This window comes from Vibrio sp. B7, from assembly GCF_963888765.1.
Taxonomy (GTDB): domain Bacteria; phylum Pseudomonadota; class Gammaproteobacteria; order Enterobacterales; family Vibrionaceae; genus Vibrio; species Vibrio anguillarum.
On record NZ_CAWPKR010000013.1, the window covers coordinates 1 to 50,403 of the forward strand.

Sequence of the window (50,403 nt, forward strand, 5' to 3'; positions counted from 1 at the left end):
AATTGACTGTGCCAAAATCAAGTAAACTTGATTCTGATTGGTCACTCAGTTCATTGATAAATCTTTTTTGATTATCATCAACGAGTGCCCACACAGATTGATAGGTTTATATTGTTAAAGAGCGTTCCTGTCGAACAAGACCGTTAAGTCCGTGTCGCTAGGGGTGCGAATAATACGCTTTAGCTTTTAAGAGTCAAGAGTTATTTTTAACTATCTTTCTCTTTCAACTAGTAACTCGTTTGTGAGGCTTGCCTCACTCCGTGTCAGTGAGGCGGCATTATAGGGAGGTTTTACAATGTGACAAGTTCTTTTTTAAAATCACCTTTCATTCGCTTAAAAAGCCACCAATGTCGCGTTTTATTGAATAAAACTTCAACATTTGAAGGTTATCACAGCAATTGGTTGGAAAAACACCAAGCATAAACGTAAGATTGATGTGTCTATTTTGTTAATCCTAGACATCCTTCTTCTTTTACTTGATATGTAGTATTCCAATATGAACTCTAATAAATCGATTTTACTGGTTGCATCTCTTGCAATAATAGGCGCAATCCTTTTTTCTCTGGTCGCGCTTTCTCCCGCAATTACTTTTGTTCTTGGTGTTGTCTCTTCCGCTCTTGTTTTTAAATTTTTTGGCAGCAAAACGCTAACCGATGATGAGGAGTCAAAACTCTCAACGAAAACACTGTATGTCGGTAACTTGCCATACAAAGCTAATGAAGCTCATGTTCGTGAACTTTTTGCCAAATATGGAGAGGTCTTTGCCGTACGTTTGATGAAAGATAAGCGAACGGGCAAAAGGCGTGGATTTGGCTTTGTTGTGATGGCTTCTGCAAATGTAGATGGTGCTATTTCAGCTTTGAATGAGAAAGACTATATGCAGCGTACATTGAAGGTACGTGTGGCGAATGATCCTAAACATCCTGATGACGATATGTTTGAACAGGAGTAAAACCTAAGTGAGCTAATCGGCTATTGAGCGCGCTTTCTTCCCAAGGAGGTGCGCTTGATAATATCTTGTGTTGTTTGATTTTGCATTGTGGCTCGCTTTTCACACCCAATAGCTCTTGCACACGACGAGCAATAGCTTCTCCGGAATCAACTAGCACGACACTCTTCCCTAATACGGCTTGGATCTCTTCTTTTATTAATGGGAAGTGTGTACAGCCAAGGACCGCCACATCAATACGGTTCACCAAAGGGCTAAGAATCTCTTTTAATTCTGCAAGATCGACAGCTTTGCCCCTCAATTTTTCTTCTGCCATATCCACTAAGCGCGTTGACCCTAGCAATTCAACATTCTTGTCAGATGAGAAATCTCGAATCAAATCGTGAGTGTATTGACGAGTGATAGTCGCTGGGGTAGCAATGAGTCCCACGGCTTTATTTGCCAGTGACGAGGCCGGTTTAATCGCAGGGACAACCCCCACAACTGGTACAGCAAGACAAGAACGCAGCTTGGGTAAGACGATGGTGCTTGCGGTATTACAAGCAATAACGACCAAATCAATGCGCTCTTTCACAACGACATCGCTTACCAACCTAACCACACGCTTAATTAACACCTCTTGATTGAGCTCTCCATAAGGATAAGCTTCATTGTCAAACAGGTAGATGTAGTTTAATTGTGGTAGTTTGGCTTGGACCTCTTGATAAACCGATAACCCACCAACACCAGAGTCAAAGATAAGCACATTAAGCTGAGACGGTTGCGACACTCTGAGCACCTTATAATGAAAACGTTCCGATCATACTCGCTCTTTATCAATTGGCAATGCTCTTGCTCGGTATCTTTGGTGACAAAAACGTTCCCCCAGTTGGAGATGCGTCAACTCTAACTCCAGTGTTCCACCCAAAAAACAGAGCGCATCGGTGACCAGTGTATGAAACTCACCATTTTCGCCACACGGGTCAACCTTTGCTGGTAAAGAATCAATAAACGCTCGTCCATAAGGTTGTCCACAATAGTCTGGCGTGAGGCTGTGACCATCTGTCGTCATCACCATGGTTTGGATGCCGCGATTTATGATCTCTCGCGCAAGAGCGCTACTATCTTCGCCTAACAAGGGCAACACACACTCCCAGCCAACCGGTTCAATATAGCTTTTGCGATACTCCGCAATGCCGTTACAGAACATATCGCCAAAAGCAACGGCGTCTATCTCTAATCCACTTTGTTTTAATGCGCTGATGATGGTCGATTGATAAAGCTCGTTACTTGGAAATACGGCAGGCAGCTCTATTTTGACAACGGGTAATTTTAAAAGTCGTGCTTGTAGCTCAATTACATACAAAGGGGTGGCTTGAAAGGGCACTTCATCTTCGACATAAGTGGTAAAAATGCCCACCACACAATAACGGCTATCTTCCAATAATCGCTCTAAAGTGAGGGTTGAATCTTTTCCGCTAGACCAACTGACGATAACGTTCTTTTTCATCATCACACTCGCAAAGTAAAAACCGCCCACAGGCGGTTTCAAAAATCAGAATTGATAAGCAACGTTGAGGTAATAAGCTCGCTCTGGCGCTTTGTAACCAATCGCCGTTTCATACTGCTCGTTAAATACGTTATCGATTCGACTGCGAACAATCAGATCATCATTCATCCAGTAGCCAACCGACATATCCCATAAGTTGGTTGCGGAAATGTAGTCGTCACTCATGGGCGATGCTGTTGGAAGATCAAGCCGTTTGCCTGTGTAAGTATAGGTAGCGTTAAACTCAAACTTACCGAGATTCATTGAGCTGATCCATTTATAATTTTGCTTTGCACGACGTGCCAGTTGGACATCGTTATCATCTTTGTGATCTTTAAACTCAGCCACAACCGTATGGTTAACAGGCCCAGTATCAAAGTTCACATCAAACTCTAAGCCTTTAATCCGAGCATCAGTGTTGTCTGAATACCAGTCACCTGAAGAAGAGGCTGGTTTATACCAAATGATGAGGTTATCCACTTTGTTGTCATAAGCCGACAGATTCCATCTTGCAAACGAATAGACACCCGAGATACCGAGCTCTACATTTTTTGACTCTTCCGGTTGCAAGTCTGGAGTAGTGCTTAAATCTGAATACGTTGGTGCCTTAAAAGCAGTACCGTAAGTAGCGCGCACAAAATGAGCTTCGTTAAGTTGATACCCAGCCGCCACAGACCAAGTTGTATAATTGTCATACTGATCGTATTCGTCATAGCGAATATTGGATTCCAACACCCAGCGATTGACATATAACCGACCAGAAGCGAACGCACCTTTGGTATCTCGGCTTTCACCCGCTAATTTATGAGCACTGCCACGATTTTTCGCGTCATCGGCAAGGCGTTCACGGCGAGCATCAATACCTGCACCGATTTCCGATGTTGATGTCAGTTGGTAGAGATTGGCCCACTGCAGCTGCGTAAGACTGATATTGGCCTTAGTGCTGGCATTCGCCCGACCTTCCGCCAGTGAATAATCTAAGTTCTCAGTTTGCTGGTAGTTCAAACTGACCAAGCTTTTTAACTGTTCATTTTGATAATTAAGTTGGCCAGTAACGCTTTCATTTTGTGAGTAACCCTGTTTAACCGAACCATAAGAGTCATATTGAGCATCACTGTCAAACCAGCTTGCAGAAACATAGCCAAGCCAATGCTTACTTAATTGATGCTCATAACCAGCCATCAGGTTTTGGCTATCAAAACCATATTGGGTACCGTTTCCCGTCTTTTTAATATCATAGCCATCGGTTTGTTCAAAACCTGCCGCTACTTGGATATGTCCTTTTTCGTTCACATCCGCTTTAGCCACCATATCGGCTTTTTTAGACGCAAGGCTACCAATGCCCAGCGCTAGTTGTTTAGCATCATCGCCTCGGTGAGAGCGAGTGATAATATTGATCACACCGCCAATCGCATCAGAACCATAAACTGACGCACTCGGACCACGAATAACCTCTAGGCGTTCCACTAAACCAATCGGAAAACGGTTAATCGCCACACCACCTGCAGATGAGTTGATACGAATACCATCCACCAATACCAACACATGATCACTGTTCGTTCCGCGCATAAAAATAGACGCATTGTGTCCTCGCCCACCATTTTGGGCGATTTCCACGCCGGGGACTCGGCGTAATACTTCGGTTAATGAGTTGGCTTGATACTGTTCGATCTCTTCACGTGACACAACGGTTACTGAAGAAAGAACTGAGGATTCGATTTGCTCGAAACGGTTAGCCGTCACCACGAGCGACTCTTCAGTGTTTTGAGCATAAGAAGAAAATGAGGCATACGGAAGCAGCGATGCTACAGCCGCCGCTAAAAGGGATTTATTCATATTGTGATCCTAATTCGCGTAAGTCCTACCAAATCAACCAAACGGTGGTATAGATTTGGCTGCTGGCAGGTATTCGGACTTGAGAGCTCTTGACCTACTAACCCGACTTCCCACAGCATTTTCCTGCAGTGTCATATTGGGTGTTCGTTCTCTCTTACCGCTGCGCGTCAGTTCTGGATTCACACCAGATTCCCTTTTCGGCCATCTATACCGCTAGATAGCACCAGCTGAGGGCGATACTATGGCTCTATTGATAATTTGTCTAGTACTGATTGGTGTCAGCTATTTTTGTTAGCTCGCAATTAATGACTAATTCAGGACAAAACTGGACAAGCGCGAGGGATTGAATAAAATCTGCGCTCTTTATTATTTGAATGCACCATACCCAAGCAAAGGTAATACCATGGCGACTCTTGATGTAAACCCACAACACTACCAGCAACAGTTGGCGGAAAAGACCGAGCGTCTGACCCAAATGTTCGCACAATACAACATGCCTCAGTTGGAAGTGTTTGAATCACCAGAGCAGCATTACCGTATGCGTGCAGAATTTCGAGTTTGGCACGAAGGTGATGAGCTTTATTACATCATGTTCAACCAAGAAACGCGTGAAAAATACCGCGTTGACCAGTTTCCTGCAGCCAGTCGTTTAATTAATGATTTGATGCCACTTTTGGTCGATGCACTTAAAGGCAGCGACTCACTGCGCCGTAAACTTTTCCAAGTCGATTTTCTCTCCACTCTTAGTGGTGAAGTATTGGTTTCTCTGCTTTATCATCGCCAACTCGATGAAGAATGGATAACCCAAGCAAAAGCATTAAAACAGCGTCTCAATGATGAGGGATTCAACCTCAATTTGATTGGCCGTGCACGTAAAATGAAAGTCGTGCTCGATCGAGATTTTGTGATTGAGAAACTGAACGTACATGGTCAAAGTTACATTTATCAACAAGTGGAAAACAGCTTTACTCAACCAAATGGTACTGTCGCACAAAAAATGTTGGAATGGGCCGTTGACTGTACGCAAGAGAGCCACGGCGATTTATTAGAGCTCTACTGTGGGAATGGTAACTTTTCACTGGCATTGGCGAAAAACTTCGAGCGAGTGCTCGCAACCGAATTAGCCAAACCTTCTGTTGATTCCGCGCAATACAACATTGCGGCAAATAAAATAGACAATGTGCAAATCATCCGCATGTCTGCCGAAGAATTTACTCAAGCGATGGAAGGTCAACGTGAGTTTCGCCGTTTGCAACAGGCTGGAGTTGATCTCAAAAGCTATCGTTGCAACACCATTTTTGTTGACCCACCGCGCTCGGGGATGGATATCGATACCTGCAAAATGGTGCAAGGCTACGAGCGGATTGTGTATATCTCCTGCAACCCAGAAACCTTAAAAGAGAATTTAGACACTCTATGTGAAACACACAAAGTGACTCGTTTCGCTCTATTCGACCAATTCCCTTACACCCACCATATGGAAGCAGGCGTATTGCTGGAGAAGATTAAATAAGACTTTCAATCGATATTTAAATTTCGACTTAATCGGCTTTCACGCATTCGTACTGACAACATTACCTATTATGCTACTCGCTCTGACTAACGGTTTAATCAGGGCGGGCTATGGCACAGGGCGATGCAGAGCCCATACGATAACCGTTGAGATCACCGCTTACCTTCTGCCCAATGCAGAATCTCTGCATACTCACCCAATTCTACAATCAGTAGAGCCTGCCCACCGGTTAATTCAATCAATGGTTATCTGTCATTTTGTCTGACTTTGAAGCAGAAAATTACACCGCATCACAACGAATAGAACAAAATAATCGGTGAGCCAAACTAAATGCATGGGAACGTTTACAGATTGATTTTGATATAAACGTCAGACCCAAAGCCAATCTCATTAAGGAAAGTTCATCACTCGCCTTTAAAATTGCTTAAAAACACATTCCAGAGAGGATAATCACACGAAAGAAGAATAAATCCGTTATTACTATGAAAATGTAAACCCCATCATGGAAACGTTTCCATATCTTATTTACACTGAGTAGCAAGCTAGGACTCAAAAAATAAAACGATTAGCTACTCTATGTATGGCACTGTTTTTGGCCGCGTTAGCGTCGACTACCAGAGCAAAAAAGTCATCCATTACGGTATTCACTACCGTAGCGCAACACGGTTAGAAACAAAAAATCAAGTAGGAAAACCATGAAGGCATTTTCAGATATTCTCCAACGACGTGACTGGGAAACCCCACAATCAGTGAATATTCACTGCTTAAAAGCACACAGCCCACTTTCCAGTTACCGAGATATTGACCATGCCCGTGACGGCGTTTACGCCCAACGTCAATCGCTGAATGGCCAATGGAAATTCAAAGTGTTCGACTCGCCAGAACAAGTCGAAGGCGAGTTTATTCAAACCAAATTCAATGACACGAACTGGGATGAAATAACGGTTCCTTCCAACTGGCAGCTACAAGGCTACGACAAACCAATTTACACCAACGTAAAATACCCGTTTGAAGTAAACCCTCCATTCGTACCCGCCGAAAACCCGACAGGTTGTTACCGCACTACGATTTCCCGCTCAGAAGCCGATCTTACCAATACACAGCGCATCATCTTCGATGGTGTGAACTCAGCATTCCACCTATGGTGCAACGGCACTTGGGTGGGATACAGCCAAGATAGCCGCTTGCCTTCCGAATTCGACTTATCGCCCTACCTAGTGGCTGGCGAGAATACACTTGCCGTGATGGTGATGCGTTGGTGTGATGGCAGCTACCTAGAAGACCAAGACATGTGGTGGCTAAGTGGTATTTTCCGCGACGTAACTTTGCTTTCTAAACCGCAACACTGCATTGAAGATGTATTCGTCACGCCAGATTTGGATGCGTGTTATCGCGATGGTTCACTATCAATCGTGACGCACATTTCAGCGCCAGATTGTTACCAAGTGCAAGTGCAGCTCTTTGATGGTGAATGCGCAGTGACTGAGCCGCGAATTGATCGCCCGCACAACCGCCGTATTGACGAGCGAGGCACATACGATGACGTGGTATTTCAAACATTGCATGTGCGTGAGCCAAACAAATGGAGCGCAGAAACCCCCAATCTATACCGCCTAGTCGTTTCACTATTAGATGAAAACGGCATGCATCTAGAGAGTGAAGCCTATCATGTGGGCTTTCGCAAAGTGGAAATCACTGATGGTCAGTTGAAACTCAACGGCAGGCCTTTGCTGATCCGTGGCGTTAACCGTCATGAGCATCATCCAGAGCTTGGGCATGTGATGACAGAAGAAGACATGATCCGCGACATCTGTTTGATGAAGCAATACAATTTCAACGCGGTACGTACAGCGCACTACCCAAATCACCCTCGTTGGTACGAACTGTGTGACCAATACGGCTTGTACGTGTGCGATGAAGCGAACATCGAAACCCATGGCATGCAGCCGATGAATCGCCTTTCGAGCAATCCACAATGGGCACACGCATACATGAGCCGCTACACCCAAATGGTGATGCGCGATAAAAACCATCCTTCTATCATCATCTGGTCTTTGGGTAACGAGTCTGGCCACGGCAGCAACCACAATGCGATGTACGCCTGGTCGAAAAACTACGATTCGTCGCGCCCTGTTCAATATGAAGGTGGCGGTGCCAATACCGCTGCAACCGACATCATTGCGCCTATGTACGCCCGTGTGAATACAACGATTGCAGATGAAGCAGTACCAAAATGGCCAATCAAAAAATGGATTTCTCTACCCAACGAAACTCGCCCACTGATCTTATGTGAATACGCTCACGCAATGGGTAACAGTTTGGGGAGTTTTAATGAATATTGGGATGCATTCCGCGAGTTTCCTCGCCTTCAAGGCGGCTTTATCTGGGATTGGGTAGACCAAGGCTTGAGCCAATGGGACGAGAACGGCCAACACTTCTGGGCTTACGGTGGCGATTTTGGCGATAAAATCAATGACCGCCAGTTCTGCATCAACGGGTTGATCTTCCCAGATCGCACTGTGCATCCAACATTGGAAGAAGCCAAATACTGCCAGCGTATGATTCGCGTGTCGCTGCAAGAACAAGCGAAAGGATTCTGTCATCTATTAGTAACTAACGAAAACCTATTTCGTGCAACGGACAACGAGCAATTGAACTGGTCACTTTTGGAAGATGGCAAATTGATTCAATCTGGCTCTGTTGTGCTGAACATCAAAGCCGATAGCCAAGCAACCGTAGAGATTGCTTTTGAATTTACACCTAAAGCAGAAGCGCGATACCACTTGAATACTGACATCACCTTACTGGCTGAAACACTTTGGGCACCCGCGGGACATGTGAGCGCTTCTGAGCAATTTGCGCTACGCAATACCTCAGGTCTCGCCATGCCTAAATTGGAAACGCAACCAGCCCCAGCGATAAGCCAGCAAAAAGGCATGATCGTAGTCACCAGCCTAAATGAGAAGCATCAATGGTGCTGGGATAGTCAAACAGGCTTGATGATTGATTGGCAAGTCGATGGCAAAGCGCAAATGCTGGCGGCACCGCAAGATAACTTCTTCCGTGCGCCACTGGATAACGATATTGGTGTGAGTGAAGTGGATAACGTAGATCCAAACGCTTGGGTATGCCGTTGGGATATGGCTGGTATTGGCCAATGGAAACGCGAATGTGTCAGTTGCCATAGCGACATGTTGGCGCATGCCGTGCAAGTAACATCAACTTTCGCTTACCAATTCAACGGTGCCGTGCAAGCCATCACCACTTGGACGCATACGCTGAAAAACAGTGGCGAAATGCAGCTGACCGTTGATGTGACACTTGCCGATGATCTACCACCCATGCCACGTATCGGCTTGGAGTTGCAATTGCCATTGCATGAGCAGAGTACACCAATCACTTGGCAAGGTTTAGGTCCGTTTGAGAACTACCCAGACCGCCTATCTGCAGCACGTTTTGGCTTGCACACGCAAACGCTAGAAGAGATGCATACTCCGTACATTTTCCCAACCGACAGTGGCTTGCGTTGTGGAACTCAATGGCTGCAAGTGAACGAACTGGCGATATCTGGCGATTTCCAATTTAGTGTCAGTCAATATGCTCAACAGACGCTGGCAAAAGCAAAACACACCTGTGATTTAATGGCAGAAAAAACCATTTATGTGCGCCTAGACCATCAGCACATGGGCGTGGGTGGTGATGATTCTTGGAGCCCTAGTGTGCACAAAGAATTCCAGCTAACTGGCAATAATTACGTTTACCGAATATCGTTCAAAGCAATTTCGCATCGTATTTAAAAACGCACCGATAACGGCTATCGCCACTTACAACGATTACGTGACAGCGGGATGCATGACGCTACGACAAGAAAACGGCGTCCACATCCCTGTGATATGTCTTTGATAGGCTTGGATGACGGTCACATCGCACGCTATATCTACCTAGTCATTGATGACTTAGTCGGCGTGATGGCGACCAAGAAAACCCAATTTTCTTCCAACCCAGAGTAGCAACAACAGCAATACGAGAATGGCGAAAAAGTTAGAACCAGAATCTGGATATTGTGCTTTGATAAATGCCGAATGACCAAAAGCACCGACAAAGAAACAGGCAAGCGCTACCAATGGAAGATCTTCCGCCACCGGATGGCGCAAATATTCTTGATACAACGCCTGCACAGAAAGCACTAATGCAATCAGTGGGAAAATGGAGAACGGAACTTGGCTAATGGTTACCCAAGACAACAAGGCATCGCCGCACATACCTGCGATGAGCGCTAGCACAAGTGTTTTTCTTTCCGAACCACGATGGGTTGTGTTGTTTTCATTCGACATTACTCTATCCCCCCTTTGAGCCGATTACGTTCACGTTCTTTGCGATACCAAAATGCCCCTTTGGCTAGCATTCGCAACTGCATGATCAAACGTTCAGCAAGCTCATCTCGCTCACGTCGATCTAAATCTAAAGCTTCAGCGCCGGAGCTGAACACCAAAATAACGGAAGCTTCGGCCTGAGTTAATGCCTCGTCACGACCCATGCCTGTCGTCATCAAATACTCGGTGAGCTCTGCGGAAAAGTGCTGTATTTCTCGCACTACCGCGGCACGAAACTCGCAAGAAGTACCTGAGCGTTCTCGCAGTAATAAGCGAAACACATTGGGACTACTTTCAATAAATTCCATGAAGGTTTCAACCGACGTGCGAATCACACTGCCCTCTTTGACAATGCGCTGCCGTGCTTGGCGCATCAATTGACGCAGCAGTAAACCGCCTTCATCAACCATGGTTAAACCCAACTCATCCATATCTTTAAAATGTCGATAGAATGAGGTGGGCGCAATCCCCGCCTCGCGGGCCACTTCTCGTAAACTTAAGTTAGAAAAACTCCGATCGGCACTTAATTGGCTAAATGCTGCATCAATCAATGAACGACGTGTTTTTTCTTTTTGTAATGCGCGAATTCCCATCGATTTCATATTAAGTCGCTTCTCTTTTACTATCTGAGCCATACTATAACGTGATTGAGCACGTTGTCTAAGCCACAACATCGCCTCTTTGGACAAAGTAACCAATTAAACAGTCACCTAACCTAATTTCAATCACTCGCCACAGTAAGATGGGCAAAGCAATAGCATAAAGTGGCATTTTCACCTCTCGAGCGTGATCCTCTCCACTCTCTGATGGCAACATCGTTTACCGCACTGATGGATCAGTTAAAATCTCGCTACAGCAATGTTAAACAAATACAACAAGGAATAGAGTATGGCGAACCAAAACCACTTCGATGTCATCGTAATTGGTAGCGGCCCTGGCGGAGAAGGCGCCGCAATGGGTTTGACTAAAGCGGGGTTTAATGTCGCCATTATCGAAAAAGAGAGTAGTGTTGGCGGAGGTTGTACCCATTGGGGCACCATTCCCTCCAAGGCGTTACGCCATGCGGTCAGCCGCATCATCGAATTCAACAGTAACCCTCTATTTTGTAAAAACAACACCAGTATTCATCTCACTTTCTCTGATATTTTAGGCCATGCTAAATCTGTGATTGATAAACAGACGCGCTTGCGCCAAGGCTTTTACGATCGCAATCAGTGTACGCTGATTTTTGGTAACGCTAAGTTTACCCACAAAAACACCGTGGCGGTTACGCACGCTGACGGCAGCATCGAAAAATACAGCGCCGACAAATTTGTGATTGCGACTGGCTCACGCCCTTATCAACCTGATGATGTTGATTTTACTCATGAACGAGTTTATGACAGCGATTCGATTCTCTCGCTTAAACACGATCCTCGCCACATCATCATTTATGGCGCAGGCGTCATTGGTTGCGAATACGCTTCGATTTTCCGCGGCTTAGGCGTCAAAACCGACCTCATCAATACCCGTGACCGCTTGCTGTCGTTTCTGGATAACGAAACGTCTGATGCACTCTCGTACCATTTTTGGAACAGCGGCATTGTGATTCGTAATGATGAAACCCATGAAAAGATTGAAGGCACTGACGATGGTGTGATCGTTCACTTGCAATCGGGCAAAAAAATGAAAGCCGACTGTATCTTGTACGCCAATGGACGCACGGGCAACACTGACAAATTGAACCTCAAAGCGGTGGGCCTGAATGCCGACTCACGTGGCCAACTGGCCGTCAATCGTAACTATCAAACCTCGGTGGAGCACATCTACGCAGTCGGTGATGTAATTGGCTACCCAAGCCTTGCGAGCGCAGCCTATGATCAAGGTCGATTTGTCGCTCAAGCGATTGCTCATGGTCAAGCGCAAGGGCACTTAATTGATGACATTCCAACTGGGATTTACACCATTCCTGAAATCAGTTCAGTGGGCAAAACAGAGCAAGAACTCACCGCGGCCAAAATTCCGTATGAAGTTGGCCGCTCTTCGTTTAAACACCTCGCACGAGCACAAATTTCTGGCAAAGATATCGGCAGCTTGAAAATTTTGTTTCACCGAGAGACAAAAGAAATTTTAGGTATTCATGTGTTTGGAGAACGCGCGGCTGAAATCATCCATATCGGACAGGCAATTATGGAGCAAAAAGGCGAAGCCAATACCCTCGAATATTTCGTTAATACCACCTTCAATTATCCAACCATGGCCGAAGCCTACCGCGTGGCGGCGTTAAATGGCCTGAATCGATTGTTCTAATCATCGACCTAATTCTGCCTGCTAATGGAATGAAAGCCGCTAACGAGTGCGGCTTTCTTTTGGGTAACCTAGTGAGTGAAGTGCTTAGGGATAGGTTCGGTGATCAAGTGAGAAAAACACCGCGTCGCCATTGTGAGATAAATAGCACACCTAAACTGATGCCGCGCATTGCCATAAAGCTGAGCATCGCCATCCACAGGGCGTGATTACCCAAAGACTGAGCCAGATAGAAAACGCTGAAAAAACTGCACATCGCGACAAACATGCTGTTGCGCATCTCTTTACCTTTGGTCGCGCCGATAAAAATACCATCCAATAAAAAACACCACATCGCGGTTAACGGCATCGCCACCAGCCACGGTAGATAACGGTTAGCCGCTTGCTGAACTGCGTTAATGTCAGTGATCAGCGTGATCAACGCCGATCCCCACACCGCAAACATCACCGTTAACGCTAAACAGATTAGCGCACTCCAGAAAAAACTGCCGATCAGAGCACTTTTGAGCTGCGTCTCACTTTTTGCACCAATCGCTTTGCCAACCATGGCCTCCATCGCATAAGCGAAACCATCCATGCCATAGGAGATCATCATCAAAAAACTCATTAAGACAGCGTTAGCCGCCACGGTTTGATCACCAAAGGCCGCCCCTTGAAAGGTCATAAAGCTAAACGCCGCCTGCAAACAGAGTGAACGCAGGAAAATATCGCGATTCAATTTCACAAAGCGGCTAAGACCTTGTGTCACTAAAACACCTAGCTGCAGTGGCGAAGGGAGTTGATGCCGCAACCAATAGCGCCAAACACACAGTAAACCAAAGCTCATGCCCGCATAATCAGCGATAACCGACGCCAGCGCAGCACCTTCCACTTTCCAGCCGAAACCCAACACAAACAGAATGTCCAACGCGATGTTGGTTAAGTTAGTGATGATTACCATCCACATTGGCGCTTTGGCATTTTGCGTGGCTAACAGCCAGCCGAGCAGTACAAAGTTGGCCAATGCGGCGGGCGCACTCCACGCTCGAATCACAAAATACTGCAACCCATATTGCTTTACTTGCTCACTGGCACTGCTGGCTGAAAAAATCGCATCGCCAATCCATCGATGCAGAATCAAAAACAACAACGCAAATGCCAGTGCCATCAAGAGCCCTTGCAACAAGACTAACGCCAGTTTTTGTGACGATTGTTCACCGTATGCTTGCGCCGCAAGGCCTGTGGTCGACATTCTTAAAAAGCCGAGTAACCAGAAAGTGACACTGACTACCGTACCGCCAAGTGCCACACCACCTAAATACCAAGCGTGTTCCAGATGACCGATCACCGCCGCATCAACTAAACCTAACAGCGGTACGGTAATATTGGACAGCACCATAGGTATCGCCAGTAGCAACACTTGTCGATGTACGGAACGGTTCGATAACGTTTGTAAAATAGATTGCAACACGTTGGCCTCTCATGGGTGAGAGCAAAGTGTAGCGGAGTGATAGGAGGACGGCTAGCGGTTACTCACCAACGGACATAAACTAAAACGGGTGTTAAGCGCAGCTTGTAAACCATCACCTTACTTAACCAACGTTGCCATAATTTCCAGCGGCCACAATGTTGATCGAGCGGTGAAAACGTTTTTGCCGACGAAGCCCAAGGCAAGACATTGAGTACCGCTTCGGTTGGATTAGCAAAACCATGTCCGTAATGGCCTGAGCCCATTTTCTGACCTAAAGCGGAAGCAGTTTTGTCTCCAGCCAGCATTAAACAAGCCGCCGCATTAGAAAAATGCAAACCCAATGCGCGGATAAAATAGGTGAGTTGCTGCGCCGTACAATCTAATAACGCATGCTCACAAACGATTAAAACGGCTGAGGATTCCGCAATAGGCAATGCATCCAACCACTGAAGATCATCGACACTGCCACACACATGTTGATAACGCTCACTGCGATGAAACAATTTCTGCCGCCACAGCAGGTTTTCGGTGATATCGAGTTCTATCCAATGGCAACGCCCGTTGTCTACCCGATAAAAACGGGTATCTAACCCTGCACCGACATTAATGATCCATCCATCAGGGTTACGCTCAATAAACGCGCGCACTTGTTGATCGCACAATTGCGTTAAGGTGGCATGCAGTAATTGTTTTTGATCGATATCACCGCTTAAACATTCGGGGGCTAAGTGACAGCTCTGGCAGGCCTTTGCAGCGATCGGATCATACACTAACCCGTTATCAACCAAACTTTCGCGGCTACGAAACCACAACGGTTGAACTAAATTGGTTGGAATATGATGACGTGGGGTTAGTGAATGTTTATCGGTAGGCATTACCATCTTCCTTATGTCGCAACTCGATGTAACAACAAAGAAGATGATAATGAATATCAGTTAGAATAACAAGTTATTGAGAATGGATCTCAATAATAAATTACATCCAATCGGTATTGCGAATAATGCCGACGGCCACACCTTCAATGGTGAGCTGCTGAGATTTAAGATCCACTTCAATCGGTGAGAACGCTTCATTCTCTGCGTGCAATAACACGGTAGAGCCTTTGCGTTCTAGACGTTTTACCGTCACATCATCTTCAACACGCGCCACCACCACTTGCCCATTACGCACATCTTGTGTTTTATGCACTGCGAGTAAGTCACCGTCCATAATGCCAATATCTTTCATACTTTCGCCTTGCACACGCAGTAAGAAATCCGCTTGAGGGCGAAACATATTGGGATCCACTTGGTAATGCGCTTCGACATGCTCTTGCGCCAAAATAGGCTCTCCCGCCGCGACTCGACCAATTAAAGGCAGGCCAAGATCTTCTGGCTCATTGGCAGCTTCAAGTAAGATACGCAACCCACGAGAGGCACCCGGAATAATTTCAATCGCTTGTTTACGAGCCAGTGCTTTTAAATGCTCTTCTGCGGCATTAGCGGAACGAAAACCCAGCTCGCGTGCGATTTCAGCGCGAGTCGGTGGCATTCCGGTTTCGTCGATCTTACTGCGGATAAGATCAAATACTTGTTGCTGGCGGGGCGTTAACGGCTTCATATCTCACCTGTCTGTTTATACAGTTAACTGTGAGTATATCCAGTAATCGAATAAATGGAAGAGCGGACGCTTATTTTTTGGCTATTTACAAAAAATGCCGCAATCGACCGATAAATACCTCACCGATTCACTCACCGCGCTCGCAAGTGATGCTGTTTTACTAAACAATAATGATTAAAAGGTTTGACCAGTTTCTGGTATCCTTGCGGCTCAAAAATAGCTAGCCGCTTCGGCGCATATCGATTTCTCTGAGTATCAACTCACAGGGAAATGGACATGCGCTTAAGCATATTGAAATATTCTTGAGGCGACGACCTTTATGTCTTCTGGACACTCATTATCTCGTTCACTACTAAAATTACCTTTGTCTGCGTTGGTCAAAGGCACGGCGATCCCTTCTAATCCAATAGAAGACCACGGCATTGATATTCACAAGCCGATTGTTTACGCCTTACCTTTTCGCTCAAGTGTTGATTTGCTCACCTTGCAAACTCACGCCAAAGAACTGGGTTTACCTGATCCGCTGCAACCACTTGAGCTAAACGGCAAAAGTTTTGCCCGTTATGTTTTCATCTCGGCGCGCCCAACCTTGATGCGCAATGATCAGCACGTTCCTAGTGACTCTATCGCTCTTTTTTCTGAACTGCTTGAGCTACATAAGTTTGATACGGAATTGGACGTTCAAATGATCCCAGCGACGGTGCTTTGGGGACGTAAACCAGGTAAAGAGGGGCAAGAGAAACCCTATCTCCAAGCCTTAAATGGCCCACAAAAAGCACTCGCGGTAATTTTTGCTGGACGCGATTGCATGGTGCGCTTTAGCCCCGTCGTTTCACTGCGCTATATGGCTGATTCACACGGCACCGACGAATCTATCGCGCATAAATTGGCACGAGTGGCTCGTATTCATTTCTCTCGCCAAAAGCTGGCAGCTTCTGGGCCAAATTTGCCCAATCGCCAAGCGCTGTTTAACCGCCTAATTAAATCACAAGCGATTGAAAAAGCGATTGAAGATCAAGCGAAAGCCAACAATATCTCCCTCGAAAAAGCGCGCAAAGAAGCGCATGACATCATGGATGAGATTGCCGCTGATTTCTCTTACTCCTTAATCAAGAAAGGAGAGCGCATACTGGGCTGGTTATGGAACCGCATTTACCAAGGGCTTAATATAAATAATGCCGCCACCGTGCGTCGCCTTGCGCAAGATGGACACGAGATTGTCTATGTCCCTTGCCACCGCAGCCATATGGATTATCTCTTACTTTCTTATGTGCTGTATCGCGAAGGTATGGTGCCACCGCATATTGCTGCCGGAATCAACTTGAACTTTTTCCCAGCAGGTCCGATTTTCCGCCGTGGCGGCGCATTCTTCATTCGTCGCAGCTTTAAAGGTAATAAGCTCTATTCGACCATTTTCCGCGAATATCTAGCCGAGCTATTTGCCAAAGGCTATTCAGTTGAATATTTCAGCGAAGGTGGCCGCTCACGCACTGGCCGTTTACTGCCAGCGAAAACAGGCATGCTGGCGATGACCATCCAAGCCATGTTGCGCGGCCTTAACCGCCCGGTGACCCTCGTGCCGGTTTATATCGGTTATGAACACGTGATGGAAGTGAGCACTTACGCCAAAGAGCTACGCGGCAAAAGTAAAGAGAAAGAAAATGCGGGTTTAGTGCTGCGCACGATTCGCAAGCTGCGTAATTTTGGCCAAGGCTATGTCAATTTCGGCGAATCGATCCCGCTGAACCAATACCTTAACGAGCAAGTGCCAGAATGGACGCAAGATATTGACCCTATGGGCAGCACCAAGCCGCAGTGGATCAACCCTATTGTTAACCAACTGGCCACCAAGATGATGACGCACATTAACGATGCGGCGGCGGCCAATGCCTTAACTTTGTGTGCCACCGCGTTACTTGCTTCACGCCAAAGCGCACTGGCTCGTGACAATTTGGTTAAGCAAATCGACTGCTATTTATCGCTACTAAATAACGTGCGCTACTCAGCAACCTGCACTGTGCCTAAAGCCAGTGCGGAAGAACTGGTTAACCACGCACAGTCGCTCGACAAGTTTGTAATTGAATCCGATACCATGGGTGAGATTATTTCCCTTGATCGCAATCAGTCGATTTTGATGACCTACTATCGCAATAACATCATTCATCTGTTTGCCATTCCCTCGCTGATTGCGCAGATGTTGATCCGCCAGCAAACGCTATCACTAGAGCAGATAACCGCCAATGTGGCACTGATTTATCCCTTCTTAAAGCAGGAGCTGTTTTTAAGCTTTGCGCAAGATGAACTCGCAGATGTAGTCAACGCTTACGTTAACGAACTGCAACGTCAACAATTAGTAACGCTAGAAGAGGGTGTCGTGGCCATTAACCAAGCCAAAACACAAGTGTTGATGCTGCTCGGTCGTACCATTTCAGAAACCCTACAACGCTACGCGATTGCTCTCAATCTATTGGTTGCTAACCCTGAAGTGGGCAAATCTGATTTAGAGCAAAAAAGCCAAGAAATTGCACAACGTCTTGGCCGTTTGCATGGCATCAATGCCCCTGAGTTTTTTGATAAAGGGGTATTCTCCGCCCTATTTGTCACGCTCAAAGAGCAGGGCTATTTGGATGTTGATGGCAATTGCCATTTAGAACCAACCGTTCAGCTAGCACGCCTACTTTACTCGATGCTCTATCCTGAAATTCGCTTAACCATTCAAGAAAGTCTCTGCCAAGCGAACTAATCGGTCGTAAGAAACAGTAAAGGCATCCCAATGGATGCCTTTACTTTATTCGTGAAGTACTTACAAAAACTAGTGAACTACTTACCAAAACGCAAAAAGCAGGCCCAACGTTAACACCATGCCAACGTGATTGTTATTGAGAAAAGCGTGGAAGCATAAATCACGATCACGATGACGAATTAAACGCTGCTGATAAACAAACAGAGCCGCTGCAGCCAATACTGACCAATAAAAACTCGCCCCTAACTGATAATAGCCACCAAGTGCGATCATCAACGCCAGTACCAATAACTGTAAAATGCCGATGATGATTTTATCAAAACGACCAAATAAAATAGCGGTCGATTTGACTCCGATATTGATATCGTCATCACGATCAACCATCGCATACTGCGTATCATACGCCACAGTCCACAACGCATTGATCAAAAATAGCCCCCACATCACCGCTGGCAATTCGTTGGCTTGCGCCGCCCATGCCATCGGAATAGACCAACTAAAGGCCAGCCCTAATACCAACTGCGGAAGGTGTGTATAACGTTTCATGAACGGATAAACAAACGCTAATGCGATACCAACAAAGGAGAGCTGAACCGTGAGTGGATTCATGGTCAAAACCAGCAGGAAAGAAGTGATACCTAGCGTTAAAAACAGTGCAATCGCCTCTTTGGTTGTCACACTCCCGGCAGGCAAAGGCCGCTGTTTGGTTCGTTTAACATGTCCATCGACTCTGCGATCAGCAAAATCGTTGATCACGCAACCCGCTGAGCGCATCAACAACACCCCCAACACGAATACCAATAATACTTTAGGATCGGGGAAACCTTGCGCGGCTAAAATCAATGCCCATAAGGTTGGCCACAACAATAGCAAAGAACCAATTGGCCGATCCATGCGCATCAGTTGCCAATAAGCACGCGCCTTAACCAAAGTCATGACACTCTCTCCTTAGAGTAAATCGGTGAAAAGGGTAAAAACAGCTCCGCAACTAACATCGGTTTATTATTCATCCATAATCGTGAACGGCGTGCAAGCAACGGCCCCTCTTCCATCATTGCCCAGCCCACTTGTAGTGCGTCACGCTTAACGTGCTCAGCACGAAAAACCGTTAACCCAAGCGGAATATCACCTTGGCGCGCTAAGTCATATTGCTGACCCAGCATCGAAGATTGAGGAATTAAAGTACGGCCTAAAACCCATGGCTGTTGATCACCACGCAGCACAACCTGGCGTAACAAACAGGCTTCATCAGATAACAGAGCCATCTCATCACCCTGTAATTTTTCTGCCTCAACGAGCTTATTGTGCAGTAGTTCAACGCTCAGTTGCTGACACTGCGCCTCTAACACGCGAGATAATGATCCTTGCTCTAAAAGCCAAGACTGAGAAACCTGATCAGGAAAAGAAAAAACGTCAGGTTGTTGCCAAATTACTTCTCGCAAAGCAGACAGATAGAGCGAAATTGATTGATTCATACTAGTATTCAATTAGTGGCTTTATCAACATACAATAAAGGTCCATTTTTGGTTAACACAACCATAAAAAGCGCTCACTCACAGAATCCCTCGGTTGGAGGTTAAAAACCCGCTTGTAAAAACGGGAAGCGACAACTGCGGTATATTCCAAACAACGAGATAAGCATTTTGATTACAATCCGATGCTCTATTGTAACAAGACTCAAGCGATTCGAGTATCGTGAACCAACTAAAGAAAAGATAGAAATATGCTTAAACGTTATGTAGCCCAAATAATTATCGCCCTAAGCTTGTTTTGTGCGTTACCAAGTTATGCACAAGATGAAAAAGCGCCTAGGCTGGCGTACTTTACCTTAGAGCCGGATCTCACCACCAACTTTTTCACCAAAGGAAATAAGTTAGGTTACATCCAAGTTCGTATCGACGTGATGGTATCCAGCGACGCCGATTTACCCGCCGTTGAACGGCATCAACCACTGATTCGTGATGCCATCGTCGAGCTACTCGGTAAACAGACCGAAGAGACGATAAAATCACTCGCAGGTCGGGAAGATTTAAGAAAAACGTTGGTCACAGAGCTCAACGCGGTGTTACTGCCTGAAATAGGCCGAACCATTATTGCTGACCTACTGTTTACTAAATACATCTATCAATAGAGCAGCGATTGCCGCTCTATTGATGTTTTGCTTAACGAGTTCGATGACGGCTGGCGTCATTTAATCCAAAGGCGATTCCTGAAAATAGGCCCGCTAAATGCGCGCTGTTGGCAATCGCCATAAAGGGTTGTACAAACCCGAGCACCAACCACACCAGCATGAAACCGATCACGGGTTTGGGCATTTGCAAGCCAAGATGAGGGGCTTTCCAACCAAGCATCCATAGATAACCGACCAACGCATAGACCACACCCGATAAACCACCAAAATTGGCTCCTTCAACCCAGTACTGAGCCGCACCGGACAACAATGCTGACACTAAAAATAGCTGTCCAAGTTTGAATGAGCCAAGCCGTTTTTCAACATCGCCCCCCAACTGCCACCACCATAACAAGTTAAAGACGATGTGCAGCACAGAGAAATGAAGTAAAGCATGACTAAACCAGCGCCAAATCTGCCATTGCTGCCCAGCCAAAGCAGGAAAATGTAATGCGGAAAATACTTGATTGGCTAGCCCAAACTGCTGCAATGCAAAGATAATGGCGCATACCATCATCACGCCCAGTGTTAAAGGCCCAGCTTTGGCTTTGAGCATCGCCAACATGCTCGGTGAACGATATTGAAAGTGACTTTTACGGCTTTCAGCCACATCCCATGAAGCGGCTTGATACTTTCTGTCATTTGGATTGTGCAGAAAATGGTTGAGTTCCGCTTCGGCTTCAATCTGATGTTGCTCATCAAGTAACCATAACGCAAATTGACCACTCCCTTCCGGCATCATTTGAATCTCAATTTCACGAGAGGCCATGTAATCAATAAAGGCTTGCGCCATTCTTGGGTTATTGAGCGTGATCAGTCTTAACATAAGTCATCCTAATTGCTGGTTACGGGCAAGCCTGCACGATGCCAAGCTTCGAATCCACCATCCACACTATACACCTGTTCAAAACCTTGGTTAATCAGATACTGTGCAGCACCTTGGCTGCTAATACCGTGATAACACATCACTAAAATGGGTTGGTCAAATTCGCTTTTTTCCATAAATGAAACCATGCTATCGTTGGTTAAGTGGAATGCGCCATTTGCATGTGCAACCGCAAAAGATTGCGCATCACGAATATCCACTAATTGCGCATCATGTTGTTCCATTAAAGCTTGTGCTGCTTGAGCATTGATATGTTGAAACTGATCCATCGCTTCCTCTGATTGGTTTTATTTTTGGCGTTTGATTGTAACCTATCCCAAGGCAATCAAGTACACGGCCTTTATAAGGTTATCCACCACTGATCACTTTTTCGCCGTTTGTGGATAATCTTGTGGATTGCGTTGATAAAGTAGTAAATGAGAAATAGATCCACAACATGTAGTGATGATCCTTACTTTTCTGTGTGTAACACAATACATATCCCCAAATATAAAACGGTGTTCAAGCCTTGATTTAACCGACTTGATGACAGCTCACGAATAATTTTGTCACAGAGTTATCCACAATCAGCGCGCTGAAAATTTGATCACTTAAAGTGATCAAAAATAAAAAAACCGAGATCGTAAGATCTCGGTTTTTAATGCACTTCACAATGAGTCAGTGATTAGAACTCGCCGACAGCATCCTTTAGCTTCTTCATTGCATTTTTTTCTAGCTGACGAATACGCTCAGCTGAGACACCATACTCTTCCGCTAACTCTTGTAGCGTAGCTTTTTGATCATCCAACCAACGAGAGCGCACAATATGTTTACTGCGTTCATCTAAGCTAGCCAACGCCAAGCTTAAACGATTGTTGGTGTGATGCTCCCAATTCGCCGCTTCAATGTTATCCGCAAGATCCGAATGCTTATCTTCGAGATAAAGCACAGGTGCCGTGTAAGAAGAGCTCGAATCATCGTCTTCCGCCGACATTTCAAAGGTGGCATCTTGCGCGGCTAAGCGTGATTCCATTTCTCGCACTTCAGCCGGGTCAACGCCCAACTCACGGGCAACCGCTTCCACTTCACCGCTATTAAACCAGCCTAAACGCTTTTTCGATTTGCGTAGGTTGAAGAATAGCTTACGTTGCGCTTTCGTGGTCGCTATTTTTACAATGCGCCAGTTGCGTAACACATATTCGTGAATTTCAGCTTTGATCCAGTGCACAGCAAAGGAAACCAGTCTCACCCCAACTTCTGGGTTGAAACGCTTCACCGCTTTCATTAAGCCAATATTGCCTTCCTGAACTAAATCCGCCATGGGCAGGCCATAACCAGAATAGCCACGAGCAACGTGAACAACGAATCGAAGGTGCGATAAGATCAACCCTTTCGCCGCTTCAATTTCACCTTTGTAATGTAATCGCTCTGCGAGTGACCGCTCTTCTTCCGCGCTCAGCATTGGGTAGCTGTTCACTGAACGAATGTAGCTGTCTAAGCTGTCTTGTGAAACGAGAGCCATTTGATACGTTTGGTTTGTCATTCAATTCCTCATCAATTTCTGATCTGGAGTAATGGATGTTTTTAACCTGACAATCTTGAACCTAAAATGAACAAGATTCAAGCAAGGGGAAACTATTATGCATAAACAAGTCGCCTATACAAGTGCTGTGGCTAAAGCTAGCCAACAGTTATTGCCTACATATGACAATATTCAACTAAACTGGTTCAATTTCTTTTAAATGACGCTGCGCAGATACTTTTGCCGCTACGCATCCTAAGAAAGTACCGAGCATCAACAGCAGTAAGGATTCATCCCAACTTAGGCCAATAAGACGAAAACGGCTGTCATACAGTAGGGCAAGATCTTCAACAGCACCGTTCAATAAAATAGTCACAAAAGCGGTTAACAGCCAAGCGGCGAATGCGCCCAACAAGCCAAACCACATGCCAGCATAGAGATAAGGGCGCAAAATGTAGCGATCGGTGGCACCGATCAATTTCATGGTTTGGATCTCTTCTTTATTGGCTTGTACGTTAAAGCGCAAGGTGTTGCCCACAATCAGAAATACAGCGCCCAACATCAATACCGATAAACTCGCGACAATGATCGCCGCTAAAGTTCGAATGGCGTTTAACCTAGCAAGCCAATCTTCATCCAAGCGAACATCCGTGACGTCTTGTTCTGCTTGTATTTTTTTCGCCAGCGCTTTGATTTGCTCTTGCTGCTCAACCTGCGGGGTAACAATAAGCACGCCAGGTAAAGCGTAATCATCCAATAAACTAATGGCTTGTTCAAACCCGGCGTATTGACTCAGGTCATCCAATCCTTGCTGCGGTGAGATGTACTCCACGCTGGCGACATCGGCTAAACTTTCTAGCTCATCTTTCAACACCATAATTCGTGCTTCAGGTGTGCGCTCATGTAGATAGACACTGATCTGAGCAGGGCTGGTGACATTATTGGCTACAGACGCGATATTTTTGCTCAGCAGGTACATACAGGCTGGCATCGCAAGCGCCATCGAAATAACGGCGAGCGTTAAAATATTGCCGAGTGGGCGTGACCATAAACTTGAAAATGAGGCCTTGGCCTGCTTAAAGTGGATGGCTAAGAAACTATCGGTTTTGGCCCGTTTCGGTTCACGTGCTTTCGCGTTCCTTTTATTCGACGACTTAACGGCCATAGTCTTCTACCTCGCTTAAAAAACCTTGGTTAAGTTCTAAATGACGATATTGAGGACGCGTGTTGACTAAGCTGATGTCGTGCGTCGCAAGCAAAATAGAGACTCCGGCACGGTTAAACTCTTCAAACAGTTTAAGCACACGGTTAGAAAGCTCTGGGTCTAAGTTACCCGTAGGCTCATCGGCCAGCAGTAAGGTAGGTCGGTTCACGACCGCTCTTGCGATACCCACTCGTTGCTGCTCACCTCCAGAAAGTTGGCTCGGTAAACAGCGTGCTTTGTCTAATAGATCAGTTTTATCCAGCGCGGCTGAGACGCGACGCTTAATTTCATTTTCTGAAATCGATTCAATGCGCATTGGCAATGCCACATTGTCGTAAACCGTTCTGTCCATCAGTAAGCGATGATCTTGAAACACGATGCCGATGTTGCGGCGTAAAAAGGGAATATCTTGATTGGGAATACGCGTAATATCGTGACCGTTAAAGCTGATGCGCCCATCGGTTGGACGCTCAATCGCACAGATTAACTTCAACAAGGTGCTTTTACCGGCTCCGGAGTGCCCACCCAAAAACGCCATTTCTCCTCGGCGTAGGTGAAAGTCGACCTTTTGCAGCGCCTGACGGCCTCCGCGATACGCTTTGCTGACTTGTTGAAACTTAATCACTCGCTATTCCTCTCACCAGTCTCCATTGGATGATGAGGTGCTCATTGAGCACCCACGCACACTTACTCTTCGCGGCTAAACAGAGCTTCAATAAATTGCTGCGTTTCAAACGGACGTAAATCGTCAATCCCTTCGCCAACCCCAATAAAGCGGATCGGAATTTCAAACTGATCGGCCAGCGCAAAAATAACGCCGCCTTTCGCCGTGCCATCCAGCTTGGTTAATGTGATCCCAGTCACCGGGGCCACTTCACTAAAGAGTTTGGCTTGGCTGATGGCGTTTTGCCCAGTAGCGGCATCTAACGTCAGCATCACTTCATGCGGCGCTGATTGATCAATTTTTTTCATGACGCGCACAATTTTACGCAACTCTTCCATGAGGTTGCTCTTGTTTTGCAAGCGACCAGCGGTATCGGCGATCACCACATCCACGCCACGTGCTTTGGCGGCCTCAATCGCATCATAAATCACTGATGCGCTGTCTGCGCCAGTGTGCTGCGCAATTACTGGTACGTTGTTACGCTCGCCCCACACCTGCAACTGCTCAACAGCCGCAGCACGAAAAGTATCGCCCGCCGCTAAGATCACTTTTTTACCTTGAGCTTGAAACTGTTTGGCCAACTTACCTATCGTGGTCGTTTTGCCTACGCCGTTGACGCCGACCATTAAAATAACGTAGGGCGTTTTTTGGCTATCGATCACTAACGGTTGCTCTACTTTGGCCAAAATGTCGGCCATTTCGTCTTTCAATAAACCGTAGAGTGCCTCTCCATCTTTCAACGCGTGGCGAGAGGCTTTTTCTGTCAGATTACTGATGATTTTGAGTGTGGTTTCCATCCCAACATCGGCAATCAGCAGTTGCTCTTCCAGCTCTTCAAACAGCTCATCATCAATTTTCTTACCTTTAAACAGACCAAAGAAACCCGCACCAATATTGGCTTTGGTTCGGCTAAGGCTGCGTTTTAAGCGTGCGAAAAAACTCTCGCTGGGTTTTTCTTGCTCTTGAATTCGTGCTTCTGCTTCTGCTTCTGCTTCTGCTTCTGCTTCTGCTTCTGCTTCTGCTTCTGCTTCTGCTAGCGCAGTGTGTGGCTCTTCGATGAGTTGAGCAACTGCCGTCGTTTCTTGTTCTTGCTCAGCATCAACTGGTTCGACAAGCGTAGATGGCTCAAGCACTTGTTCTGTTTCGCTGGTTGATTTACTTGATTCTTCGTCACCAAAACCGAGCCAAGAGAGTAATCCACGTTTCTTTTTTTCCGTCATCTGGGGATATCCTAGATCTACCTAACTAACTACGACCCTTTTCTTGAAGGATTATCCCTCGTAAGAAAAAGAAAAATGACAAAGCAGTGAAAACTTTCCAATTAGATTGGTAAACTTTGTCATTATTGAAATTCAATGGCTATACCAAACCCGTTTCGGGTTGGCAGATTGGGTATAGTATCACTTTATTAGCGGTCAAAAAATCTATGGTAAGACGTCGCCAACAAAACTCATCACAAAATAAGCCTTCAACGGGCTTTGTTCGCATTATTAGTGGCTTATGGAGAGGTCGTAAACTGCCTGTTCATGATGCCCAAGGTCTGCGTCCCACGACGGATCGCGTCAAAGAAACTCTTTTTAACTGGTTAGCACAGGAGATCCCTGGTGCACACTGCTTAGATTTATTTGCAGGCTCTGGCAGCCTTGGGTTTGAAGCCGCCTCAAGGCAAGCGCAATCCGTGACGCTGATTGAACTCAACCCGACGGCATTCAAACAGCTTGAACACAATATTGGTGCGCTCAACGCGACCAACTTACGAGCGATAAATAGTGATGCGCTGGCCTTTCTCAAGCAGAAAGGGACGCCTCACCACGTGGTGTTCATCGACCCGCCTTTTCGCCAAGGCTTATTAAGCGAAGCCGTCTCGCTTTTAGAACAAAATGGCTGGCTTGCTGATGAAGCGCTGATTTATATTGAGACGGAAAAAGAATTGGCGCTAGAAGGCATCCCTGCTAATTGGCATCTGCACCGTGAGAAAAACGCAGGCCAAGTCAGTTATCGACTATTTGAGAGGAGCTCGGAATGAGAGTGTTACTGGTACTTGCAAAAGCGGCGATTGCTTTTGTTTGGTTGATTCTATTACTGAATATCTTCATGCCGTTCCCCGGTAAAGCGGCGATTGCACTTTATATTATGACGGCATTTTTGTTCATTATGCACGGGCTACAAATGCTGATTTTTATCGGTGCGTTTGGTGACAAGATCAGCATGAGCCGTTGGGAAAAATGGTCGATTCTGGTATTTGGAGTCTTCGCGCTGCTCGATATCCGCCGCAAACACATGACGTAAGTTAACGGCATAAAGAAAGCAACATAGGAAAAGCCGCTTCAAGTTCACACGATAGGCGGCTTTTTTATCCCCGAATCACAGCCCCATATAGCTTTTTACGCCATTTAAGAACATTTGCGTTGAGATCATAACTAGCAATAATCCCATCAAACGCTCGACCGCTTTTAAACCGCGTTCACCCAGCACTTTGTGGAAGAAACCGTAGAACATCAAAATGATGAAAGTGGCGCCCCACGCGAGCAGTACAGAAGCTGACAGCTCAAGGAGTTTGTCAGGGTGCTGAGTCGAAAGAAGCAGTAAGGCCGCAATCACTGAAGGACCCGCGATCATCGGAATTGCCATCGGTACGATGAAGGGCTCTTCCCCCGCTGCTAATCCAGTAATGCTACCTGCACTAGGGAAAATCATTTTAATCGAGATGATGAAGAGAATGATACCGCCAGAAATGCTGAGAGTTTCCGGTTGCACGTGCAAAAAACCCATGATGTTTTTGCCAGCAAACAGGAACAACATCAAAATGATCAACGCAAAACAGAGTTCGCGCACGAGCACAACACGGCGACGTTTGGGATCAAGGTGTTTTAAGATGGAGAGCATGACCGGCAGGTTGCCAAGCGGGTCCATGATCAAAAAAAGCATGGTCGCCGCCGATAAAATATCCATCTCTCACTACTCACATCGATTTAAAGTGGCAGCAGTATATCAGCCCAGTCATGAGATTTCGATGCTCCTGAAAGTAACGATATAGATGAATCGATAATGTTTACAAGGCCACCGAGGCAGAGATTAACGCTTGCGCTAATAAATAGCTGCCAGAAATAAGATAGCGCCCACAAGGCAATGGCCTGCGGTAATCGTGAATGGCTAACAAACTGGCCGAGAGCATCAGCACCAGACAGCCAACAAACCCGGCAAAGGCAGGCACTGTTTGCGTCTGCAGCCACAACTCTCCCGCCGCCCACGCCAACTGAACTAACATCATACCCATAATGGTTACGGGAAAGATCAAGGTGTCGATTTGCGGTAGCAATAGGAAAAAAGCCACAATACTGGTCGCAATCAAAAGGGCGGGTAACCACCACACCATAGTGTCAGAAAGTTGCGCCCAGAAGGCTTTACTGTACATCAACTGTGCGACAAGAAAGCTAGCAAAACAGAGTTTTGAGTAGCGTTGCAACAGATGCAATGTGTCCGCGATTGCGGAAATAAGCAGACCGAGCGTGACCCATAAGATAGGAGAAGTGAGCTGCGTGGTATGGTTTAGAACTATCGCCACCAATAACAGCATACTGAGTGTTTTAAACATTACCGCTTGCTTGATTTTGTTACTTTCAACAGCCGAAATACTAATGAATCCAGACAAAGCAACGGAGAGCCAACTCCACATCTCATTTCCCCTTTAAAAATCTGCGGTCAGTGTAGGCATGTCATCATTGAAGTCCAGCAGATGAACGCAAAAATTGGATCTTGCTAGCGAATCGGAACGTTGGCTTTATTCAACAACAAAGAGTGGCGAAAACAATCAAAGCTCACTCTTTACTCACCAACCCTCACTTTCAATCACCACAATGCTACCAAGAGACATTCCACTCATTTACAATACACAAACAAAGGAAAACCAACAAAAAACGACACTAAAAAAGAAATCATTAAAATAAAAATAAAAATAAAAACAATGATTTAGAAAAAAACCAAAAGAAAAACCAGAACTTAAAGCCTCTAATAAAAAAACAGCAACAACTGACTTACTAACTAGCAAAAAAACTGGTTTAACCAATTTTATTTGCGAGAACATCTCATTATTAAATTAATTTTTCTCGAAAAATGAGAATTCACCAAACTCTGACAATGATAAGCCACCTAAGATAGTAAAACCAAAAAAAACCATACAAGCAACATCACATTAACCTAATAAAATCAAACAAATTCAACGAATTAAATAAATACAGATTAAAACAGCACCAAGAAGAACATTATATAAACACACCAAAATAAGCACTAAACATTGCCAATATTCCCTGAATATGATGATGTTAAGGTGTTATTTTGGATGCTTCATCAAATTTAGGTTGATCAACTAAACAAAGTAGTGCTATTCTCATATTCATAGAATGAAACCACAGAATAAAGGAGCAGTGTTATGATTTCTTCATCTCAAAAACAGGGACTTGTAATGATCGCGGTTATCGTAGGCCTAATGACACTGCCAATGATGTACTAAGTATCTAATTCCCAATAAAAAAAGAGGACACTTTCGTGTCCTCTTTTTTTATCTAACGATTGAGTAAAACAACCTAATACCATTTATGGCATTGTGACGTGTTTCGATAGGGCTTCCCAATGAAGATAGTAAAAAAGAAGCGCCGCTAACGTGATTAAGGTCATTAATGAAATGGCTACGCGCCAAATAAAGCGACCGCTGCGCGGAGTCAGCTCTTTCTCACATTCATCACACACACGAAGAAATGCTTTGCGATCTTCTAACTGATAGTTATCTTCATGCACAACTTTGTTACGAATAGTGGCAATAAACCTCAGCTTGCCCACCACATCATGTGGTAAACGCTCTTCACAGCTGGTCACCAATTGATGTAACCCCTTCCCCTCAGCGTGATATTGCTCTCTCAACAAGCTTTCCAATCGACGCGTTCGCAAAACCACTTTCTCAATATCTGACATTATCGCCCTCCTGTGCCAACTCTGGTGGCGCTCCATCTATTTTTATCATACTTCCCCACGAGATAGTTGAGCATTTTTGCTCGCTAACCTGCCGAGGAAATGTGATATCCGCCGGAAAAAAAACCGTCAAACCAATCAAACTCACGCTTTAGTAGCAAGCAACACCCCTTGCCATATGTTGCACGCTAAAATGTCGCCTTCATCGCTAAGGAGTTCACCATGCCGCTTTCATTACTTATCGTTGTCGCTTTGTTAGTTATCTCTGCTATTTGGGTATTTAGCTATTTCTATCGTCGCCATGTGCAAGGCGAAAACGCCCCCGAACGCACTGCTAATGTCACGATTATCGACAAGCAAGCCATCGTCATCCCTCATGCTCGCACTGGGGAAGAGGATCAGGAGTTCTGGATTTACGTCCAAAAAGGCAAACTTGGCCCAAAGCGGGAATTTCAAGTCGGCGTGCATTATTACCATGCACTTAACCCAGGCGACCAAGGAATGCTGACTTATTGTGGACACAAGTTTCTACACTTTGCACTCAAGCGTTAAGGTAATAACCAACGTGTTTTTGCAGAGCGAGCAACCCATATACTCACCGCCAGTGATCCTGCGCCGCTTACGAGAATCCATAACGGGATCACCCATGCGGGATTCCCTTGATCCCACCCATACTCTTTTACAGGCCATAGAAAGATGGGATGTAATAAATAGATGCCTAAGCTGTGCTGGCTTATCACACTTACGACTTGCTTAGCACGAGCGGGCAATCTCTCAGCAAAATATCGACACACTATAAATATCATGCTGGCGGCTAACACAACGTTCAGTGTTTTATAAGAGAGCCAGCGACCAATCGTATACTCACCCGCTGCAACACTGTGGCTGACCACCATCCATACCGTCGTCAATAGTGCCAGACAGCCAAGCAGAATCGCCATACATAGCGTTACCCGGTTGAGTGGCACCTTCTGATAAAGCAAGTAACCCAACGGTAAATAACCAGCAAACAGCCATAGCTCATTGCTCCAAGGGCCATCAATACCACATAAAAATAAGGTGGTCGTCAGCAGCCACACGGCAACTAATGCGTACAGCGCTTTATCATCAACTCTTCGGACCAGCAAAGGGATCACAAAATAAAGTGGGATAAAGTAATAAAAAAAACCTAAATGGTAATACGTTGCGTGGTGCGTACTGTTACTCAGCACCGCCTTTGCAACTTGCCCATCAAATCCACTCGCACTCCAGCCGGACAAATAAGCATAGAAGAGCGACCAAACGATAAATGGCAGCAAAACTTTGCCAAGACGTCGCTGAACATAATAACGCGCATCAAAAGGGCGACGATCACTGAGCATTAAGGCTCCAGTGATCAATATAAAGACTGGCACAGCCCAACGGCTTACACTATTGATGCCAACCGCAACCACCCACTGCTCAAAAGGAATATCGCCGAGTTGCTGCCGATAGGGGGCCAACACATGAATACCGATCACCGCTACAGCCGCCAAACAGCGCAATAAATCAAAAAAAATAACTCGTTTGGTCATAGTGCCTATCCACAGTGTTTTAAGGTTTCTACTATAAAGTTGAAATAGTTGGCTATGTAATCCGCAAGTCAATTATCGGTAAAGGATCACTAACGCCATTATAATTAATAGCTAATACCTATCGAATAAATCAATCAAAACGAATTTATTTTGTTCACTTCAAGGTGCAACCTAATGCTTAACAAGAGAAATCACTTATCCATGACAACGAGGTGAACACATGACAACAAATTTGATCGGTTTAGATACCAACCAAAGCCAACAACTTGCACAAGCGTTAAACCAATTATTGGCTAACTACCAAGTGTTTTATATGAATACTCGTGGTTACCATTGGAATATCAAAGGAAAAGAGTTCTTTGAACTGCACGCAAAATTTGAAGAGATTTACACTGACATACAGGTCAAAATTGATGAGTTAGCGGAACGAGTTTTGACTTTAGGTTATCAACCGTTGCATAGCTTCAGCGCCTATTTAGCAACAGCACAAGTGTCAGAACACACTAACGCAACTAATGGTCAAGAAACCATGCAAGGATTGGTTAAGGGATTCAGTGTATTGATCCACCAGCAACGAGAAATTCTTGAAATTGCAACGCAGGCGGGAGATGAAGGCACTTCAGCACTGATGAGTGACTACATCCGCGAACAAGAGAAACTGGTATGGATGCTGAATGCTTGGCTGCAATAAACCCTAAGTTTGGGCAAACCGCCGTCGCTTATGACGGCGGTTTTTATATTCTCACGAAATTTATTACAGCAAACGATGAATATCTTGACTCCAGCGCTGCGCCGCCGAAAGCTCATCACTGACTTGATTTAATTCAAGCCCTAGCAGATCACAATGGCTTTCCACTCCTTGCCAGTCCGCTTGCTCAAAACACTCCTCAAGTGCCAACAGCTCGCCAATGGGTCCTTCACGCTTTTGCAGTGCTAGTTTGACCACGTCACACAAGGGTAACTGCGCAACCAGCTCTTCAATTGAAATATCCAGTAAGGCATCTAACACAGAAAAAAGACCAATTAAAAAAGCTTGCTCGCGATGTTGACTAAATGAAGGATGCCCAGACATTAATTGGCAAAATTGAGCACGTTGCAAAGAGAGGTTATACAACTCTTTCGGCTTTTTAGCTGAGACAAATGAAGCAACGGCTAATGATACAAAGGTTTTGAGTTTATCTTGACCAAGATAGACCAAAGCTTGACGAAAAGAGGAAATCGGCACGGATAAGCGATCAGACATAGTGTTGACGAATCTGAGCAACTTGTATGAGAGCGCTACATCTTGCGCGACAATGTATTCAATCCGTTCAAAATCAGCATTTGGCTTACAAACTTCTCGAAACAGCTCTAAGGCGATAATCTGCTCTGGTCCAACATAACGCTGCTTGATCATTTCTGGTTTACTAAAGAAATAACCTTGGAAAAAGCTAAAACCGGCATTACGTGTCACGGTGAACTGGTGATCCGTTTCAACTCGTTCCGCTAAATAACGACGCTTACTGCCTTCCGCTAAACGCTGACGTACAAACTCGCAAGCGTGATCTAAGCCCAGCGCCATAATATCGAGCTTGACGATGTGCACATAACTCAGAAAGCGTTCCCATTCTGGCGCATACACAAAGTCATCCAGCGCCACCAGATAGCCACGCCGATACAACTCTTTAATCGCCTCAAGCAGTTCATCCGTCGGCTCACAGGTTTCGAGCACTTCCACCACAATTTGTTCTCGCGGCAACGTTAAAGGCAGACGGCGAATTAAACTCTTGTAGGGAAAATTAATAAAACAACGTGATTTGGGAATATTAGGATTGATCCCCACCGCAAGAAAGTTTTCGACGATCAAGCGATACGTGGCTCGATTCGACTCAATGTGCGCTGGAAACGCGTTTTTTTCCCCATCACGAAAGAGCAATTCATAGCCAAGCGTATGCTGCTTAGCATTTAAGATCGGTTGTCGTGCGACATAAGAATAATGCATTAGTGATTAACAACTAATAATTGAGACATAGCCATCTTAGGACTTCGCCACTGCTAGTAGCGCTCCACAACCAATAAACATCGAGCCAAATACTCGGTTAATCTTACTCATGACACTCTCTGAACGAATAAAGCGCCCCATTCGTGCGGCTAAGGAGGTGTAACCAAGCATCACAATCGAATCAATGGTTACCGTGGTCACGCCTAACACCAACAATTGAATGAACTGATCTTGGGTTGGGTCAATAAATTGTGGAAAAAGCGCCACCAGAAAGACTATGGATTTAGGATTTGTCAGGTTGATCAACACCGCTCGACGCAATAAAGACCAACTCGTTTGCATTTGAGCCGTTGCATTGGTCATCATACTTGAACGATCACGCCATTTTTGAATACCTAACCACACCAGATACGCAGCACCAACCCACTTAATCACACTAAATGCCATGGCTGATTGTGCCACTAAAGCACCAATTCCGGCTCCCACCAACATGATGTGAAAAGCCAAACCCAATTGTAAACCCACAATCGCGGCTAGTGATTTACGTGTACCGTAGCTAAGGCCATTGCTGATGGAATTGACCGTACCTGAACCCGGCGCCAAACTAAACAGTATCGCGGTCACCACATAGGCAAGCCAAACATGAGTATCCATTGCAATTCCTCTCAACTAGACTAATCTAGCCTAAAAATGAACTATTCCTCGAATCTGTCCAATAAGAATAATCTATGAATCAGACGAGTCCAAACTCCCCACCTTATACTCAAGAGTCTTTCTTTGAGCAAGTGATCAATACCACGATTGCCGATTTCTGGCACTCCAGAGAAGAAGGTTTTATCAAATCTGCTGATAAAACAAAACTTTATTGGTGCAAACTTACCTCGCCTCAACACTCAAAGGCGATCTTCGTCGTCAACGGACGAATTGAATCTTGCTGGAAATATCAGGAGCTATTTTATGATTTTTTCCAACAAGGTTATGATATTTATTCTTTTGATCACCGTGGCCAAGGGCTTTCTGATCGATTAATCGACGATCCACAAATCGGCCATGTCGGTGAATTTGATGACTACATTTTAGACATGCAGCGTGTCATTGAGCACTTTGACTTAAGCCATTATGCACAACGTTTTCTCGTCGCCCACTCGATGGGCGGTGCCATTGCGACCCGGTATGTACAAACATACCCTCAACACCCATTTGCGGCTATGGTGCTCAGCGCGCCAATGTTTGGTGTCAACATGCCATGGCAATTACGTCCTATCGCCATGACACTGAGCCAAGTGCTGACGGCGATGTATAGCAAGCCAACCTATGCGCCAGGCTATCAAGCCTATTCGGCAAAGCCTTTTGAGATTAACCCATTAAGTCAAAGTCAGGTGCGTTACCAATGGTTTCGAGACCTGTACCAACGCAAACCCGAATTGCAAGTCGGCGGCCCTAGCACGCGCTGGGTATGGCAAGGGCTCATGGCAGCGAAGCTGTGCCAACTGATGACTCGTCAAGTGAAGTTACCAACACTCATCTTGCAAGCAGGACAGGATGACATTGTCAGTAATGCGGATCAAATTCGCTTTGTCACTAAGCTGGCGAAAACCAATCCATCTAGCAAGCTGGTCATCATTGAAGGAGCAAAGCATGAGCTCTTTTTTGAAAAGGATTGCTATCGAAACCAAGCACTTGATGAGCTATTTAAGCAATTCCAATCTCTTGAGAACACAGTTAAATCAAGATGTTAGAACTGAGCAAATAGAGGAAATTTCAATTGAGCGTTTTACCCTCTTTTTCCTCTTTAAGATGGCGTAAACTAAGCCACACCAAAGTTTCTCCACCATCTGCGATCTGCAAACCAAATCGACCATGATAATGAGGGTTTTATGACCACCGAATGTAAAGAGCACGCGATTCATATCGTGGCGTCCGATCTCGACGGTACACTACTTGCGCCAAACCACCAATTGAGCAAATTCACCAAGCAAACGCTACAAGCACTTCACCAAAAAGGCTTTACTTTCATCTTCGCTACCGGTCGCCATCACGTTGATGTGGCGGGTATTCGCCAGTTAGCGGGCATTCCAGCCTACATGATTACTTCCAATGGCGCGCGCGTTCACGATCAACATGACAACCTGATGTACAGTAAAAATGTACCGCAAGAATTGGTACAGCCCGTCATTGATGTGTTTAAGCAAAACCCTGATATTTTTGTTCACATCTATCAAGATGAATCGTGGTTATTGAATAAAGAAGATGAAACGCTGCGTGATTTCCACGAAGAATCCGGCTTTAGCTACCAAGTATTTGATGTCAATAACGCACCTACCGAGGGCGTCGCCAAAATATTCTTCACCCACCCAGCGCAAGATCATGAGTTATTAGCTCAGTTTGAAGAGCGCTTAAACGATATTTTTGGCGACAAACTGAACGTCGCCTTCTCAACACCTTGGTGTTTGGAAGTGATGGCAGCAGAAGTGTCGAAAGGGGATGCGCTCAAAGCCGTTGCAGAATCATTAAACCTGACCCTAGATAACTGTATTGCGTTTGGCGATGGTATGAACGATGTGGAAATGCTGTCGATGGCTGGTAAAGGCTTGGTGATGGGCACATCGCATCAAAAAGTGTTCAATGCACTGCCTAATAACACAGTGATTGGTAGCAATGCAGAAGACGCCGTGGCTCACTATTTGCGTGAACATTTATTGTAACAGCAGCCTGCAGTAACGAGCGGTCACAAAAACACAGCGCCATTTGAGCGCTGTGTTTTTGTTCATAACGACTTCGCGATTTATCTCTGATTCTTGTCCGCGGGTTGTTAAATTCACACCCATCAGTTCAATTTGCCAGCGCCTTTGTGCCATAATCTAGTCTCGTTGCATTGCCCAAAAAGAGTCTGTTATGAAAGTGCTTCACTGTTCCGCGCTGTTATTGACCACGTTAATGCTGCAAGCCTGCGCGACAAAAAACGCATCACAGCCACCAGCCGTACCGATGGCAAGTTTGGATAAACCCAGTTCAATTAAAGCACTGCCCTTTATTATGCGTGGAGAAGTCGTGGTAGGTCATGAGGCGCAAACCTTTACACCTTGTGGTAGCAATCAACAATATTGGCTAGCACTGACGCCACAGCAGACTCAGCAAGCCTTGAGTTTGGCTCGCTCGCCTTATCAGCCTTTGTATGGAGAGCTCATCGGTACTTTATCAGCGCCAAGCCGCACAGGCTTCGATGCCGATTCCAGCGCACGTTTCAACGTGACCAGCATCAATATGCTCAGTGCTGAAAATCCTAAACGCTGCAATCAACCACTCAAACCGACACGCGCTTTTGGCAACGAACCGTCATGGTCCATCCACTTTGAAGGGAAAAACCTTAACTTTCAAACCATCAGCGGTGAAACTCAAACATTCGCTATCACAAAAAGTCAGCTATCTGAAACCAAGCGCGAGTACCAAATGAATCAAGGTTCGCTGCTCCTCACACAAAAAATGTGCAGTGACGGGATGAGTGACTCGCTGTACGGCTGGAGTTCCACCTTGAAAGTCGGTGAGAAAAGCTATCAGGGGTGTGCCACCTTAGGTAATAGTGATGCGACGCTTCCATGGGTTGGGGATTATCATGCTACTTCGACCCAAAATAGGGATTTCACGATTCGTTTGCAACTGAATGCGGATCATACCGCTAGCACTCATTATGACTACAACGATGGTCAGCCATCGACCGTTGAAAAGGGGTTTTGGCAACCATTAAACCTAAATCAGATCCAAGTTGTCATGACGCGCCACCAGCAACAATATCTGCTTTCTGAACGTATCTTTACTCGCACTGGTTACCAACTGAAAGCAGAAAAAGAGAAGGTGGGCGATGTACTCTACCCTATCGCCAATGGCGGTTTAACGTTATTTTCTGAAAATATCGAGACACCATAAGTGACCAGACCGTGCCCTTGCCCAGTTTGCCATTTTAGCTATCAATGCATCTGTTCACTGCAACCAACACTGGATAGCCAACTGCGCATTGCACTACTGATGCATGAAAATGAACCGCATCGAGCGACCAATACTGGCAAACTGCTGCTGCGTAGCTTGCCCAATTCCTCAGTGTACATCTGGGACCGAGTCTCTACGGCGAAATCATTACACAAGAGAATTCTAGATGAGAAGTTACACGCGGTGGTTATTTTTCCTTCGACGCGCAGTCAATCGATCACCGAATACCAATCTCTCTCAACGTCTGACACTCAAGAAATCGTGTTTATTATCCTGGATGGGACATGGCAAGAAGCCAAGAAGATGCTCAATAAGAGCCCTTGGTTATCCGATTTACCGCAGCTACACCTCACCCCAAATCAAATCTCTCAGTATGGATTAAGGCGAAATCAAGATGCTGGCCATTTATGCACGTTAGAAGTGGGCGTTGAGCTGCTCAACTCTCTCGGAGAACCAAATAATGCGAGAGAGTTACGCGCGTTTTTCACTTACTATCTCAAGGCTTTTCAAGCGGATAAAAGCGGTCACGCCCTAAAGCTGCAGTAATGAATCCAGTTGATGGATTTCAATATCAGGCAACACTTTGGCCTGACGACTGGCGAGCAAGGTTTGCCCTTGATCGTTATACCAACAGGCTTGGAAACCATTGCATTTTGCGCCTTGCACATCGGTTATCAGATGATCACCAACGTGTAAAATCGAGGCTGCAGGTAACTGTAATGCAGCCTGCGCTTTGTCAAAAAGATCCGGATACGGCTTAGCCAAGCCATCGGGACCCGCTTTAAAAATTTGTTGAAAATAATGCCCCAAGCCAATTTTGTGCGGGTCAACATTGCCGTTGGTAATCGCTACTAACGGCATGCGCTTTGCCAGTTCGGTCATCACGCGGTGCGTCTTCTCTGGCACCGTGATTAAGTGACGTAACCGCAACACTTCTTCAATGGCATTCTGCGCAGCCTGTAAAGCAAGTTGCGGCGAATAGCCTAATTGAATTAAGCCTTGTTCTATCTGCTTAAATCGCCACTGAGTGACATCATGACCGAGCAGTGGCTCTTGCAGCGCCAGTTGCTGTTTAAGTTGCTGCCACCAACTTATCGGACGCGTCGCGGAAAGCGGATGATGAGTGTGCAGCCACACGACCATTTGCTGCTCAATATGACGGATCACTGGATGGTTGTCATACAGCGTGTCGTCCAAATCAAAGCTCATCGCTTTAATGGGGCCGATATTGCGATAAAAGTGCATGCGTTACTCGCTCTGTTTCTTTTTACGTGCTCTTGGGTGCGCTTGGTCATAGGCCTGCGCAAGATGTTGAAAGTCCAAATGAGTATAAATTTGCGTCGTCGAAATATTCTCATGACCCAGCAACTCTTGCACAGCACGTAAATTATTGCTCGATTCAAGCATGTGAGTCGCAAAAGAGTGGCGCAGTTTATGTGGGCTAATATGGCTAGCCACCGCCTGCTTTTGCCCCCACTCGGCCATGCGTTTTTGTACGTTGCGATGCGAAATACGAACACCCAGCTTTGAAACAAACAAGCTTTGCTCATCAGCGTTCGCAAACTGCGTCCGTATTTTCAACCAATGCGCCACCCATTCTTTGGCTTGGCCAGCAAAAGGCACCTTACGTTCTTTATCCCCTTTACCCACCACTCGAATCTCGCCGCGGCTAAAGCTCAGGTCTTTTACGTTAATGCTGACGAGCTCCGCTAAACGCAACCCAGCACCATACATCAATTCCATCATGGCTCGATCGCGCACTGATAGCGGATCATCATCCTTGACTTCGAGTAGTTGTGCGACTTCATCCACATCTAAGTTTTTCGGTAACGGGCGTTTTTTACGCGGTGCTGCAACGCCTTTGGCCGGGTTAGCTGTCAGTTCACCACGCAAGATCAAGAAATCAAAAAAACTGCGCAATGAAGAGAGACGCGTCGCTAAACTGCTGGCTTTCATCCCTTCACGCATCCCTTTGCTCGCCAGCTGTCGCACCCAAGCGGCATCGACTTGTTGCCATTGATTCAGCCCCATCTGCACCAAATGCTGCGCCATGGTTTCCAGCTGTTGTTTGTAATTGCGTTGGGTGTGCAAGCTCAACCCTTTCTCGCTCCGCAGATATTCATAGAAGCGAGTTAAGGGCTGCTGTAAGCCGTTAGGCAGAGGTGTGGCTGATTCGGTCATGCTCAATCGGTTGCCAAGGTAGAGTCTCAATTAAATGAGAGAGAACTAACGCCAAATGACGTAAAAAGAGGGTATCCATACTCGGTTGAAAATGGCCGCCATCTTCACTTGCAAACGCTAATACGCCTTGTGATGAGCGCTTACCTAATGGTAGCACCACATACGAACCCATTTCTGGCACAGCGGTTTGTTCACCAAATAACGCTTGGCGATCCAACTTTTTCATACGCCCTAAATAAGCATTTTTGCCATTAAAATGGTTAGTTGAAAAACGCTGCCATTGCTCTTGGGTCAATTGATAATCGGTTTCAGGCGAGGCCAGTAAACGAATATACGCTACCAAACCTAAGGTTTGCGCTTTGTTTTCTATTGCCTTGCATACTTGCGGCATTGAATGACATTTTAAGATCTGCTCTTGCAGATCCATAAATTCGTGGAAAGTGCGGTCATTATTGGCCGCTAATGACATAAAGGCTGTGATCTCTTCCTCTAACTCCTCAATTCTCTGGCGCTGACGATTCAGTTGTACATGCACCAAAGAGACCGCACCTTGTTGATGGTGCGGCAAGGAGAGCCTGTCAACCAGCTCTGAACGCTGGAGGAAAAAATCTGGGTGATCTCGTAAATATTCAGCCACAACTTCGGCTGTGAGTGCATCCGCTTCAACGTGTGACAAAATGATTCCTTATCTTACTTAACCCTAACAAGAGACTTGACCATCAAACACATGAGTCGCAGGGCCTGTCATATAGAGTGGCTTACCCGGCCCTTGCCAGTGGATCTCTAACGAGCCACCAGGTAAGTGTACTGTCACCTCTTCCGCCAATAACCCTTGAAGAATACCAACGGCAACCGCGCCACACGCGCCACTGCCACACGCTTGAGTTTCACCCGCGCCACGTTCATAAACACGTAGCTTCACTTCATTGCGATTCAGCACTTGCATGAAGCCTGCGTTAACACGCTCTGGAAAACGCTCATGAGATTCAAGCAGTGGACCCAAAATTTCAACCTCAGCGGTTGTCACATCCTCCACCACTGTCACCACATGCGGATTGCCCATACTCACCGCCCCGCAGAACAAGGTTTTCTCTTCAACGCGCATGATGTAAGTTTTCTCTGCCTGTTTGGCTCGAAATGGAATCTTATTAGGCTCAAATTCTGGTATGCCCATGTTGACGGTGATTTGATCATCCTCTTCAACATTTAAAACCATTTTGCCTTTTTTAGTCGTGACTCCAATGCTGTACTTATTGGTCAGCCCTTTCATCCGCACAAAGCGAGCAAAGCAACGTGCGCCGTTGCCACACTGTTCGACTTCGCTGCCATCGGCATTAAAAATACGGTAGTGAAAATCACTTTCCGGATCATACGGCGCTTCAACCACTAATAGCTGATCAAACCCCACGCCAGTATGACGATCCGCCAAGCGGCGGATCAAATCAGGGGAGAAGAAGACGTTTTGTGTAATGCAATCAACGACCATGAAGTCATTACCCAAACCGTGCATTTTAGAAAAATGGAAATGCATAATGCTTCAATTTACTCCGGCAGAATACGCTCTAATGCCCATAGGCTCGATAGTGCTTCACGCTGACGAACAAGGTGGGTTTGTGCACCATCCACCATCACTTCCGCCACGCGAGTACGTGTATTATAGTTCGAAGACATCACAAAACCGTAAGCTCCTGCTGAGCGAACCGCCAGTAGATCTCCCTCATCCAAGACCAATGAACGATCTTTACCCAAGAAGTCACCGGTTTCACAAATAGGCCCAACCAAGTCATAGGTTAGCGCTTCACCTTGGCGCGGCACAACAGGAACAATATCTTGCCAAGCTTGATAAAGCGCTGGGCGCATCAAATCGTTCATCGCCGCATCAATAATGGCAAAATTTTTGTGTTCGGTATGTTTGAGAAACTCTACTTTCGTCAACAACACGCCCGCGTTAGCCGCAATAGCACGTCCCGGTTCAAAAATCAGTTCGAGATCTTGATGGTTACTCAAACGCGCCAACAAGGCTTTGGCATAATCGGAAGGCTGCGGGGGTAACTCATCGCGATACACCACACCTAAACCACCACCAACATCCAAATGTTTAATGGTGATCCCTTCCTCTTTAAGCTGATCAATTAACGCAAGTAAGCGATCGGTTGCATCAATAAAAGGGGCAATGGCGGTCAGTTGAGAGCCAATGTGGCAATCAATACCGTGAATGCTGAGATTCTCTAGGCTTTGTGCCAAGCGATAAACATCCAGTGCACGGTCAAAAGCAATACCAAACTTATTGTCACGCAAACCGGTTGAAATATAAGGGTGGGTTTGTGCATCCACATCAGGGTTGATGCGCAGTGAAATCGGTGCTTTGACACCCAGCTCGCCAGCCACTTTATTTAAACGTGCTAATTCAGGCTCGGATTCAACGTTAAAGCATTTAATCTTGAGCTCCAACGCGCGTTTCATTTCCGCTTCCGTTTTACCGACGCCAGAAAATACCACTTTCGCCGGGTCACCACCCGCCACCACAACACGCTCAAGCTCTCCTGCCGAAACAATATCAAAACCTGACCCTAAACGCGCCAACGTGTTTAATACACCTAAGTTTGAGTTAGCCTTCACCGCATAACACACCAGATGAGGATGTTCGCCTACCGACTTATCAAAAGCATGCCAGTGACGCTCTAAAGTAGCGCGAGAATAGACATACAAAGGCGTGCCGTATTGCTCAGCCAACTCTGTTAATGCGACATTTTCAGCCCAAAGCTGACCATCGTCCTGATAATTGAAGTAATCCAAAATTCGTTTCCTTTAAGCTAAATCAATGACTATGGCTGAGGTTGTTCACTCTGCTCAGGCTCTGCTGGCATGTATAACGGCCCGGTTTGACCACACCCTGCGAGAGCAAGGAGTGACAACATAAAAAGTGCAGCGATTGATTTTTTCATTTTGCATGTCGTGATTATTGAGTCAATGCCCCCTATAATCGCACCACAATCAGGAAAAGCAATAGGATAGACAGGATGAACGATACTGAATTTCACCAACTTGTCGATGAGCAGCTAGAAATCATTGAACAAGCGATAGACAACGCAGGTGCCGACATTGATTACGAAACCTCAGGCAATGTGATGACGTTAGAATTTGATGACCGCAGCCAAATTATTATTAACCGCCAAGAGCCAATGCATGAAATTTGGCTGGCATCAAAGTCAGGCGGTTTCCATTTCAAACTGATCGACCAAAACTGGATTTGTTCAAAAACAGGGCTGGAATTGATTGCGATGGTGAAACAAGAATGTGAAAAACACGCTGGCGAAACGATCGACTGGGTGTAAAGCAACAACGCCAAGTGACAGATGTGTGACTTGGCGCTACCGAACTAAGCGTTGACCGCTTTTGAAGGACGAGAATAGAGCGCGGAATCGTTACGATAAGGGACAATATAGCTTTCCCCTTCTTCTGGGTGGACGATTTGATAATACTGCGGCAGATTGAAGTTAATAAGTTTAGCGGAGAGTGGGTTACCGTCGCGCACTGAGGTATAAAAGCTGTTGACGTTAGTGATCATCTCATCTTTTTCGCCGCTGAACTGGTGATAGACTTCAATTTGGTTCGACTCATCCAACACATAAATGTTGAAGCCTTTATCGGTATCTTCAAAGAAAAACTGCACTAAGCCTTCACTAGCAAAACCATCGACGATTTCCGGCAGTTGATAATCTTGATCGCGATCGAGCATTAACAGCGGTGAACCTTTCAATTTGTTGGTTGAAATACTGCGGTAAAAATCTACCGAATTTTCCAACTTCTGTACCGAAACCCCTCGCCGTTCAAAAAACAGACCATACATTTGATCGCCAATGCGTAACGCTTTAAAACGGCGACGTTTCTCTTGCTCTACCGGTTTCAAACGCAAATCGATACATTCCGCCAGCAACTGGTACACCATGTTGCGCATCACGCCACGCAGACTTTTGCTGTAACAAAATACATCGACAGACTCTGGCGGTAGCGCATCTTGGTGCATTTTGCCAAGCACGGTTTTCAACGCGTCGAGCATCGCCGTTTCGCCAGTAAAATGGAGAGTCCGTACTTCATGCCACGAGTTGCGATACACTAAATCGACACTACCAACTAAGCTTTTTTGCTCAGATCCGAAACTGAAAATATCTATATTTTTCAAATCAATTTTGAGCGATTTACCGCTTAATTCCGCAGTAGGATCATTTTCAAAGTTGATGAACATCGCCAGTTGACTGATTTCACAAGGGCTCGCTAAGGCCTGCATGGTCGGCCGCCGCTTACGCAACGAGAAGGTATTACGCAAATCGCTAACCATTTGATAGAACTTATCAATATCCAACTGTGCGTCACGTACTACTGAATGCAAATGAGTTGATTCCGTGATCAAACCATTAAAGAAGGCCCAAGAGACCAGCTTACTGAGGTATTCATTATGCTCAAGGAAAGGTTGGCCAATCATACGATGGGCAACCAGAGGCTGTTTATACAGATACCAGCCCGCTTTATTGGCTCGCCCTTCCCGAACTTGAATGAACGAGAGATCCGGCTCGTGCAGATCTGGCGAAATTTGTGGATTCAGTAGCGTGACTTTACCCGGCAACACCTCAAACACCGCATACAACTTACGCGCGAGGATTGATATATCTTGTGGGCTAATGGCCGAGGTGATGTCATTACGACGCGCAAACTGGATCAGGTTTCGATAGCTCAGCATCAACGCATCTAACAACGCATGGTGGACAACTTTAACTTGTTCGACTTTCCAATTACGGCGATTGTCTAATTCTTGAACAACAGATTCCGACCAATTCCATTGCTGAATCATGTGGCTTAATGCTTCTCGACGCCATGCCACTGAGCCTAAGCTCGGCTCACGGGATAACTTTTCATGCGTTTTGAGATAGAAACAACGACGCACCAGATCAAGACGGGCAGAATCACCAATGCGTTCAAGGTAACGCGTCACTTTTTCAAGCATCAAATAGTAAGCATCCATACTGTACAAATCAGGTTCATGAGTAAAAAACCGTCGTTTGGTATCAATGCTTAATAATTGCGTGTGTGGGTACTCCCACGAATACGCCTCAAGCAGAATCGCTTTTAACACTGACTTGTAAGGCGAGTCGATGCTTTTATAAAGCTGCCAAAGGTTTGCGCCGAAATACTCTTCAGCAGGAATGCGGTTCAACTTACCAAAATCGATCCATTCACTGCAATTAATGTAATCATTGCTGCACAATTCGTGCACGTATTCGTCGTAGCACTCTTCCATTTCAGGAGGCACGATTTGCCACAGTAAACGCTTGCCTGCCAAGCGAACAGCAGAGCGATAGAACTCGTCTAATAGCAGGAGATGTTGCGATGAACCGCAGTTTTCGCCTGTCATCTGCTCAGAATGATTACTGCGAAAACGTAGCTCATCCATCAAGAAAAAGTTAGCTTCCACCCCTTGGCTCTTTGCCCAATCAGTGATCAACAAACATTTGTTGCTTAAGCTTTCCCGCTCATCACAGCTCATACTCGATGCTACACATACCCAAATATCTAAGTCACTCGAGGTGCTTTGACCAATCGACGAGGTACTGCCCATGGTATACAGAGCAAGAATAGCGGGGGAATCAGCGGTCGGTAAGGGTTGACCTAAGGTGAGTTCTGTATCTTCAACCAGCTGACGTTGGATGTCGTTAGGCTCAAAACCATAGACACCATAAGGGACTTTTGCATCGTAGTAGCCGGGAATAATCGGGTGATTGAAGTGCAGTAATGCAGGAATGAAATGAAATACACGTTGACTTTGCAAATCCATAAGCGCCAGCGCACGCTCGGTACGTTGCTGGTTGAGATTGTCTAATCGTTGAATTAACGTCTTGGTGTAAGCCTGCAAGGTTGATTCCTTGGTTGAAACATTAACACGCGCTTTGATTATATTTTATTCTAAAGCACCAAAAAAACGTGATCAATCTAACATTTTCTTTCCATTTGGTAAAGCCCTCTCGATGCATATCACACTCAGGCGGAGCATGCCTACAATGCGCTCCAATGACCTTGGCTATAGTGTCGTAGCTATTTACACTTTGTCGTAATAGCTCATTATATAAACGAGATATAAATCACACAATTTTGACCAATTTATGCTATCTCTTCATCAATCCTTCACAGCGACGATCTAGTAGTAAACCTTTCATCGCGGGAATGATAGGATTAAACCATCCATTACCTACACTCGGGATTATCATGACTCACGCAACACCCATTCGAATCGCCACACGTAAAAGCCCGCTCGCCCTTTGGCAAGCTTATTATGTTAAAGATGCGCTGCAAGCGGCTCATCCTGGCCTAGAAGTGGAATTAGTGACCATGGTAACCAAAGGTGACGTCATTTTAGATACGCCTTTAGCTAAAGTGGGTGGTAAGGGGCTTTTTGTCAAAGAGTTGGAAGTCGCTATGCTTGAAGGCCGTGCCGATTTGGCAGTGCATTCAATGAAAGATGTTCCCGTCGATTTCCCTCAAGGGCTTGGACTAGTGACGATTTGTGAACGCGAAGATCCACGTGATGCTTTCGTTTCAAACACCTATCAAAGCATTGAACAACTGCCTCAAGGTGCCATAGTCGGCACCTGCAGTCTACGTCGCCAATGCCAACTCAAAGCATATCGACCAGACCTTGTGATTAAAGAATTGCGTGGCAATGTCGGTACTCGTCTTGGAAAACTCGATGCAGGTGAATACGATGCGATTATTCTCGCCGCAGCAGGTTTAAAACGTCTGAAGCTTGAAGATCGCATTCGCAGCATTATTGAACCAGAACAATCGCTTCCTGCAGTAGGGCAAGGTGCAGTCGGGATTGAATGCCGTTTAGATGACGAACGTTTAAGAGCATTGCTTGCGCCACTCAACCATTCTGACACGGCTGATCGCGTGAAATGTGAACGAGCCATGAACCTAACATTAGAAGGCGGTTGCCAAGTACCTATCGGTAGCTACGCATTGCTCGATGGTGATCATATTTGGCTAAGAGCATTAGTCGGTGAGCCTGATGGTTCTAAGATTGTACAAGGTGAGATTCGCGGCCACCGCTCCGATGCCAAGCAACTAGGAGTCACGCTTGCCCATCAATTGCTCAATGATGGAGCGCGAGATATTCTGTCCAAACTCTACTGCGAGCACGAATAAAGCATGACGGTGTTGGTCACTCGCCCCGAAAATCAAGGGATTGAACTTTGCCAACAATTAGCGGATCTCGGTATCCGCTCCGTTCACCATCCACTGATTCAGATTAATGCAGGAGCCGATCTCCCGTATTTACTCCCAGAACTTCAGCAATGCGACATTATTATTGCGGTTAGCCAAAACGCGGTGACGTTCAGTCATCAATTTTTGCAAGATCATCGATATTTTTGGCCAAATGACGCCAGATACCTTGCCGTTGGTCAAAAAACCGCACATGTTTTCAGCAAATTAAGCCAACAAAAAGTACACTATCCGCAGATAAGTGACAGTGAACACCTGCTTGCCCTACCGCAGTTGCAATCAATATCGGGCCTTAAGGTGATGATTTTACGTGGTAATGGCGGACGTGAGCTCATCCACGACAGCTTAATCGAGCGTGGTGCTGATGTGGTGTATAAGGAAGTGTATCGACGCGATACGATCACCCTCTTTGCCGCCGAATCGATATCTCTGTGGCAGCAACAGCAAGTCACTCAGTTAGTTGTCACCAGCTCAGGTCAACTCAATTTTATGATGGATCAATTCTCTGATTCACAACGACTCTGGCTGCTAAATTTAGCTCTTTTTGTCCCAAGCGAGCGAATTCGACAAGAGGCGCTGCACATGGGATTTGGGTGCGTCACGAACGTGGGAAGCGCCTCCAATACAGAACTCGCGGCTAGTATTAGCCAATCTAGACAGGACTCTAAGCATGACAAGCAAAAATAATAACCCGCATATTGAACCTGAAAAAGCAGCCACACCTCCTCTGGTTACAGAAAAAGACGCAACGGATAACCTTGATTCACCAAAAAGTTACGTGCAGGATCCCACGTCTCAGCCTGAAGAAAAGAGTGATAAACGAGCAAAGCGCAGTATCAAACTTTCTGTTATTGCAATTAGCTTATCCATCATTTTCAGTGGTGGTATAGCCTATCAAATGCAGCAAAAAGACGCCTTTTACCAAGCCAAAATCAACGTATTGCAGGCTCAATTAACACAAACCCAAAGTCAGCTCGCGGCTGAAATCAATCAAATAAAGCAAGAAACACAAGCCAAAGCGGACCAACTCACTCACAAAACTGACGTAGCCTTGAATCAACAGCAAAAAAGTATCGACAGCTTGCAACTGGCGATAGCTGATATCAAAGGCCGCCGTCCCAACGACTGGCTACTAGCAGAAGCTGACTACTTAGTGAAACTAGCAGGCCGTAAACTTTTTCTAGAACATGACATCGTCAGCGCGACCAAGCTAATGGAAAGCGCTGATCAGCGTATTGCTGAATTGAATGACCCAAGCTTAGTGCCGCTACGCAAAGCCATGGCGCGTGACATTACTCAGCTCAAAATCATCCCATTGATTGATCGTGAAGGGCTAGTGTTACGCTTAACAATCTTACAGCAACAAGTTGACACTCTACCGCTGGCCAATGCCATGTTGCCTGAAACTCAGCAGCAATCAGCACCACAAGTTTCCGAAAATATTAACGACTGGCAAAATAATCTCGTTAGCTCATTGAAAGACTTCTCGGAGAACTTCATTACCTTCCGCACTCGAGACGGTAATGCTATTCCGCTACTGTCACCTGAACAGCACTTCTATCTAAAAGAAAATCTCAAAGCAAAATTAGAAACCGCCATCAAAGCCGTATACGCAGAACAACAAGAGATTTATACAACGGCACTGAGCACAGCAGATAAATGGTCAGCCAGCTTCTTTAATTCCGATGATCAGAGTGTGCAGCAGTTTAATCACGCGCTATTGCAGCTCAGTAAACAAAATATACAAGTGCAATATCCAGTTAAATTTGAAACTCAGCACGAACTCGCTGATGTCATCACTGAACGCCTACGCCGTGAAGTCTCTCCAATGAGCGTTACGGAGGATAAGTAATGTTTAGAGTCATCTTTCTTTTTGTAGTATTAGGGGCCGGTTTATTTATCGGAACCCAATATGCTGGCCAGCAAGGTTATGTTCTTATCTCTATAGCTAATAGAACAATAGAGATGAGCGTGACCACCTTAGTGGTCTTTGTGATTGCACTCCTCTCTGGATTATTTAGCTTAGAGTATCTCCTCAAAAAAGCATTCTACGCCAGTTCAAACACATTAAACTGGTTCAGCGTACGTAAGTTAAAGCGCTCTCGCCGTTATACCAATGAAGGTATCATTAAACTTCTAGAGGGAGACTGGAAGCAGGCAGAAAAGAAAGTCACTCGCTGGGCGAACCACCATGATATGCCGCTGCTCTGCTATCTTGTTGCATCGGAAGCCGCGCAGGGAATGGGCGACAGAGCAAAACGAGATCACTATTTAGATCTCGCCAGTCAGCAAAGTAATGCAGGCCTAGCTGTTGAATTAACTCGTGCCAAACAGCAAGTACGAGAAGGAGAGTTTGAGCAGGCGCTAAGCACTCTATCAGCCTTACAAGCCACTCATACGAATAACACCATCGTGCTCAATTTACTCAAGACAACATACGTACACCTAGAACAGTGGCAGCCGCTGCTTGAGCTTTTACCTAAGCTCCAAAAAGCAAAACAGATTAATGCGGACGAGAGCCAACAACTGAACCAAAAAGCACAATGCGGTTTACTAAAAAACGTGGCCCAGCAACAAGGTAGCGAAGGCTTAATCAATCACTGGGACAAGCTCCCAAGGAAAACCAAAAACGACGTCATTTTAACTCAATGCTTCATCGAGCAGTTGATCCAACGAAAAGCAGACTCGGAAGCATTTACCGTCATTAAAGAAACATTAAAAAAACACCCAATGCCAGCTCTGTATTCATTATTGGCAGAGCTCAATTTACCAGATAGATACCCAGCAATTTTGTTGTTACAAGAAGCCATTAGTAAGGATAGTGGTAACGCCGAAGCACACAGCGCACTGGCTCAATTGTATATGAGAGAGCAGAAATGGGCGGAGGCGCAAAGCCATTTGGAAAAAGCGTTATCGCTCCGTGCCAATGTATCTGATTACGCTTATCTTGCCGATAGCCTTGAAAAACAAAACTACCCTAAAGCCGCCGCAGAAGTCTCACGTAAGGCACTAACCATGATAGAGCATGTTTAAATGGCAATCTAAGCACCTAAAAATAACCTTATACCAATTAAAGAAAAGTACGATCTCATTAAGGCTATCTAGCTATTGTTAAATATCACGATGGATAGCCTTAATAGCACCGATTTTAAAACGCTGGCGAGCCAACAAAAACCATCCTAATTCTACTATTACCCGCTTGAACACCTGGGATTTCCTGGATAATTTCTTGATCAAAATGCCATTTGACTTAAGGCCGAGCACGGCACAAAACCTCGAACTGTGAAGCCACAGCTATTTGAATATGCGTATTTATTTGGGTCGGCTTGGGTCAGCATGCCCCTAAAAATGAATAGGTGAGGCCGTCGTTATAATGAATGGTGCTGGTAGGTATATAAGTGCAGTTTAGTCATGTTAGTGTCATCACGTTTCCTCCTACTCACCGTGCTAAATCCAATAGAGCAAGTGTGCAGTTAGCTCATGCTAACCAACAAAGTTTTGCGGATCACGACGACATTATGTCTGAGGTGTTCAATGTATAAATCGATTTTTGGAAAGTACAGATAGGGTGATCAAGATATGTTCGAGAGATTGAATTAAGCTATTAATTTTCCAGATTGGCATGTTGATATAAAGTAAAAATCCGCCTTCTTAGAAGGCGGCTTTGGTTTACAGCCCCCTGAAAGGGGGCATCCTCGCGCTGTTAGTTCATCTTCAACTCTAACTGCGCCTCATATTCTTGATCTTTCTTGTCTTGGTGTC

Annotated in this window: 48 protein-coding genes and 1 riboswitch; of the genes, 19 read left to right on the forward strand and 29 right to left on the reverse strand. The window is 45.6% G+C overall.

The window, feature by feature from the left end; genetic code table 11:
* Positions 1 to 496 precede the first annotated feature (496 nt).
* Positions 497 to 952 carry an RNA recognition motif domain-containing protein gene (locus AACV32_RS07400; protein WP_017044858.1) on the forward strand — a complete coding sequence of 152 codons (456 nt, stop codon included), beginning with the start codon at positions 497 to 499 and terminating at the stop codon, positions 950 to 952.
* On the opposite strand, the gene murI is transcribed toward AACV32_RS07400, so the two are convergent.
* From murI to AACV32_RS07415, 3 genes are read right to left on the reverse strand one after another with little or no spacing between them, the layout of a single operon-like run.
* Entirely contained in the window at positions 915 to 1,718 is an 804-nt protein-coding gene (gene murI / locus AACV32_RS07405; protein WP_026028593.1) for a glutamate racemase, read from the reverse strand. The genes AACV32_RS07400 and murI overlap by 38 nt on opposite strands.
* Positions 1,719 to 1,748: 30 nt before the next feature.
* Positions 1,749 to 2,438, reverse strand: coding sequence for an ATPase (locus tag AACV32_RS07410; protein ID WP_050989963.1), 690 nt, complete (start codon positions 2,436 to 2,438; stop codon positions 1,749 to 1,751).
* A 45-nt stretch (positions 2,439 to 2,483) separates the two neighbouring features.
* Complete coding sequence (locus AACV32_RS07415) at positions 2,484 to 4,313, reverse strand: TonB-dependent receptor domain-containing protein (RefSeq protein ID WP_017049957.1); 1,830 nt, start codon at positions 4,311 to 4,313, stop codon at positions 2,484 to 2,486.
* A gap of 47 nt (positions 4,314 to 4,360) precedes the next feature.
* Positions 4,361 to 4,556: riboswitch (cobalamin riboswitch) on the reverse strand.
* A gap of 160 nt (positions 4,557 to 4,716) precedes the next feature.
* Between AACV32_RS07415 and trmA the strand changes: the two genes are divergently transcribed.
* Together trmA and AACV32_RS07425 are read left to right on the forward strand one after the other, a co-directional pair.
* On the forward strand, positions 4,717 to 5,826 hold the full coding sequence (gene trmA / locus AACV32_RS07420) for a tRNA (uridine(54)-C5)-methyltransferase TrmA (protein ID WP_026028592.1): 1,110 nt from the start codon (positions 4,717 to 4,719) through the stop codon (positions 5,824 to 5,826).
* A gap of 695 nt (positions 5,827 to 6,521) precedes the next feature.
* Positions 6,522 to 9,623, forward strand: coding sequence for a beta-galactosidase (locus tag AACV32_RS07425; RefSeq protein WP_170895729.1), 3,102 nt, complete (start codon positions 6,522 to 6,524; stop codon positions 9,621 to 9,623).
* A gap of 159 nt (positions 9,624 to 9,782) precedes the next feature.
* Here the strand turns inward: AACV32_RS07425 and AACV32_RS07435 are convergent, their stop codons facing one another.
* Together AACV32_RS07435 and fabR are read right to left on the reverse strand one after the other, a co-directional pair.
* Positions 9,783 to 10,160, reverse strand: a complete 378-nt coding sequence (locus AACV32_RS07435; protein ID WP_017042075.1) for a YijD family membrane protein — start codon at positions 10,158 to 10,160, stop codon at positions 9,783 to 9,785.
* Positions 10,160 to 10,801, reverse strand: a complete 642-nt coding sequence (fabR, locus tag AACV32_RS07440) for an HTH-type transcriptional repressor FabR (protein ID WP_017048583.1) — start codon at positions 10,799 to 10,801, stop codon at positions 10,160 to 10,162. The genes AACV32_RS07435 and fabR overlap by 1 nt, the downstream gene beginning before the upstream one ends.
* Before the next feature lie 286 nt (positions 10,802 to 11,087).
* Between fabR and sthA the strand changes: the two genes are divergently transcribed.
* The gene (gene sthA, locus AACV32_RS07445) at positions 11,088 to 12,488 is read left to right on the forward strand and encodes a Si-specific NAD(P)(+) transhydrogenase (RefSeq protein ID WP_017048582.1); all 1,401 of its coding nucleotides are present in this window, start codon (positions 11,088 to 11,090) and stop codon (positions 12,486 to 12,488) included.
* 103 nt (positions 12,489 to 12,591) lie between these two features.
* On the opposite strand, the gene dinF is transcribed toward sthA, so the two are convergent.
* From dinF to lexA, 3 genes are all read right to left on the reverse strand, one after another.
* Complete coding sequence (gene dinF / locus AACV32_RS07450; RefSeq protein ID WP_013855482.1) at positions 12,592 to 13,935, reverse strand: MATE family efflux transporter DinF; 1,344 nt, start codon at positions 13,933 to 13,935, stop codon at positions 12,592 to 12,594.
* Positions 13,936 to 13,997: 62 nt separating this feature from the next.
* Positions 13,998 to 14,816: a class I SAM-dependent methyltransferase gene (locus AACV32_RS07455; protein ID WP_017048580.1), complete on the reverse strand. Its 819-nt coding sequence runs from the start codon at positions 14,814 to 14,816 to the stop codon at positions 13,998 to 14,000.
* A 94-nt stretch (positions 14,817 to 14,910) separates the two neighbouring features.
* Positions 14,911 to 15,534 carry a transcriptional repressor LexA gene (gene lexA, locus AACV32_RS07460; RefSeq protein ID WP_026028591.1) on the reverse strand — a complete coding sequence of 208 codons (624 nt, stop codon included), beginning with the start codon at positions 15,532 to 15,534 and terminating at the stop codon, positions 14,911 to 14,913.
* Between the two features lie 319 nt (positions 15,535 to 15,853).
* On the opposite strand from lexA, the gene plsB reads away from it, so the two are divergent.
* On the forward strand, positions 15,854 to 18,277 hold the full coding sequence (plsB, locus tag AACV32_RS07465; RefSeq protein WP_170895730.1) for a glycerol-3-phosphate 1-O-acyltransferase PlsB: 2,424 nt from the start codon (positions 15,854 to 15,856) through the stop codon (positions 18,275 to 18,277).
* Between the two features lie 81 nt (positions 18,278 to 18,358).
* Here plsB and ubiA read toward each other — a convergent pair whose 3' ends face one another.
* Both ubiA and AACV32_RS07475 read right to left on the reverse strand, forming a co-directional pair.
* Positions 18,359 to 19,213, reverse strand: coding sequence for a 4-hydroxybenzoate octaprenyltransferase (gene ubiA / locus AACV32_RS07470; protein WP_088720706.1), 855 nt, complete (start codon positions 19,211 to 19,213; stop codon positions 18,359 to 18,361).
* The gene (locus AACV32_RS07475; protein ID WP_013855487.1) at positions 19,210 to 19,764 is read right to left on the reverse strand and encodes a chorismate lyase; all 555 of its coding nucleotides are present in this window, start codon (positions 19,762 to 19,764) and stop codon (positions 19,210 to 19,212) included. The genes ubiA and AACV32_RS07475 overlap by 4 nt, the downstream gene beginning before the upstream one ends.
* A gap of 236 nt (positions 19,765 to 20,000) precedes the next feature.
* On the opposite strand from AACV32_RS07475, the gene AACV32_RS07480 reads away from it, so the two are divergent.
* On the forward strand, positions 20,001 to 20,408 hold the full coding sequence (locus AACV32_RS07480; protein WP_013855488.1) for a flagellar basal body-associated protein FliL: 408 nt from the start codon (positions 20,001 to 20,003) through the stop codon (positions 20,406 to 20,408).
* 31 nt (positions 20,409 to 20,439) lie between these two features.
* Here AACV32_RS07480 and glpG read toward each other — a convergent pair whose 3' ends face one another.
* From glpG to ftsY, 6 genes are all read right to left on the reverse strand, one after another.
* A complete protein-coding gene (gene glpG, locus AACV32_RS07485) occupies positions 20,440 to 21,273 on the reverse strand; it encodes a rhomboid family intramembrane serine protease GlpG (protein WP_064624135.1) in 834 nt (277 codons plus the stop codon).
* Positions 21,274 to 21,281: 8 nt separating this feature from the next.
* Positions 21,282 to 21,602, reverse strand: a complete 321-nt coding sequence (gene glpE / locus AACV32_RS07490; RefSeq protein WP_010316900.1) for a thiosulfate sulfurtransferase GlpE — start codon at positions 21,600 to 21,602, stop codon at positions 21,282 to 21,284.
* A gap of 395 nt (positions 21,603 to 21,997) precedes the next feature.
* On the reverse strand, positions 21,998 to 22,855 hold the full coding sequence (gene rpoH, locus AACV32_RS07495; protein ID WP_013855491.1) for an RNA polymerase sigma factor RpoH: 858 nt from the start codon (positions 22,853 to 22,855) through the stop codon (positions 21,998 to 22,000).
* Positions 22,856 to 23,030: 175 nt separating this feature from the next.
* On the reverse strand, positions 23,031 to 23,999 hold the full coding sequence (ftsX, locus tag AACV32_RS07500) for a permease-like cell division protein FtsX (RefSeq protein ID WP_013855492.1): 969 nt from the start codon (positions 23,997 to 23,999) through the stop codon (positions 23,031 to 23,033).
* Positions 23,989 to 24,663: a cell division ATP-binding protein FtsE gene (gene ftsE, locus AACV32_RS07505; RefSeq protein ID WP_010316903.1), complete on the reverse strand. Its 675-nt coding sequence runs from the start codon at positions 24,661 to 24,663 to the stop codon at positions 23,989 to 23,991. Before ftsE ends, ftsX begins: the two co-directional genes overlap by 11 nt.
* Before the next feature lie 62 nt (positions 24,664 to 24,725).
* Positions 24,726 to 25,922 carry a signal recognition particle-docking protein FtsY gene (gene ftsY, locus AACV32_RS07510; RefSeq protein ID WP_170895731.1) on the reverse strand — a complete coding sequence of 399 codons (1,197 nt, stop codon included), beginning with the start codon at positions 25,920 to 25,922 and terminating at the stop codon, positions 24,726 to 24,728.
* Positions 25,923 to 26,128: 206 nt separating this feature from the next.
* On the opposite strand from ftsY, the gene rsmD reads away from it, so the two are divergent.
* Together rsmD and AACV32_RS07520 are read left to right on the forward strand one after the other, a co-directional pair.
* Positions 26,129 to 26,728 carry a 16S rRNA (guanine(966)-N(2))-methyltransferase RsmD gene (rsmD, locus tag AACV32_RS07515; protein WP_026028590.1) on the forward strand — a complete coding sequence of 200 codons (600 nt, stop codon included), beginning with the start codon at positions 26,129 to 26,131 and terminating at the stop codon, positions 26,726 to 26,728.
* Entirely contained in the window at positions 26,725 to 26,991 is a 267-nt protein-coding gene (locus AACV32_RS07520; protein ID WP_013855495.1) for a DUF1145 domain-containing protein, read from the forward strand. The genes rsmD and AACV32_RS07520 overlap by 4 nt, the downstream gene beginning before the upstream one ends.
* A gap of 75 nt (positions 26,992 to 27,066) precedes the next feature.
* On the opposite strand, the gene AACV32_RS07525 is transcribed toward AACV32_RS07520, so the two are convergent.
* The 3 genes from AACV32_RS07525 to AACV32_RS07535 all read right to left on the reverse strand — a co-directional run bounded on the left by AACV32_RS07525 (position 27,067) and on the right by AACV32_RS07535 (position 29,670).
* On the reverse strand, positions 27,067 to 27,654 hold the full coding sequence (locus tag AACV32_RS07525) for a YhgN family NAAT transporter (protein ID WP_017048588.1): 588 nt from the start codon (positions 27,652 to 27,654) through the stop codon (positions 27,067 to 27,069).
* Between the two features lie 100 nt (positions 27,655 to 27,754).
* Complete coding sequence (locus AACV32_RS07530) at positions 27,755 to 28,378, reverse strand: lysoplasmalogenase (RefSeq protein ID WP_013855503.1); 624 nt, start codon at positions 28,376 to 28,378, stop codon at positions 27,755 to 27,757.
* A gap of 917 nt (positions 28,379 to 29,295) precedes the next feature.
* Positions 29,296 to 29,670, reverse strand: coding sequence for a hypothetical protein (locus AACV32_RS07535; RefSeq protein WP_026028288.1), 375 nt, complete (start codon positions 29,668 to 29,670; stop codon positions 29,296 to 29,298).
* A gap of 219 nt (positions 29,671 to 29,889) precedes the next feature.
* Between AACV32_RS07535 and AACV32_RS07540 the strand changes: the two genes are divergently transcribed.
* Positions 29,890 to 30,219 carry a DUF2500 domain-containing protein gene (locus AACV32_RS07540; RefSeq protein WP_088720704.1) on the forward strand — a complete coding sequence of 110 codons (330 nt, stop codon included), beginning with the start codon at positions 29,890 to 29,892 and terminating at the stop codon, positions 30,217 to 30,219.
* Here AACV32_RS07540 and AACV32_RS07545 read toward each other — a convergent pair.
* Positions 30,216 to 31,220 (reverse strand): acyltransferase, encoded by a 1,005-nt coding sequence (locus AACV32_RS07545; protein ID WP_170895732.1) that lies wholly within the window; start codon positions 31,218 to 31,220, stop codon positions 30,216 to 30,218. The genes AACV32_RS07540 and AACV32_RS07545 overlap by 4 nt on opposite strands.
* A gap of 220 nt (positions 31,221 to 31,440) precedes the next feature.
* Here AACV32_RS07545 and AACV32_RS07550 point away from each other — a divergent pair, with 220 nt between their 5' ends.
* On the forward strand, positions 31,441 to 31,911 hold the full coding sequence (locus AACV32_RS07550) for a Dps family protein (protein ID WP_013855507.1): 471 nt from the start codon (positions 31,441 to 31,443) through the stop codon (positions 31,909 to 31,911).
* A 63-nt stretch (positions 31,912 to 31,974) separates the two neighbouring features.
* Here the strand turns inward: AACV32_RS07550 and AACV32_RS07555 are convergent, their stop codons facing one another.
* Together AACV32_RS07555 and rhtB are read right to left on the reverse strand one after the other, a co-directional pair.
* Positions 31,975 to 33,201, reverse strand: coding sequence for an EAL and HDOD domain-containing protein (locus AACV32_RS07555; protein ID WP_017049942.1), 1,227 nt, complete (start codon positions 33,199 to 33,201; stop codon positions 31,975 to 31,977).
* A 36-nt stretch (positions 33,202 to 33,237) separates the two neighbouring features.
* Positions 33,238 to 33,855 (reverse strand): homoserine/homoserine lactone efflux protein, encoded by a 618-nt coding sequence (gene rhtB, locus AACV32_RS07560; protein ID WP_026028589.1) that lies wholly within the window; start codon positions 33,853 to 33,855, stop codon positions 33,238 to 33,240.
* Positions 33,856 to 33,929: 74 nt separating this feature from the next.
* On the opposite strand from rhtB, the gene AACV32_RS07565 reads away from it, so the two are divergent.
* From AACV32_RS07565 to AACV32_RS07580, 4 genes are all read left to right on the forward strand, one after another.
* Positions 33,930 to 34,940: an alpha/beta fold hydrolase gene (locus AACV32_RS07565; RefSeq protein ID WP_013855510.1), complete on the forward strand. Its 1,011-nt coding sequence runs from the start codon at positions 33,930 to 33,932 to the stop codon at positions 34,938 to 34,940.
* 138 nt (positions 34,941 to 35,078) lie between these two features.
* Positions 35,079 to 35,906, forward strand: coding sequence for a Cof-type HAD-IIB family hydrolase (locus AACV32_RS07570; protein WP_017049940.1), 828 nt, complete (start codon positions 35,079 to 35,081; stop codon positions 35,904 to 35,906).
* A gap of 190 nt (positions 35,907 to 36,096) precedes the next feature.
* The gene (locus AACV32_RS07575) at positions 36,097 to 37,125 is read left to right on the forward strand and encodes a COG3650 family protein (RefSeq protein WP_170895733.1); all 1,029 of its coding nucleotides are present in this window, start codon (positions 36,097 to 36,099) and stop codon (positions 37,123 to 37,125) included.
* Positions 37,126 to 37,731 carry a tRNA-uridine aminocarboxypropyltransferase gene (locus AACV32_RS07580; RefSeq protein WP_170895734.1) on the forward strand — a complete coding sequence of 202 codons (606 nt, stop codon included), beginning with the start codon at positions 37,126 to 37,128 and terminating at the stop codon, positions 37,729 to 37,731. It abuts the gene before it with no gap.
* On the opposite strand, the gene yigB is transcribed toward AACV32_RS07580, so the two are convergent.
* From yigB to lptM, 6 genes are read right to left on the reverse strand one after another with little or no spacing between them, the layout of a single operon-like run.
* Entirely contained in the window at positions 37,717 to 38,430 is a 714-nt protein-coding gene (yigB, locus tag AACV32_RS07585) for a 5-amino-6-(5-phospho-D-ribitylamino)uracil phosphatase YigB (protein ID WP_170895735.1), read from the reverse strand. The two genes, AACV32_RS07580 and yigB, sit on opposite strands and share 15 nt — an antisense overlap.
* A gap of 3 nt (positions 38,431 to 38,433) precedes the next feature.
* On the reverse strand, positions 38,434 to 39,366 hold the full coding sequence (xerC, locus tag AACV32_RS07590; RefSeq protein ID WP_010319873.1) for a tyrosine recombinase XerC: 933 nt from the start codon (positions 39,364 to 39,366) through the stop codon (positions 38,434 to 38,436).
* On the reverse strand, positions 39,338 to 40,042 hold the full coding sequence (locus AACV32_RS07595; RefSeq protein WP_017049935.1) for a DUF484 family protein: 705 nt from the start codon (positions 40,040 to 40,042) through the stop codon (positions 39,338 to 39,340). The genes xerC and AACV32_RS07595 overlap by 29 nt, the downstream gene beginning before the upstream one ends.
* A 24-nt stretch (positions 40,043 to 40,066) precedes the next feature.
* Positions 40,067 to 40,897, reverse strand: a complete 831-nt coding sequence (gene dapF / locus AACV32_RS07600; protein WP_010319875.1) for a diaminopimelate epimerase — start codon at positions 40,895 to 40,897, stop codon at positions 40,067 to 40,069.
* An 11-nt stretch (positions 40,898 to 40,908) separates the two neighbouring features.
* A complete protein-coding gene (gene lysA / locus AACV32_RS07605) occupies positions 40,909 to 42,162 on the reverse strand; it encodes a diaminopimelate decarboxylase (RefSeq protein WP_013855516.1) in 1,254 nt (417 codons plus the stop codon).
* Between the two features lie 29 nt (positions 42,163 to 42,191).
* Entirely contained in the window at positions 42,192 to 42,311 is a 120-nt protein-coding gene (gene lptM, locus AACV32_RS17800; protein WP_033197445.1) for an LPS translocon maturation chaperone LptM, read from the reverse strand.
* A 75-nt stretch (positions 42,312 to 42,386) separates the two neighbouring features.
* Between lptM and cyaY the strand changes: the two genes are divergently transcribed.
* Positions 42,387 to 42,701: an iron donor protein CyaY gene (gene cyaY / locus AACV32_RS07615; protein ID WP_017044535.1), complete on the forward strand. Its 315-nt coding sequence runs from the start codon at positions 42,387 to 42,389 to the stop codon at positions 42,699 to 42,701.
* Positions 42,702 to 42,745: 44 nt separating this feature from the next.
* Here the strand turns inward: cyaY and AACV32_RS07620 are convergent, their stop codons facing one another.
* On the reverse strand, positions 42,746 to 45,274 hold the full coding sequence (locus AACV32_RS07620) for a class I adenylate cyclase (RefSeq protein ID WP_017049934.1): 2,529 nt from the start codon (positions 45,272 to 45,274) through the stop codon (positions 42,746 to 42,748).
* Positions 45,275 to 45,624: 350 nt separating this feature from the next.
* On the opposite strand from AACV32_RS07620, the gene hemC reads away from it, so the two are divergent.
* The 4 genes from hemC to AACV32_RS07640 are packed head-to-tail and all read left to right on the forward strand — an operon-like array spanning position 45,625 to position 49,674.
* Complete coding sequence (gene hemC, locus AACV32_RS07625; RefSeq protein ID WP_026028588.1) at positions 45,625 to 46,563, forward strand: hydroxymethylbilane synthase; 939 nt, start codon at positions 45,625 to 45,627, stop codon at positions 46,561 to 46,563.
* A 3-nt stretch (positions 46,564 to 46,566) separates the two neighbouring features.
* Entirely contained in the window at positions 46,567 to 47,328 is a 762-nt protein-coding gene (locus tag AACV32_RS07630; RefSeq protein ID WP_013855520.1) for a uroporphyrinogen-III synthase, read from the forward strand.
* On the forward strand, positions 47,312 to 48,493 hold the full coding sequence (locus AACV32_RS07635; protein ID WP_017049931.1) for a uroporphyrinogen-III C-methyltransferase: 1,182 nt from the start codon (positions 47,312 to 47,314) through the stop codon (positions 48,491 to 48,493). The genes AACV32_RS07630 and AACV32_RS07635 overlap by 17 nt, the downstream gene beginning before the upstream one ends.
* The gene (locus tag AACV32_RS07640; RefSeq protein ID WP_017049930.1) at positions 48,493 to 49,674 is read left to right on the forward strand and encodes a heme biosynthesis protein HemY; all 1,182 of its coding nucleotides are present in this window, start codon (positions 48,493 to 48,495) and stop codon (positions 49,672 to 49,674) included. Before AACV32_RS07635 ends, AACV32_RS07640 begins: the two co-directional genes overlap by 1 nt.
* Positions 49,675 to 50,403 lie beyond the last annotated feature (729 nt).

What these genes read in the sequence shown, in the direction of transcription:
- dapF (WP_010319875.1), bottom strand. Translation starts at nt 40,897, where the DNA reads ATGCATTTCCATTTTTCTAAAATGCACGGTTTGGGTAATGACTTCATG.
- fabR (WP_017048583.1), bottom strand. Translation starts at nt 10,801, where the DNA reads ATGAAATCGATGGGAATTCGCGCATTACAAAAAGAAAAAACACGTCGT.
- AACV32_RS07630 (WP_013855520.1), top strand. Translation starts at nt 46,567, where the DNA reads ATGACGGTGTTGGTCACTCGCCCCGAAAATCAAGGGATTGAACTTTGC.
- AACV32_RS07575 (WP_170895733.1), top strand. Translation starts at nt 36,097, where the DNA reads ATGAAAGTGCTTCACTGTTCCGCGCTGTTATTGACCACGTTAATGCTG.
- AACV32_RS07410 (WP_050989963.1), bottom strand. Translation starts at nt 2,438, where the DNA reads ATGAAAAAGAACGTTATCGTCAGTTGGTCTAGCGGAAAAGATTCAACC.
- AACV32_RS07565 (WP_013855510.1), top strand. Translation starts at nt 33,930, where the DNA reads ATGAATCAGACGAGTCCAAACTCCCCACCTTATACTCAAGAGTCTTTC.
- lptM (WP_033197445.1), bottom strand. Translation starts at nt 42,311, where the DNA reads ATGAAAAAATCAATCGCTGCACTTTTTATGTTGTCACTCCTTGCTCTC.
- AACV32_RS07535 (WP_026028288.1), bottom strand. Translation starts at nt 29,670, where the DNA reads ATGTCAGATATTGAGAAAGTGGTTTTGCGAACGCGTCGATTGGAAAGC.
- lexA (WP_026028591.1), bottom strand. Translation starts at nt 15,534, where the DNA reads ATGAAGCCGTTAACGCCCCGCCAGCAACAAGTATTTGATCTTATCCGC.
- ubiA (WP_088720706.1), bottom strand. Translation starts at nt 19,213, where the DNA reads ATGACTTTGGTTAAGGCGCGTGCTTATTGGCAACTGATGCGCATGGAT.
- AACV32_RS07640 (WP_017049930.1), top strand. Translation starts at nt 48,493, where the DNA reads ATGTTTAGAGTCATCTTTCTTTTTGTAGTATTAGGGGCCGGTTTATTT.
- AACV32_RS07480 (WP_013855488.1), top strand. Translation starts at nt 20,001, where the DNA reads ATGCTTAAACGTTATGTAGCCCAAATAATTATCGCCCTAAGCTTGTTT.
- rsmD (WP_026028590.1), top strand. Translation starts at nt 26,129, where the DNA reads ATGGTAAGACGTCGCCAACAAAACTCATCACAAAATAAGCCTTCAACG.
- AACV32_RS07435 (WP_017042075.1), bottom strand. Translation starts at nt 10,160, where the DNA reads ATGTCGAATGAAAACAACACAACCCATCGTGGTTCGGAAAGAAAAACA.
- glpG (WP_064624135.1), bottom strand. Translation starts at nt 21,273, where the DNA reads ATGTTAAGACTGATCACGCTCAATAACCCAAGAATGGCGCAAGCCTTT.
- xerC (WP_010319873.1), bottom strand. Translation starts at nt 39,366, where the DNA reads ATGACCGAATCAGCCACACCTCTGCCTAACGGCTTACAGCAGCCCTTA.
- ftsY (WP_170895731.1), bottom strand. Translation starts at nt 25,922, where the DNA reads ATGACGGAAAAAAAGAAACGTGGATTACTCTCTTGGCTCGGTTTTGGT.
- hemC (WP_026028588.1), top strand. Translation starts at nt 45,625, where the DNA reads ATGACTCACGCAACACCCATTCGAATCGCCACACGTAAAAGCCCGCTC.
- glpE (WP_010316900.1), bottom strand. Translation starts at nt 21,602, where the DNA reads ATGGATCAGTTTCAACATATCAATGCTCAAGCAGCACAAGCTTTAATG.
- plsB (WP_170895730.1), top strand. Translation starts at nt 15,854, where the DNA reads ATGTCTTCTGGACACTCATTATCTCGTTCACTACTAAAATTACCTTTG.
- AACV32_RS07540 (WP_088720704.1), top strand. Translation starts at nt 29,890, where the DNA reads ATGCCGCTTTCATTACTTATCGTTGTCGCTTTGTTAGTTATCTCTGCT.
- AACV32_RS07530 (WP_013855503.1), bottom strand. Translation starts at nt 28,378, where the DNA reads ATGTGGAGTTGGCTCTCCGTTGCTTTGTCTGGATTCATTAGTATTTCG.
- AACV32_RS07545 (WP_170895732.1), bottom strand. Translation starts at nt 31,220, where the DNA reads ATGACCAAACGAGTTATTTTTTTTGATTTATTGCGCTGTTTGGCGGCT.
- AACV32_RS07400 (WP_017044858.1), top strand. Translation starts at nt 497, where the DNA reads ATGAACTCTAATAAATCGATTTTACTGGTTGCATCTCTTGCAATAATA.
- AACV32_RS07550 (WP_013855507.1), top strand. Translation starts at nt 31,441, where the DNA reads ATGACAACAAATTTGATCGGTTTAGATACCAACCAAAGCCAACAACTT.
- AACV32_RS07425 (WP_170895729.1), top strand. Translation starts at nt 6,522, where the DNA reads ATGAAGGCATTTTCAGATATTCTCCAACGACGTGACTGGGAAACCCCA.
- ftsX (WP_013855492.1), bottom strand. Translation starts at nt 23,999, where the DNA reads ATGGCCGTTAAGTCGTCGAATAAAAGGAACGCGAAAGCACGTGAACCG.
- AACV32_RS07570 (WP_017049940.1), top strand. Translation starts at nt 35,079, where the DNA reads ATGACCACCGAATGTAAAGAGCACGCGATTCATATCGTGGCGTCCGAT.
- AACV32_RS07415 (WP_017049957.1), bottom strand. Translation starts at nt 4,313, where the DNA reads ATGAATAAATCCCTTTTAGCGGCGGCTGTAGCATCGCTGCTTCCGTAT.
- AACV32_RS07555 (WP_017049942.1), bottom strand. Translation starts at nt 33,201, where the DNA reads ATGCATTATTCTTATGTCGCACGACAACCGATCTTAAATGCTAAGCAG.
- trmA (WP_026028592.1), top strand. Translation starts at nt 4,717, where the DNA reads ATGGCGACTCTTGATGTAAACCCACAACACTACCAGCAACAGTTGGCG.
- cyaY (WP_017044535.1), top strand. Translation starts at nt 42,387, where the DNA reads ATGAACGATACTGAATTTCACCAACTTGTCGATGAGCAGCTAGAAATC.
- AACV32_RS07455 (WP_017048580.1), bottom strand. Translation starts at nt 14,816, where the DNA reads ATGGTAATGCCTACCGATAAACATTCACTAACCCCACGTCATCATATT.
- sthA (WP_017048582.1), top strand. Translation starts at nt 11,088, where the DNA reads ATGGCGAACCAAAACCACTTCGATGTCATCGTAATTGGTAGCGGCCCT.
- rhtB (WP_026028589.1), bottom strand. Translation starts at nt 33,855, where the DNA reads ATGGATACTCATGTTTGGCTTGCCTATGTGGTGACCGCGATACTGTTT.
- AACV32_RS07525 (WP_017048588.1), bottom strand. Translation starts at nt 27,654, where the DNA reads ATGGATATTTTATCGGCGGCGACCATGCTTTTTTTGATCATGGACCCG.
- AACV32_RS07635 (WP_017049931.1), top strand. Translation starts at nt 47,312, where the DNA reads ATGACAAGCAAAAATAATAACCCGCATATTGAACCTGAAAAAGCAGCC.
- yigB (WP_170895735.1), bottom strand. Translation starts at nt 38,430, where the DNA reads ATGCACTTTTATCGCAATATCGGCCCCATTAAAGCGATGAGCTTTGAT.
- AACV32_RS07520 (WP_013855495.1), top strand. Translation starts at nt 26,725, where the DNA reads ATGAGAGTGTTACTGGTACTTGCAAAAGCGGCGATTGCTTTTGTTTGG.
- rpoH (WP_013855491.1), bottom strand. Translation starts at nt 22,855, where the DNA reads ATGACAAACCAAACGTATCAAATGGCTCTCGTTTCACAAGACAGCTTA.